The organism is Streptomyces sp. NRRL F-5135 (assembly GCF_000719775.1).
Lineage (GTDB): Bacteria > Actinomycetota > Actinomycetes > Streptomycetales > Streptomycetaceae > Streptomyces > Streptomyces hebeiensis.
In genome coordinates, this window is record NZ_JOHR01000021.1 from 1 (window position 1) to 56,904 (window position 56,904).

At 72.7% G+C, this 56,904-nt stretch carries 48 protein-coding genes and 2 pseudogenes; 27 read left to right on the forward strand and 23 right to left on the reverse strand.

The genetic code is table 11. The features are described 5' to 3' along the window. Window positions 1–250: 250 nt before the first annotated feature. Window positions 251–1,090 carry a transglutaminase-like domain-containing protein gene (locus IG02_RS0129865; RefSeq protein WP_030754783.1) on the reverse strand — a complete coding sequence of 280 codons (840 nt, stop codon included), beginning with the start codon at window positions 1,088–1,090 and terminating at the stop codon, window positions 251–253. Between the two features lie 26 nt (window positions 1,091–1,116). Continuing rightward, window positions 1,117–1,842 (reverse strand): annotated as a pseudogene (locus IG02_RS43990) (GNAT family N-acetyltransferase); the annotation flags it as partial. A gap of 620 nt (window positions 1,843–2,462) precedes the next feature. Between IG02_RS43990 and fdxA the strand changes: the two are divergent. Together fdxA and IG02_RS0129880 are read left to right on the forward strand one after the other, a co-directional pair. Next, complete coding sequence (gene fdxA, locus IG02_RS0129875; protein ID WP_003985062.1) at window positions 2,463–2,783, forward strand: ferredoxin; 321 nt, start codon at window positions 2,463–2,465, stop codon at window positions 2,781–2,783. Window positions 2,784–2,893: 110 nt separating this feature from the next. Further along, entirely contained in the window at window positions 2,894–3,994 is a 1,101-nt protein-coding gene (locus tag IG02_RS0129880) for a bifunctional succinyldiaminopimelate transaminase/glutamate-prephenate aminotransferase (protein WP_030754788.1), read from the forward strand. A gap of 152 nt (window positions 3,995–4,146) precedes the next feature. Here the strand turns inward: IG02_RS0129880 and IG02_RS0129885 are convergent, their stop codons facing one another. Further along, window positions 4,147–4,452, reverse strand: a complete 306-nt coding sequence (locus IG02_RS0129885; protein ID WP_030754790.1) for a hypothetical protein — start codon at window positions 4,450–4,452, stop codon at window positions 4,147–4,149. Window positions 4,453–4,640: 188 nt separating this feature from the next. After that, entirely contained in the window at window positions 4,641–5,762 is a 1,122-nt protein-coding gene (locus IG02_RS0129890; RefSeq protein ID WP_030754792.1) for a hypothetical protein, read from the reverse strand. Window positions 5,763–5,879: 117 nt separating this feature from the next. Between IG02_RS0129890 and dapE the strand changes: the two genes are divergently transcribed. Next, window positions 5,880–6,959 (forward strand): succinyl-diaminopimelate desuccinylase, encoded by a 1,080-nt coding sequence (gene dapE / locus IG02_RS0129895; RefSeq protein ID WP_030754794.1) that lies wholly within the window; start codon window positions 5,880–5,882, stop codon window positions 6,957–6,959. A gap of 101 nt (window positions 6,960–7,060) precedes the next feature. Then, a complete protein-coding gene (locus tag IG02_RS0129900; protein WP_030754795.1) occupies window positions 7,061–7,816 on the forward strand; it encodes a TIGR00730 family Rossman fold protein in 756 nt (251 codons plus the stop codon). 107 nt (window positions 7,817–7,923) lie between these two features. Here IG02_RS0129900 and folP read toward each other — a convergent pair whose 3' ends face one another. Continuing rightward, window positions 7,924–8,796, reverse strand: coding sequence for a dihydropteroate synthase (folP, locus tag IG02_RS0129905; protein WP_030754797.1), 873 nt, complete (start codon window positions 8,794–8,796; stop codon window positions 7,924–7,926). A gap of 157 nt (window positions 8,797–8,953) precedes the next feature. On the opposite strand from folP, the gene IG02_RS0129910 reads away from it, so the two are divergent. Together IG02_RS0129910 and IG02_RS0129915 are read left to right on the forward strand one after the other, a co-directional pair. Beyond that, window positions 8,954–9,307 carry a hypothetical protein gene (locus tag IG02_RS0129910; protein WP_030754799.1) on the forward strand — a complete coding sequence of 118 codons (354 nt, stop codon included), beginning with the start codon at window positions 8,954–8,956 and terminating at the stop codon, window positions 9,305–9,307. Beyond that, window positions 9,304–9,888, forward strand: coding sequence for a DNA-3-methyladenine glycosylase I (locus IG02_RS0129915; RefSeq protein WP_030754801.1), 585 nt, complete (start codon window positions 9,304–9,306; stop codon window positions 9,886–9,888). Before IG02_RS0129910 ends, IG02_RS0129915 begins: the two co-directional genes overlap by 4 nt. Window positions 9,889–10,000: 112 nt before the next feature. On the opposite strand, the gene IG02_RS0129920 is transcribed toward IG02_RS0129915, so the two are convergent. Then, complete coding sequence (locus IG02_RS0129920; RefSeq protein WP_030754803.1) at window positions 10,001–10,804, reverse strand: enoyl-CoA hydratase-related protein; 804 nt, start codon at window positions 10,802–10,804, stop codon at window positions 10,001–10,003. Between the two features lie 313 nt (window positions 10,805–11,117). Here IG02_RS0129920 and IG02_RS39940 point away from each other — a divergent pair, with 313 nt between their 5' ends. After that, window positions 11,118–11,285: a DUF3117 domain-containing protein gene (locus IG02_RS39940; RefSeq protein WP_003966491.1), complete on the forward strand. Its 168-nt coding sequence runs from the start codon at window positions 11,118–11,120 to the stop codon at window positions 11,283–11,285. A 247-nt stretch (window positions 11,286–11,532) separates the two neighbouring features. Here IG02_RS39940 and IG02_RS0129930 read toward each other — a convergent pair. Beyond that, a pseudogene (locus tag IG02_RS0129930) lies at window positions 11,533–12,196 on the reverse strand (O-methyltransferase). A 141-nt stretch (window positions 12,197–12,337) separates the two neighbouring features. Between IG02_RS0129930 and sigE the strand changes: the two are divergent. Further along, entirely contained in the window at window positions 12,338–13,096 is a 759-nt protein-coding gene (gene sigE / locus IG02_RS0129935; protein WP_199814109.1) for an RNA polymerase sigma factor SigE, read from the forward strand. Continuing rightward, window positions 13,093–13,971, forward strand: a complete 879-nt coding sequence (locus tag IG02_RS0129940; protein ID WP_030754809.1) for a zf-HC2 domain-containing protein — start codon at window positions 13,093–13,095, stop codon at window positions 13,969–13,971. The genes sigE and IG02_RS0129940 overlap by 4 nt, the downstream gene beginning before the upstream one ends. 341 nt (window positions 13,972–14,312) lie before the next feature. Here the strand turns inward: IG02_RS0129940 and IG02_RS43995 are convergent, their stop codons facing one another. Next, window positions 14,313–14,513, reverse strand: coding sequence for a hypothetical protein (locus tag IG02_RS43995; protein WP_234314960.1), 201 nt, complete (start codon window positions 14,511–14,513; stop codon window positions 14,313–14,315). Between the two features lie 64 nt (window positions 14,514–14,577). Between IG02_RS43995 and IG02_RS0129945 the strand changes: the two genes are divergently transcribed. The 3 genes from IG02_RS0129945 to IG02_RS0129955 all read left to right on the forward strand — a co-directional run bounded on the left by IG02_RS0129945 (window position 14,578) and on the right by IG02_RS0129955 (window position 17,666). Next, window positions 14,578–16,128 carry a trypsin-like peptidase domain-containing protein gene (locus IG02_RS0129945; protein WP_234314961.1) on the forward strand — a complete coding sequence of 517 codons (1,551 nt, stop codon included), beginning with the start codon at window positions 14,578–14,580 and terminating at the stop codon, window positions 16,126–16,128. A gap of 175 nt (window positions 16,129–16,303) precedes the next feature. Continuing rightward, window positions 16,304–16,876 (forward strand): sec-independent translocase, encoded by a 573-nt coding sequence (locus IG02_RS0129950; protein WP_030754813.1) that lies wholly within the window; start codon window positions 16,304–16,306, stop codon window positions 16,874–16,876. A 118-nt stretch (window positions 16,877–16,994) separates the two neighbouring features. After that, the gene (locus tag IG02_RS0129955) at window positions 16,995–17,666 is read left to right on the forward strand and encodes a hypothetical protein (RefSeq protein ID WP_030754815.1); all 672 of its coding nucleotides are present in this window, start codon (window positions 16,995–16,997) and stop codon (window positions 17,664–17,666) included. A 152-nt stretch (window positions 17,667–17,818) separates the two neighbouring features. Here the strand turns inward: IG02_RS0129955 and IG02_RS0129960 are convergent, their stop codons facing one another. Genes IG02_RS0129960 through IG02_RS0129970 form a run of 3 tightly spaced genes read right to left on the reverse strand, consistent with a single transcriptional unit; the run spans window position 17,819 to window position 21,146 of the window. Then, a complete protein-coding gene (locus tag IG02_RS0129960) occupies window positions 17,819–18,979 on the reverse strand; it encodes an Mrp/NBP35 family ATP-binding protein (RefSeq protein WP_051765894.1) in 1,161 nt (386 codons plus the stop codon). A gap of 51 nt (window positions 18,980–19,030) precedes the next feature. Further along, window positions 19,031–19,579: a DUF1003 domain-containing protein gene (locus IG02_RS0129965; RefSeq protein WP_420707805.1), complete on the reverse strand. Its 549-nt coding sequence runs from the start codon at window positions 19,577–19,579 to the stop codon at window positions 19,031–19,033. Window positions 19,580–19,634: 55 nt separating this feature from the next. Further along, window positions 19,635–21,146, reverse strand: a complete 1,512-nt coding sequence (locus IG02_RS0129970) for a magnesium transporter MgtE N-terminal domain-containing protein (protein ID WP_234314964.1) — start codon at window positions 21,144–21,146, stop codon at window positions 19,635–19,637. A gap of 230 nt (window positions 21,147–21,376) precedes the next feature. On the opposite strand from IG02_RS0129970, the gene IG02_RS0129975 reads away from it, so the two are divergent. Next, entirely contained in the window at window positions 21,377–22,186 is an 810-nt protein-coding gene (locus tag IG02_RS0129975) for a hypothetical protein (protein ID WP_030754823.1), read from the forward strand. Between the two features lie 85 nt (window positions 22,187–22,271). Here the strand turns inward: IG02_RS0129975 and IG02_RS0129980 are convergent, their stop codons facing one another. After that, the gene (locus IG02_RS0129980) at window positions 22,272–22,796 is read right to left on the reverse strand and encodes a hypothetical protein (RefSeq protein WP_030754825.1); all 525 of its coding nucleotides are present in this window, start codon (window positions 22,794–22,796) and stop codon (window positions 22,272–22,274) included. A 455-nt stretch (window positions 22,797–23,251) separates the two neighbouring features. Between IG02_RS0129980 and IG02_RS41800 the strand changes: the two genes are divergently transcribed. Then, entirely contained in the window at window positions 23,252–23,467 is a 216-nt protein-coding gene (locus IG02_RS41800) for a hypothetical protein (protein ID WP_158712396.1), read from the forward strand. An 81-nt stretch (window positions 23,468–23,548) separates the two neighbouring features. On the opposite strand, the gene IG02_RS0129985 is transcribed toward IG02_RS41800, so the two are convergent. Then, entirely contained in the window at window positions 23,549–23,944 is a 396-nt protein-coding gene (locus tag IG02_RS0129985) for a hypothetical protein (protein WP_030754827.1), read from the reverse strand. Between the two features lie 94 nt (window positions 23,945–24,038). Beyond that, window positions 24,039–30,542, reverse strand: coding sequence for an RHS repeat-associated core domain-containing protein (locus IG02_RS0129990; RefSeq protein WP_051765897.1), 6,504 nt, complete (start codon window positions 30,540–30,542; stop codon window positions 24,039–24,041). A gap of 360 nt (window positions 30,543–30,902) precedes the next feature. On the opposite strand from IG02_RS0129990, the gene IG02_RS0129995 reads away from it, so the two are divergent. Further along, window positions 30,903–33,995, forward strand: coding sequence for an FG-GAP-like repeat-containing protein (locus tag IG02_RS0129995; protein ID WP_051765899.1), 3,093 nt, complete (start codon window positions 30,903–30,905; stop codon window positions 33,993–33,995). Between the two features lie 73 nt (window positions 33,996–34,068). Here the strand turns inward: IG02_RS0129995 and IG02_RS0130000 are convergent, their stop codons facing one another. After that, complete coding sequence (locus IG02_RS0130000; protein ID WP_030754833.1) at window positions 34,069–35,187, reverse strand: magnesium and cobalt transport protein CorA; 1,119 nt, start codon at window positions 35,185–35,187, stop codon at window positions 34,069–34,071. Between the two features lie 502 nt (window positions 35,188–35,689). Here IG02_RS0130000 and IG02_RS0130005 point away from each other — a divergent pair. Next, window positions 35,690–36,313 carry a suppressor of fused domain protein gene (locus IG02_RS0130005; RefSeq protein WP_030754835.1) on the forward strand — a complete coding sequence of 208 codons (624 nt, stop codon included), beginning with the start codon at window positions 35,690–35,692 and terminating at the stop codon, window positions 36,311–36,313. 86 nt (window positions 36,314–36,399) lie between these two features. Here IG02_RS0130005 and IG02_RS0130010 read toward each other — a convergent pair whose 3' ends face one another. Continuing rightward, a complete protein-coding gene (locus IG02_RS0130010) occupies window positions 36,400–37,674 on the reverse strand; it encodes an MFS transporter (RefSeq protein ID WP_030754837.1) in 1,275 nt (424 codons plus the stop codon). Between the two features lie 186 nt (window positions 37,675–37,860). Here IG02_RS0130010 and IG02_RS0130015 point away from each other — a divergent pair, with 186 nt between their 5' ends. Together IG02_RS0130015 and IG02_RS0130020 are read left to right on the forward strand one after the other, a co-directional pair. After that, a complete protein-coding gene (locus IG02_RS0130015) occupies window positions 37,861–38,499 on the forward strand; it encodes a DUF6758 family protein (protein WP_030754839.1) in 639 nt (212 codons plus the stop codon). Window positions 38,500–38,690: 191 nt separating this feature from the next. Continuing rightward, window positions 38,691–39,560 (forward strand): PHP domain-containing protein, encoded by an 870-nt coding sequence (locus tag IG02_RS0130020; RefSeq protein ID WP_030754841.1) that lies wholly within the window; start codon window positions 38,691–38,693, stop codon window positions 39,558–39,560. A gap of 162 nt (window positions 39,561–39,722) precedes the next feature. On the opposite strand, the gene IG02_RS42305 is transcribed toward IG02_RS0130020, so the two are convergent. Further along, window positions 39,723–39,875, reverse strand: coding sequence for a hypothetical protein (locus IG02_RS42305; protein ID WP_199814110.1), 153 nt, complete (start codon window positions 39,873–39,875; stop codon window positions 39,723–39,725). 393 nt (window positions 39,876–40,268) lie between these two features. On the opposite strand from IG02_RS42305, the gene IG02_RS0130030 reads away from it, so the two are divergent. Continuing rightward, the gene (locus IG02_RS0130030) at window positions 40,269–41,102 is read left to right on the forward strand and encodes an NYN domain-containing protein (protein ID WP_234314965.1); all 834 of its coding nucleotides are present in this window, start codon (window positions 40,269–40,271) and stop codon (window positions 41,100–41,102) included. Window positions 41,103–41,230: 128 nt separating this feature from the next. Here IG02_RS0130030 and IG02_RS0130035 read toward each other — a convergent pair whose 3' ends face one another. Both IG02_RS0130035 and IG02_RS0130040 read right to left on the reverse strand, forming a co-directional pair. Further along, on the reverse strand, window positions 41,231–42,082 hold the full coding sequence (locus tag IG02_RS0130035; protein WP_030754845.1) for an alpha/beta fold hydrolase: 852 nt from the start codon (window positions 42,080–42,082) through the stop codon (window positions 41,231–41,233). A 254-nt stretch (window positions 42,083–42,336) separates the two neighbouring features. Continuing rightward, window positions 42,337–44,388: a DEAD/DEAH box helicase gene (locus IG02_RS0130040; RefSeq protein ID WP_030754847.1), complete on the reverse strand. Its 2,052-nt coding sequence runs from the start codon at window positions 44,386–44,388 to the stop codon at window positions 42,337–42,339. Window positions 44,389–44,904: 516 nt separating this feature from the next. Between IG02_RS0130040 and IG02_RS0130045 the strand changes: the two genes are divergently transcribed. Further along, on the forward strand, window positions 44,905–45,711 hold the full coding sequence (locus tag IG02_RS0130045; RefSeq protein WP_199814111.1) for a ferritin-like fold-containing protein: 807 nt from the start codon (window positions 44,905–44,907) through the stop codon (window positions 45,709–45,711). 169 nt (window positions 45,712–45,880) lie between these two features. Here IG02_RS0130045 and IG02_RS0130050 read toward each other — a convergent pair whose 3' ends face one another. The 4 genes from IG02_RS0130050 to IG02_RS0130065 all read right to left on the reverse strand — a co-directional run bounded on the left by IG02_RS0130050 (window position 45,881) and on the right by IG02_RS0130065 (window position 47,962). Next, on the reverse strand, window positions 45,881–46,150 hold the full coding sequence (locus IG02_RS0130050) for a hypothetical protein (protein ID WP_030754849.1): 270 nt from the start codon (window positions 46,148–46,150) through the stop codon (window positions 45,881–45,883). Between the two features lie 224 nt (window positions 46,151–46,374). Then, the gene (locus IG02_RS0130055; RefSeq protein WP_030754850.1) at window positions 46,375–46,602 is read right to left on the reverse strand and encodes a DUF3107 domain-containing protein; all 228 of its coding nucleotides are present in this window, start codon (window positions 46,600–46,602) and stop codon (window positions 46,375–46,377) included. Window positions 46,603–46,766: 164 nt separating this feature from the next. Next, entirely contained in the window at window positions 46,767–47,408 is a 642-nt protein-coding gene (locus IG02_RS0130060; protein ID WP_030754851.1) for a TetR/AcrR family transcriptional regulator, read from the reverse strand. A gap of 293 nt (window positions 47,409–47,701) precedes the next feature. Next, on the reverse strand, window positions 47,702–47,962 hold the full coding sequence (locus IG02_RS0130065; RefSeq protein WP_030754853.1) for a hypothetical protein: 261 nt from the start codon (window positions 47,960–47,962) through the stop codon (window positions 47,702–47,704). Between the two features lie 169 nt (window positions 47,963–48,131). Between IG02_RS0130065 and IG02_RS0130070 the strand changes: the two genes are divergently transcribed. The 7 genes from IG02_RS0130070 to IG02_RS0130095 all read left to right on the forward strand — a co-directional run bounded on the left by IG02_RS0130070 (window position 48,132) and on the right by IG02_RS0130095 (window position 56,794). Next, window positions 48,132–49,091, forward strand: coding sequence for an alpha/beta fold hydrolase (locus tag IG02_RS0130070; protein WP_030754855.1), 960 nt, complete (start codon window positions 48,132–48,134; stop codon window positions 49,089–49,091). 8 nt (window positions 49,092–49,099) lie between these two features. After that, entirely contained in the window at window positions 49,100–50,593 is a 1,494-nt protein-coding gene (locus IG02_RS0130075) for a DUF3152 domain-containing protein (protein ID WP_030754857.1), read from the forward strand. Between the two features lie 56 nt (window positions 50,594–50,649). Next, window positions 50,650–50,751: an Ms4533A family Cys-rich leader peptide gene (locus tag IG02_RS43725; protein WP_324604757.1), complete on the forward strand. Its 102-nt coding sequence runs from the start codon at window positions 50,650–50,652 to the stop codon at window positions 50,749–50,751. Window positions 50,752–51,130: 379 nt separating this feature from the next. After that, window positions 51,131–52,855 (forward strand): ABC transporter substrate-binding protein, encoded by a 1,725-nt coding sequence (locus tag IG02_RS0130080; RefSeq protein WP_030754859.1) that lies wholly within the window; start codon window positions 51,131–51,133, stop codon window positions 52,853–52,855. Window positions 52,856–52,902: 47 nt separating this feature from the next. Beyond that, window positions 52,903–54,054 carry an ABC transporter permease gene (locus IG02_RS37085; RefSeq protein WP_199814113.1) on the forward strand — a complete coding sequence of 384 codons (1,152 nt, stop codon included), beginning with the start codon at window positions 52,903–52,905 and terminating at the stop codon, window positions 54,052–54,054. After that, entirely contained in the window at window positions 54,051–55,040 is a 990-nt protein-coding gene (locus IG02_RS0130090) for an ABC transporter permease (RefSeq protein WP_030754862.1), read from the forward strand. Before IG02_RS37085 ends, IG02_RS0130090 begins: the two co-directional genes overlap by 4 nt. A 95-nt stretch (window positions 55,041–55,135) precedes the next feature. Next, on the forward strand, window positions 55,136–56,794 hold the full coding sequence (locus tag IG02_RS0130095) for a dipeptide ABC transporter ATP-binding protein (RefSeq protein ID WP_030754863.1): 1,659 nt from the start codon (window positions 55,136–55,138) through the stop codon (window positions 56,792–56,794). Window positions 56,795–56,904: the final 110 nt, after the last annotated feature.

Consider the following 56,904-nt stretch of genomic DNA (forward strand, 5'->3'; position numbering starts at 1 on the left):
CCCCGGGCGGGAGGGGTGGGGTCGTAGGAGGTGCGTGTCCGGACACTAAAGCGTGATTTGTGACGCGCGACGTACGCCCGAGTCCATACGTACGCCTCCTGCGCGTCGTAAATCATGCCGTCCGGACATGTACCTCCGGAGGCCCCGCCCCGGCACCACCCACCGGGCACAGAACCCCGGCGGCCACAGCCCAGCACGGTCCCGACCGCCCTGGCGAGACCAGGCGGGCACCGCCGACAGGCGGCCCCGCTCAGTTCAGTCGTGCCCGGGCCGCCCGCGCGCGGGTGCGGATCGACTCCGCCGTCGTCGGCTCCACCGCCTCCACCACCCGCGCGTACTCCTCCATCTCCGCCGCTCCGAGCAGGAACTCGCCGCGCTGCACCAGCACCTGGGCGCGCTCGTAGCGCAGTCGCGCCGGGTGGGCCGGCAGGAGCAGGGACAGTTCCACCGCCCACAGCGAGACGTCGCTGCGCTCCGGGCGCGTCGCGGCCCAGGCTCGGATGTTGTTCAGGACGCGCAGGACCGTCTCCAGCGGGTCGGCCGGGACCAGCATCGAGGGTTCGAGGGCCGCCCCCGTCACGCCGCCGACCAGCCGCGCGGCGTCGGCCTCCGTCAGCGTGCCGCCACCGGCGAAGGGGTCGGCGAGCACCCGCTCGTCCGGCGCTCCGAAGCCCACGACGAAGTGGCCCGGCAGGGCCACCCCGTACACCGGCGCGCCCGCCCGCCGGGCCACCTCGATCCACACCACCGAGAGCAGGATCGGCAGCCCGCGCCCGCGCCGCAGCACCTCGGGCAGCAGCGAGGACTCCAGCAGCCGGTAGTCGCCCGGTGTGCCGTGGAAGCCGTACCGGGTGCCCAGCAGATCCGCCAGCGCGCGGGCCCATGCGCGCGGGTCCGTGAGGCCGAAGGGGAGTTCACCGGCCAGCCGGTCCAGCTCTGCCTGGGCCGCGTCGAGTCCGGCCTCGCCGCGGGCCGGGTCCGCCTCCGCCGCCACGAGCAGGCACAGCGTCGCCAGGTCGGGCCGCGCCGCGCGGGCCTCCTCGGCGAAGCGCCGGCGCCGCTCGGCGCGGCCGGGATCCCCGGGGGACATGGGTGACATAGGGGCCCCGTACCCGCTCACGGCGCGCGGAAGTGGTGGTAGCGGTGGTGGACCGTGAATCCCATGCCCTCGTACAGTGCCCGCGCCGCCTCGTTGTCCGACTCGACCTGGAGCCAGGCGGCCGACGCGCCCTCGTCCAGCGCACGGCGGGCCAGAGCGGTCATCACGGCGGTGGCCAGGCCCTCCCGGCGGCGGGCCGGGTCGACCTCCACGGCCATGAAGCCCGCCCAGCGTCCGTCCACCACGCACCGGCCGATCGCCGCGGGCGTGGGCGGCGGTGCGGGCCGTCCGCCGGGCGTGCCGCCTTCCCCGGGTACGGGACCGACGCCGCTCCCGCCACCGCCCCCCGGCACGGTCGCGAACCACACCGAAGGGCCGCTGCCCAGCACATGCAGCACATGCGCGGGCGCCGCCGATGCCCCGGCCGTGCTGAGCCGCTGGTAGCGCCGCAGCCACGCCTCGTCACAGCTCCGGTCCAGCCGTACGCCCGAGACGTCCACGTCCCGGTCCGCGAGCGGCGCGAGCGCGGCGATCCGCACCTCCGCCGTCACCTCCGCGCGCCAGCCGCGCCGCTCCAGCTCCGCGCACAGCCACTCCTGGGTGCCCTCAGCCCCGGTCGCCGCCTGGATGTACGCGGGCAGGCCCCGCTCCTCGTACCACCGCCGCACCCGTGCCAGCGCCTCGTCCAGTTCCAGGCCGGGCTCTCCGACGGCCAGCACCGAATTCGCCCGCCGGGTGAATCCCACCCGCCGCCCGACCGCCACCCCGGCAGGACGTGCGTTGCCCGGCCCCTCTTCCCGCCGCCCGACCGCCACCCCGGCAGGACGTGCGTCGCCCGGCCCCTCTTCCCGCCGTCCGGCGGGCCCCGCCTCCGCCGCGGCGCGTAGCTCCCACGACCCCAGCCGTTCGCTCTCCACCGGCTGCCAGGCCCGCGCGCCCGCCCGGGCCAGCTCCTCGAAGGTCGCCGCGGGACCGCGCCGCCGGGCCGGTGCCGCGGGCACGACCTTGCCCGCGACCAGCGACGACTCCGGCACCCGCACGCTCTCCCCGGTCCGCCGTGTGATCAGCAGCACACCGGCGTCCCAGGATGTGAGAACGCCGACCGTGTCGGTGAACTTCTCCGCGCCCGCCACGCCGCCCGTAAGCCGCCGGACCGATACGCGTTTTCCCACGTCAGACGGTGTGATTCGGACCTCGAACCGTCCGCCGGCAGTGAATTCCACGGCTCCGCACGCCCCTCCTGTTCGGATCCCGCTCAAGAACGGAGATACTAGATGTGGGCATCGACGACGCCGCGCTCCCGCGCGCCTGTGGACGGAGCCGCAGATCGGCCCGCCGCGCCCTATGGAGGAGGAACGACAGCGTGACCTACGTCATCGCGCAGCCTTGTGTCGACGTCAAGGACAAGGCGTGCATCGAGGAGTGCCCGGTCGACTGCATCTACGAGGGCTCCCGGTCCTTGTACATCCACCCGGACGAATGCGTCGACTGTGGAGCCTGTGAGCCGGTCTGCCCGGTCGAGGCGATCTTCTACGAGGACGACACCCCGGAGGAGTGGAAGGACTACTACAAGGCGAACGTCGAGTTCTTCGACGAGCTCGGTTCGCCCGGTGGTGCTTCCAAGCTCGGCCTGATCGAGCGTGACCACCCCTTCATCGCCGCACTGCCGCCCCAGAACGGCTGACAGTGCCACCCCGCCCGGTCCCGTACGGCTCGCGCTGTACGGGACCGGGGTGTTTCGTATGTACGCACCGGTACGTACGAGCGAATCCGCACGAGAAAGAGTGAGCACCCGTGTCCGCAGCCGCAGTCTCCTCGCGCCTTCCGGTCTTTCCCTGGGACAAGCTCGAGCCTTACAAAGCGACGGCCGCGGCCCACCCCGACGGCATAGTGGACCTGTCCGTCGGTACCCCCGTGGACCCGGTGCCGGAGCTGATCCGGCGGGCGCTGGTGGCGGCGGCCGACTCGCCCGGATATCCGACGGTGTGGGGGACGGTCGCGCTGCGCGACGCGCTCACCGGCTGGGTGGAGCGGCGGCTCGGGGCGCGCGGAGTGACGCACAGGCACGTCCTGCCGGTCGTCGGTTCCAAGGAACTGGTCGCCTGGCTGCCCACCCAGCTCGGCCTCGGGCCGGGCGACCGGGTCGCGTACCCGCGGCTCGCCTACCCGACATACGAGGTGGGGGCGCGGCTCTGCGGCGCCGAGCCCGTCGTCTACGACGATCCCACGGAGCTGGACCCGGCCGGCCTGCGGCTCCTGTGGCTGAACTCGCCGTCCAACCCGACCGGGCGGGTGCTGTCCCAGGAGGAGCTGACGCGGATCGTGGCGTGGGCGCGCCGGCACGGGGTGCTGGTCTTCAGCGACGAGTGCTACCTGGAGCTGGGCTGGGAGGCCGACCCGGTGTCCGTGCTGCACCCGGAGGTCTGCGGCGGTACGTACGACGGTCTGGTGGCCGTCCACTCGCTCTCCAAGCGGTCCAACCTGGCCGGGTACCGCGCGGCCTTCCTGGCGGGCGACCCGGCCGTCCTCGGCGAGCTGCTCCAGATCCGCAAGCACGGCGGGATGATGACCCCGGCGCCCGTGCAGGCGGCGACGGTCGCGGCGCTCGGCGACGACCGCCACGTACAGGAGCAGCGGGAGCGGTACGCGGCGCGGCGCACCGCCCTGAGGGCGGCGCTGGAGGCGCACGGATTCCGCGTCGACCACAGCGAGGCGAGCCTGTACCTGTGGTCGACGCGGGACGAGCCCTGCTGGGACACCGTCGCGCACCTCGCGGAGCTGGGGATCCTCGTGGCGCCGGGCGACTTCTACGGGGTGGCCGGGGAGCGGCACGTACGAGTGGCGCTGACGGCGACCGACGAGCGGATCGACGCGGCGGTCAAGCGGCTGGGGTAGGACCTGTCCCCACACGAGGGACACGAGGGAGGGGTCCGGGGAGTGCGCACTCCCCGGCCCCCTCCCCTTCCTGTGCTGCCCTGTGCTTCTTGTGTCCTGTGTGCCGGTAACCGCGCGGACCGGACAGGACGGGTACGGCGCGGACCCGTCCGTCAGCCGATCGGCAGCTTGTCGGTGGACAGCCCGTCGGTGGACAGCCCGCCGCCGAGCGCGCCGACCTGCCCGGTGGTCTTGCCGGCCTCGGTGGTGGCCCCGCCCAGCGCCTCACCGGCGCTGCCCGCGGTCTTGCCGACGGTGTCGCCCAGGGTGCCGCCGTCGAGCGCGCTGACCGCGCCCAGGCCGGTGGACTCCGGGAGAGCCGCCGCGTTCGCGGCGCCGGCCGCGCCGAGGACGGGGGCGGCGCCCGCCGCGACGATCAGCGCGGTGCGGGCGATCCGGCGGGTGAGAGAGAGGGACATCGTGCTCCTTCGGAGGAATCAAGCGGGGATGAGCGGGACAGCGCGTCGTGTCCGGCGACCGGTCCGGTGGAGGCACCGGCCGGGACGACGCACTGGCTCAACCCGCCGAGGGGCGGCGGAGGTTGCGGCGGGCCGCGGTAAAAACGCGTCGTGCGCCGCAGGTGCACCGCCGCGGGCGATGCGCCGAACTACCGTGCGGTGCGGATCCGGACCTCTTCCGTACCGGAAGCCGCCGACGTGTTCGACGCGCTCGATGCCCCCGACGCACCGCTCGGCGTACTCGGCTTCCCCGCCGATCCCTGGCCGCCCCTGCGCTGCCAGCCCTTGTACGACTCCTCCGCGCGCCAGAACCGGTCCGCGTAGGCGACCTCGTCGATCCGCAGGGCGAAGGAGTGCGCCACGGCCCACTGCGCCAGTTCCCAGCCGCGCCGGGCCCGCGTGCCGTCCCCGGCCCCCTCCGCGCGCTTGTCACCGGCTCCGGCCCGGGCGCCGACGGAGATCCCGCTCATGGCCTCGACACCGGACGGGTCGCGGGTCCGGCCGGCGTCGGTGCCGTCCTCCGGGACACCGCCCGGGCCGCCGGACACCTCCCGTACCGGTACGGCGATCACATCCCCGGCCGAGGACGTCACCGCGGCCCCGGCACCGGCCGGCAGCACGTCGGAACCGAACGCGCGCACCAGCTCCGCCCGGACCTTCGCCGGGTCGCCGGGCCGCCCGTCCGGCGCCGAGCAGGTCAGCGAGGCGGCGGACCGGCCGGTGAGGGACGCGGCCAGCAGGGCGGCGTCCGGCTCGTGCTTGGCGTACGCGTCCGGGAAACCGCTGCGCTGCACGCGCTGTGCCGCCTCCGTGAGCGGCAGCCGGGGGTAGTCGCGGACCTCGGCGAGGTGCTCGTAGAACTCGTTGGCCGCGTAGACGGGGTCCTGGATCTGCGCGGGCGTGCCCCACCCTTTCGAGGGGCGTTGCTGGAACAGTCCGAGCGAATCCCGGTCGCCGTGGGCCAGGTTGCGCAGCGCCGACTCCTGCATCGCGGTGGCCAGCGCGATCGTGACGGCGCGCTCCGGCATGCCGCGGGTGGTGCCGACGGCGGAGATCGTCGCGGCGTTCGCGGCCTGCTCGGGGGTCATCTCGTACGAGCGGCCCGTGCCGTCCGGAGGGTCCGTGGCCCGGACCACGCACCGGGGTATGCCCTCCTGACTGGTCAGATACGTCACCGCCACATAAGCGGCCACAGCCAGGAGGACGACCAGCGCGCCCCCTGTACGGAGAAGTCTGCCGCCACGGCGGCGGGGGGAGGCGGTCTCGGACACGGGCTCACCGTACTGGAGACGGAAGACCCTCACGGCCGATCTCCGGACACCCGCGCGCACGGGTGGCGGGGCGGACGCGTGAGCGGGCGCGAGGTCCGCTCGTTTAAGGTCACGAGCATGTCTGAGACCCTTCTTGACCTCACGCAGGACGGCCCCGCGCTCACCGCGAGCCTGGTCGATTTCCCCTCGGTCAGCGGTGCGGAGAAGCCGCTCGCCGACGCGATCGAACAGGCGCTGCGGGCGCTGCCCCACCTCACCGTCGACCGGTACGGCAACAACGTGGTGGCCCGGACCGGCCTGGGCCGTGCCGAGCGGGTCGTCCTGGCCGGGCACATCGACACCGTCCCCATCGCCGGGAACGTGCCCTCACGGCTGGACGAGGACGGGGTGCTGTGGGGCTGCGGCACGAGCGACATGAAGTCGGGGGTGGCCGTGCAGCTGCGGATCGCCGCGACGGTTCCCGAGCCCAACCGCGACCTGACGTTCGTCTTCTACGACAACGAGGAGGTCGCCGCGCACCTGAACGGGCTCGGGCATGTGGCGGAGGCCCGGCCGGAATGGCTGGAAGGCGACTTCGCCGTGCTGCTGGAGCCGTCCGACGGCGAGGTCGAGGGCGGCTGCCAGGGCACGCTGCGCGTCCACCTGCGGACGACGGGGGAGCGGGCCCACTCCGCGCGCTCCTGGATGGGGACCAACGCCGTCCACGCCGCGGCGCCGATCCTGGCGCGGCTCGCCGCCTACGAGCCCCGGCGGCCGGTGATCGACGGGCTGGAGTACCACGAGGGCCTCAACGCCGTCGGCATCGAGGGCGGCGTCGCCACGAACGTGATCCCCGACGCGTGCACGGTCGTCGTGAACTACCGCTACGCCCCCGACCTCGGCGAGGAGGAGGCGCTCGCGCACGTCCGGGAGGTCTTCGCGGACTGCGGGGTCGACGAGTTCGTCGTGGACGACCACGCCGGCGCGGCGCTGCCGGGGCTCTCGCATCCCGCGGCGGCGGCGTTCATGGCGGCCGTGGGCGGTACGGCGCGGCCGAAGTTCGGCTGGACGGACGTCGCCCGGTTCGGCGCGCTCGGCGTGCCCGCGGTCAACTACGGGCCGGGGAATCCCCTGCTCGCCCACAAGCGCGACGAGCGGGTGGCCGTGGAGCGCATCCGGCACTGCGAGGCGCGGCTGCGCGACTGGCTCACCAGCTGAGGGGGCCTGTGCCCCGGGACGACCTAGGAAATTCCGCCGCCCGTCATCTCCGTGCGCCTACGCTTGCCGGGAACGACGCACAGCAGCGGAGGGAGCAGGTCATGGGCGTGCCTGACGGAGAGCGCAAGCCGGCGGAACGAAGGCTCGGACCGGTGATCCGCCGCAGGGAGCAGATCCAGCCCGGTACGACCGATCAGCGGCTGCTGGACACCGAGGGCGACTCGGAGTGGGTGCACACCGATCCCTGGCGGGTGATGCGCATCCAGTCGGAGTTCGTCGAGGGCTTCGGCGCCCTCGCCGAACTGCCCAGTGCCATCAGTGTCTTCGGCTCGGCGCGCACCCCGGTGGGCTCGTCGGAGTACGACGCCGGAACCCGTATCGGCCGGGCACTGGTCGAGGCCGGGTTCGCGGTGATCACGGGCGGTGGACCGGGCGCGATGGAGGCGGCGAACAGAGGGGCGCGGGAGGCGGACGGCATCTCCGTGGGCCTCGGCATCGAGCTGCCCTTCGAGCAGGGGCTCAACCCGCACGTCGACATCGGCGTCAACTTCCGTTACTTCTTCGTCCGCAAGACGATGTTCGTGAAGTACGCCCAGGGGTTCGTGGTCCTGCCCGGCGGGCTGGGCACCCTGGACGAGCTGTTCGAGGCGCTCACGCTGGTGCAGACCCGCAAGGTCACCCGCTTCCCGATCGTGCTCTTCGGTACGGAGTACTGGGGAGGCCTGGTGGAGTGGCTGCGGAACACGGTGGTGGCCCAGGGCAAGGCGTCGGAGAAGGACCTGCTGCTGTTCCACGTCACGGACGACGTGGACGAGGCGGTCGCGCTCGTGACGAAGGAGACGGGGCACGACGGGTAGCCGGACGGGCGGCGGGCCGGCGGACCGGCGGGGTGGTGCGCTCCCGCGAGGCCGTCGGGGTACTCGGGCGAGGACCTCGCGTGACTCGGGCGAGGACCTCGCGTGACTCAGGCGAGGCCGCGGCGCGCCACCGACGGGTCACGGTGTCCCGCGATCGTGGCGACCATGTCCAGCACCTGCCTGGTCTCGGCCACCTCGTGGACCCGGTAGACGCGGGCGCCGAGCCAGGCCGAGACCGCCGTCGTCGCCAGCGTGCCGAGCAGGCGTTCCCTGACCGGCTTGTCGAGCGTCTCGCCCACGAAGTCCTTGTTGGACAGCGAGACGAGCACCGGCCAGCCGGTTTCGGCCATCTCGTCCAGCCTGCGGGTCGCCTCCAGCGAGTGGCGGGTGTTCTTGCCGAAGTCATGACCGGGGTCGATCATGATCCCGTCCCGGCGTACCCCCAGGGCGAGGGCGCGCTCGGCGAGGGAGAGCGTGACGCGCAGGATGTCCGCCATCACGTCGTCGTAGGAGACGCGGTGCGGCCGGGTCCTCGGCTCGGCGCCGCCCGCGTGCGTGCAGACCAGGCCCGCGCCGTACCGGGCGGCGACCTCCGCGAGGCGCGGGTCCACCCCGCCCCAGGCGTCGTTGAGCAGGTCGGCACCCGCCTCGCAGACCGCCTCGCCGACGTCGTGCCGCCAGGTGTCCACGCTGATGACCACGTCCGGGTGGCGGCGGCGGACCTCGGCGACGAAACCGACCGTGCGGCGCGCCTCCTCGGAGGCCGAGACCTCCTCGCCCGGCCCCGCCTTCACGCCCCCCACGTCGATGATCGCGGCGCCCTCCGCGACCGCGCGCTCGACGCGTTCGAGGGCCGGTTCGTCGCGGAAGGTCGCGCCCTGGTCGTAGAACGAATCAGGGGTCCGGTTGACGATCGCCATGATCACCGGCTCGTGCGCCCCGAATTCCCGCCGTCCCAGCCGCAGTGTCCCGCCGCGCATGCCCTGTGTCCTCCTCGTGTTCCGTCCGCCTGCGACCCTAGTGCCCCTCCCGGCGAGCCATTCCGGAGCAGCCCCGTCCGCCCCTCGGCGCGGCCGGGGCTGTCGGTGGCGCATGGCACGATCGGCACAGGACGTTTTCCTGCCAGGGGAGAAACTCGTGTTCTTGTTCTTGCTCATCGCGATGGTCGTGGTGGTCGCCGCGGTCACGTTGGCGGTCGTGGGCGGCGGCGACCGCGCGGTCCTGCCGGAGACCGCTCCCGAGCAGCTGGTGGATCCCCTGCCCCTGAACCGCCCGCTGGGCCGCGCCGACGTGGAGGCGCTCCGGCTGCCGGTGGGCGCGCGCGGCTACCGGATGGCGGACGTGGACGACGTGCTCGGCCGGCTCGGCGCGGAGCTCGCGGAGCGGGACGCGCGGATCGCGGAGCTGGAGGCGGCACTGGCGGGGGCGCAGGCGACGGCGGTCTCGTCGGCGGACCTGTTCAAGAAGCCGGGAGAGGAGACCGACCGATGACCGGGGGCAGCGCTCTTCCGGGGCCGGACGGGCGGCCGCGCTGCCCGTGGGGCCTGTCCGCCGAGGACTACCTGGAGTACCACGACACCGAGTGGGGCCGTCCGGTCCACGGGGACGACGCCCTGTTCGAACGGCTCAGTCTGGAGGCGTTCCAGTCGGGGCTGTCCTGGATCACTATCCTGCGCCGGCGTGAGGGCTTCCGCCGGGCGTTCGACTCGTTCAAGATCGCGTCCGTGGCCGAGTTCACCGGCGCGGACCGGGAGCGGCTGCTGGCGGACCCGGGCATCATCCGCAACCGCGCCAAGGTCGACGCGACCCTGGCGAACGCGCGGGTCCTGGCCCAGTGGCCGGAGGGCGAGCTGGACGCGCTGATCTGGTCGTACGCCCCGGACCCGGCGGGCCGGCCGGCGCCCCGGACGGTGGGGGACGTGCCGGCGGTGACGGACGAGTCGACGGCGCTGGCGAAGGCGCTGAAGGGGCGGGGCGTGCGGTTCGTGGGGCCGACGACGGCCTACGCGCTGATGCAGGCGTGCGGGCTGGTGAACGACCACCTGGCGGGGTGCGTGGCGCGGGCGGCGTAGCGGGTGTGGGGGCCCCGCGTGGCCACGCCCTCGGCCGGCGGCGCGCCGAGCGGCACGCCTCCGCCGGCCGGGGGGGGTCCGCACGCGCGGTCAGGAGCCCGCGGGGACGGGCTCAGCGGCCCACGAACCGCGGCTTCTCCTTCGCCAGGAACGCCTGGACCGCGATCCGGTGGTCCTCCGACCTGCCCGCCGTCGTCTGGAGTTCGTCCTCCTTCTCCAGCGTCGCCGCGAGCGGGTGACCGGCCCCGTACGCCAGTGACTCCTTGATCGCGGCGTACGCCGACGTCGGGCCCCCGGCCAGGGCGCGGGCGGTAGCGGTGGCCTCGGCGCGCAGGGCCGCGGGCGGGACCAGACGGTTCACCATGCCCCAGCCGTGCGCCTCGGCGGCGGTCACGGAGCGCGGGAACATCAGCAGGTCCGCGGCCCGGCCGTGGCCGATCAGGCGGGGGAGGGTCCAGGAGACGCCGGAGTCCGCGGTCAGCGCCACCCCCGCGAACGAGGTGTTGAACGTCGCCGTCTCCGCCACCACCCGGAGGTCCGCGGCGAGGGCGAAGCCGAGGCCCGCCCCCGCCGCGACGCCGTTGACCCCCGCCACCACCGGCTTGGGCATCTCCGCGATCGCCCGCACGATCGGGTTGTAGTGCTCGCGCACCGTGCTCATCGTGGCGCTCGTACCGTTCTCCCGGTCCGCCGCGAGCAGCGCCGTGTGCTCCTTGAGGTCCTGGCCCACGCAGAACGCCCGCTCGCCCGCGCCGGTCAGCAGCACGCTCCGTACACCGGGGTCGGCCGACGCCGCGAGCAACGCGTCCCGGAGCGCCACCTTGGCGGCGACGTTCAGCGCGTTCATGGCGTCGGGCCGGTTGATCGTGATCGTCGCGAGTCCGTCAGCCACCTCGTACAGCACGGTGTCGGCCATGATTCCTGTCCCCTTCGCGGCTCCGGCGGTCCTGTCCGGGCCCAGCATGGCGGAGATCGCGGGCCCGGGCATGTGACCCGCGTCCAAGAAAGTGCGCCCGCTTCCGTACGCGCGGTGGCGAAGTATCGCAGGCGGATCCCCGAATTGGGTGGTTTTGCGAAAGGGCGTTGCTCAAGCGATGCCGACCGATGTTGGTCATCGGGTCCCGCCATGCGGGATAATGGGCTGGAAGCAATGTGTTCGATGCCGGTGACACAGCGCCTGTCATGGGGCCGCCGGCTGCGATGAGCTGGTTTCAGGAAGGGGAACGAGCATGGCGGCCATGAAGCCGCGAACGGGCGACGGCCCGCTCGAGGTGACCAAGGAGGGGCGGGGCATCGTCATGCGCGTTCCGCTCGAAGGCGGCGGTCGGCTTGTCGTCGAGCTGACCCCGGACGAGGCGGACGCACTCGGCGACGCGCTGAAGAAGGTCGTCGGCTGAGCGGGACGCTCCCAGCCTTCGGGGGCCCGCTCGGGCGCCCCGGATCCAGCACCACCGTTCGCTGCCCCGGTACGGGAGACTCCGTACCGGGGCAGCGTTCCGTCGTACAGGCCCCCGTCGGTGCGCCGCTCTCCGCCCGCACACCGCTCTCCACCGGCTCCCGGCCGCTTTTCCGCGCGCCGCTTCCGGCCGCTTCCTGCCCGCGCCGCCGTTGCCGGCCGGCGCGTTCTCTACCGGTGCGCGTTCTCTACCGGCGCACCGCGCACAGCAGGCCGTCGCCCACCGGCAGCAGCGTCGGCAGCAGATCCTGGCTCTCCCGTACGGCCCGCAGCAGCTCGCGCACCCGCAGCACCTCCGCCGGCTGGGCCGCCCCGTCCACCGTCCTGCCGTCCGCGAACATGCCCTCGAAACAGACCAGTCCGCCGGGTCTGAGCAGCCGCAGCGATTCGGCGAGATAGTCGAGGCACTCCAGACGGTCGCCGTCGCAGAAGACGAGGTCGTACCCGCCGTCCGCGAGCCGGGGCAGGACGTCCAGGGCGCGGCCGGGGATGAAGCGGGCACGGTTCCCGGCGAAGCCCGCCGCGCGGAACGCCTGCCGGGCGAACTGCTGGCGCTCCGGTTCCGTGTCGACCGTGGTCAGGACCCCGTCCGGGCGCATGCCCAGCAGCAGGTACGTCCCCGAGACGCCGGTCCCCGTGCCGATCTCGGCCACCGCCTTCGCGTCCAGCGTGGCAGCGAGCAGACGCAGCGCGGCGCCGGTGCCCGGTGACACCGAGCGGAGCCCCGACTCCCGGGCCCGGTCACGGGCCCAGCGCAGTGCTTCGTCCTCGGCGACAAAGGCGTCGGCGAACGCCCAGCTCGTCTGCCGGTTGGCGGTAATGACCCTCTCCTTGTCCCCGTTGTCGGCGCAACGGTGACTGTATCCGCTGGGCCCGGGAACCCGCAGATGGGACCAGGCGTTATGAGGGGGTGTGGAACGCGCGGTTCGGGGCTGGTGGCCGGGCCCAAATTCGCGTAAAGATTCTTATCCGGAGCTAACGGGCGGAGTGGCTATGGTAGGGGCTCCACTGGACACCACCAGAGCCGATAGGGGAGGTGCGGCTGCGCCTGTGGATCGGGGAGGAGCGCTGAGGCGCTTTCTCAGGTCAGCCGGCGAGCCGAAATCCGTGACCAACATCGCTGACCGTTCTCGCTCCGACGACTCCGCAGTGACCGCGACCTTCGCATCGGATGCGGAATCGCAGGCGTGGACTCCCCCCAGCTGGGAGGAGATCGTCAGCACGCACAGCGGACGTGTCTACCGCCTCGCCTACCGCCTCACGGGCAACCAGCACGACGCGGAGGATCTGACCCAGGAAGTCTTCGTCCGGGTCTTCCGTTCGCTCTCGACCTACACTCCCGGCACGTTCGAGGGCTGGCTGCACCGCATCACGACCAACCTGTTCCTCGACATGGTCCGGCGCAAGCAGCGGATCCGGTTCGACGCGCTCGGCGACGACGCGGCGGAGCGGCTGCCCAGCCGCGAGCCCTCGCCCCAACAGGTCTTCCACGACACGCACTTCGACGCGGACGTCCAGCAGGCGCTGGACACCCTGGCCCCCGAGTTCCGGGCGGCGGTGGTGCTCTGCGACATCGAGGGGCTCTCCTACGAGGAGATCGCGGCCACGCTCGGGGTCAAGCTCGGCACGGTCCGCAGCCGGATCCACCGCGGCCGCTCGCATCTGCGCAAGGCCCTCAAGCACCGTTCCCCCGAGGCCCGGGCCGAGCAGCGCGCCTTCGTGGGCGTGGCCGGGGAGGTCGGGCCGGCGTGAGTGGCACAAGCCCGACCCCCGCCGAGCATCATCTGGGGGACCGACTCGCCGCGCTCGTGGACGGGGAGCTGGACCATGACGCGCGCGAGCGCGTGCTGGCCCACCTGGCGACCTGTGCGAAGTGCAAGGCGGAGGCCGATGCCCAGCGCCGGCTCAAATCCGTGTTCGCCCAGAGCGCCCCGCCGCAACCCTCGGCCGGACTGCTCGCGAGACTCCAGGCGCTGCCCGGCGGCCTGCCGGGAGATGACGACGACGGAAAAGGTCTGTTCGACGGGGGGCGCTTCGGTGATGGCGTTTTCGGTGTCCGGACGGACGGTTTCGGTTATCTCCCGGCCGGTGCCTCCGCGGCGGTGCTGCCCCGTGGCTCCGGCTTCCGCATCCACGAGGTGGGCCGGCAGGAAGCGGAGCGCTCGCCGTGGCGCGGCCGGCGGTTCGCGTTCGCGGCGGCCAGCGCGGTCTCGTTCGCGGCGATGGCCCTCGGCGGGGCGATGCCGCTGAGCTCGGCCGATGTGCTCCCCCGGGGCGCGGGCAACAACGTGACGCCGATGCGCGCGCCCGGCACGCTTCCCGCCTCCGTGAGCGGCGACTCGGCCCGGCGCCAGGCCGGCGGCGGGGGGAACAGCGGCCGGGCGCCGCAGTCCGTGGACCGCCCGGCGGCCACGGCCCCGCCCGGCGTTTTCCGCACCGAGCCGCTCTCCGACCCCATGATCCCGGCGGGGCTGCCCCCCGGCACGGCGGCCGGGGCGCTGATCCAGCCGGCCGGCCCCGCAGTGCAGGTCGACGCGCCGTCCGTGGTCAGCGCCACGGTCACGCCCCGCCCCACGCAGATGGCCGCCCCCACCCGGCCGGGCCTGCCGATTTCCACCCGCCGCTGACCGGGCTCCGCCCCGCGGGGCCGTTCATGGCGTGCGTCCGGCGACGGCGGGGCGGTTCGAACAGGGCCCTGCGCGGACATTCGTAAACCTGGTTGAATCCTCGCAGGGGCGCCCGGTGCGGCGCGGAGCGGCAGGTGCGGGGAGAGCATGGACGACGGGCAGCCCACGGGACCCAAGGCGAAGTGGTGGAGCCGTCCCGCGACGGATCCCATGGCAACGGCCGGGCCTCAGCCGTACGGTGACGACACGTCAGGTTTTTCCGGCGTTCCGGATGACGCGGCAGCGGCGGCCGGCGCGGCGGGTGCGGCAGAAGCGGCAGAGGCGACAGAGGTGACGGCTCGTCAGACTCCTTCCTCCTCGGCTTCACCGCCCGGGCCCGCCGCCGACTCGGGAGCCGGAGCGCCGCCCGAGACACCGGCCCCGTCCGAATCCCCGGCCCCGGCCCCGGCCCTGACCTCGGCTCCGGATCCGGCCTCGACCTCGGCACCGGCTTCCGAGATCTCCGCCGCCCCGCCGCCCCCGTCGGCTTCCGGCCCGGGCACCGCGGGGCCCGGGGACCCCCCGGCCGACGGGGACGGCGTACCGGCGCGGCAGCGCCCGCGGCCGTTGCACGAGCCCGACGAGTACAGCACGCCGCCCTACGGCGGCCCCGGCCCCTGGGCGCCGGCCCCGCCCGTCCAGTTCCCCACGCCCGCGCACGGCACCCCGCTGCCGTCGTACGCCGGTCAGTACGGGCCGAACGGCGACGGACAGCCCCCGGGCCCCTACGCGCCCCCGCCGCAGGCACAGAGCGCCGTCCAGCCACCGCGGCCAGCTCACGGCCAGATCCCCGGGCCCGCGCCGGCCACGACACAGATGCCGGCGTCCGCCCCGGCCCCGCAGCAGGTCCCGGCCCCGGCGTCCGCTCCGGCCCCGGCTCAAGGGCAGCCGCAGACACCGCACCAGCCCCAGCCCTCCCCGTGGCTCCGGTACGACCCGTGGAGCAGCCCCGCCGCCGTCGGCCGGCAGCCCCTGACCCAGTACGGGCCCCAGTACGGCGAGCCGCGCCCCCAGCGGCGGCGGGCCGGGCTCGTCGTCACGGCGGTGCTCGCGATGGCCGCGTGCGTCGCCGGTGGCGCGGTCGGCGCGTACATCGAGCGCAACGGCGGTTTCAGCCGCGTCGAACTCCCGCAGGCCGGACGTGACGCGGGCGGCCGAGCACCCGACAGCGTCGCGGGCATCGCGGCCAGCGCGCTGCCCGGTGTCGTCACCCTCCACGTCAACGGCGGCGGCGAGCAGGGCACCGGCACGGGCTTCGTCCTCGACCGGCAGGGACACATCCTGACCAACAACCACGTCGTCTCCCCGGCCTCCTCCGGCGGCGAGATATCCGTCACGTTCAGCGGCGGCGAGACCGCGCGGGCCAAGCTCGTGGGCAAGGACAGCGGCTACGACCTCGCCGTCGTCAAGGTCACCGGCGTCTCCGGGCTCACGCCCCTTCCGCTGGGCAACTCCGACAACGTCCAGGTCGGTGACCCGGTCGTGGCCATAGGGGCGCCGTTCGACCTGTCCAACACGGTGACCTCCGGGATCATCAGCGCCAAGGAACGCCCCATCACCGCGGGCGGCGAGAAGGGCGACGGCAGCGACATCAGCTATGTCGACGCCCTCCAGACCGACGCCCCGATCAACCCCGGCAACTCGGGCGGCCCGCTGGTGGACGCCCGGGCCCGGGTCATCGGCATCAACAGCGCCATCCGCGCCGCGGACAACGGCACCGGCCTGGGCGGCGGCCAGTCGGGGTCGATCGGGCTGGGCTTCGCGATCCCCATCAACCAGGGCAAACGCGTCGCCGAGGAGCTGATCAACACCGGCAGGGCGACCCATCCGGTGATCGGGGTCAGCCTCGACATGGAGTACGCGGGCGACGGCGCCAAGGTCGGGGCGAAGGCCGCCGACGGCGGTCCCTCCGTCACCACCGGCGGCCCCGGCGCCCGGGCGGGGATCAGGCCCGGGGACGTCATCACCGCGGTGGACGACCAGCGGGTGCACGGCGGCGAGGAGCTGATCGTCAAGATCCGCGCCCACCGCCCCGGGGACCGGCTGAAGCTCACCCTGGTGCGCGGCGGCGAGGAGCGTACCGTCACACTGACCCTGGGTTCGGCGAACAGCGGCTGACGGCGGCCGACGACGGCCGGCGGTGGCCGACGCGGCCGGGGCGCGCGGCGGCCGGCGGCTCGCGCCCAGCACCGGATGGTCACCCGGAGGTACCGTCCGGACAGCTCGGGCGGGTACCGTGGTGCGGCCCGGACCCTCGACCCATTCGGCCCCAGGACGACCAAGGAGCAGCAAGGTGTTCAATGACATCGGCGGCCTTGAGCTGGTCACGATCGTGGTCCTTGCGATCCTCGTCTTCGGTCCGGAGAAGCTGCCCAAGGTGATCCAGGACGTCTCCCGCTTCATCCGGAAGGTGCGCGCCTTCTCGGAGAACGCGAAGGAGGACATCCGCTCCGAGCTGGGGCCCGAGTTCAAGGACTTCGACTTCGAGGACCTCAACCCCAAGAACTTCGTGCGCAAGCAGCTGATGAGCGAGGACGACGAGTTCGGACTCAAGGAGATCCGCAGCAGCTTCGACCTGCGCCAGGAGATCAACGACGTCGCGGACGCGGTGAACGGCCGGGAGAGCGAACCCGCCGTCGCGGAGGCCGCGACGGCCGCCGCCTCGGCGGCCACGGCCGGCGGAGGCTCCTCCGGTTCGGGTACGCCGGACCTGCTCAAGAAGCCCGCGAGCACGCCGGACCCGCTCAAGAAGTCCTCGGGTACGCCCGACCTGCTCAAGAAGCCCGCGAGCACACCCGATCCGCTCAAGAAGAGCGACGAGCCGGCTCAGCCTCCCCGGACGCCTTTCGACGCAGACGCCACCTGAGCACCGCCTATCCCGACTACTCGGGGGGCGGGTGGCTATCCTCCATCTGTCCGGCAGTCAGGCGCCCGTCAGGGGCGGGCCGCTGCCGGGCGTACGAGATCGAGGAGGCGCCGTCCAGATGGAGACGACGAGTCGGGCGGGGGCGCACAGCGCCACCACTTCACCCACCACCGGTGGCGCGCAGCCGGGCCGCCGGCCGGTCGCCGACTATCTGCGCGCGTCATTTCCCTGGTACGGACTGGACGAGGCGTTCACCGGCCCGCGCTGGCTGATGCAGGTCGGCGCGACCGCCGACGGCACGGTCCGGCACGGATCCACCGGCCACGGCGAGGAGCCGTCGATAAGACCGGACGCCTCGGGCGACGACAGGGAGCGGTTCACGGCGGTCGTCACGGTGGCCGAGGGCCCCGAGGACGACGACTGCGACGGCAGGGGCCGCCTGGACGCGACCACGGCCGCCTCGGCGGCCTGGCTGGCCGGGGCGGGGCTGCTGGCCGTCACCTGGCCCGCCCAGCTGGACCACGCCCTGCGCGACGACTGGCTGAAGCAGCAGACGGAGGCCGCGTTCGAGCTGGCCGACCAGCTGGACGGGCCGGCCTGGTCGTCGCTGTCGCTGCCGGTCGACGGGAAGCCGACGCACTTCCACTACCGGGAGTCGGAGTTCGGCTGGGTGCTGGCGGGGTCACCGGGGAACGGGGTGCACCTGGGGGCCTACGGGCGCGGGATGAGCGCGTACGGGCTCGCCTTCTCCGCGATCGCCGACATCAGGTCGTACGCGCGCGACGCGTAGCACGCTCCATGAGCGCTTCGTAGGCTCGGCCCCGTACGGGTCAGGGGCGGTCGCCATGGATGTGGCGACCGCCCCTGACCCGTATACGTTTCTACGCCGACGTCTCTACGTGTACGGGTTCTACGCGCTCACGCGTCCACGCCCGCACGCGCTCAGAACTTGTTGCGCGGGGTGATCCCCAGCGACATGCCCGCCAGGCCGCGCTGCCGGCCGCCCAGCTTGCCCGCGACCTCCCGCAGCGCCGTCGCCGCCGGGGAGTCCGGGTCGGAGAGCACGATCGGCTTGCCCGCGTCGCCGCCCTCCCGCAACCGCACGTCGATCGGGATCGCGCCCAGCACCGGTACCGTCGCGCCGGTCGTCCGCGTCAGGCCCTCGGCGACCAGTGCGCCGCCGCCCGTGCCGAACACGTCGATCATCTCGTCGCAGTGCGGGCAGGGCAGGCCCGACATGTTCTCGACCACACCGACGATCTTCTGATGGGTCTGCACGGCGATCGAGCCGGCCCGCTCCGCCACCTCGGCCGCGGCCTGCTGCGGGGTGGTGACCACCAGGATCTCCGCGTTCGGCACCAGCTGGGCGACCGAGATGGCGATGTCGCCCGTGCCCGGCGGCAGGTCGAGCAGCAGTACGTCCAGATCGCCCCAGTAGACGTCCGCGAGGAACTGCTGGAGCGCGCGGTGCAGCATCGGACCGCGCCAGACCACCGGCGTGTTGCCCGGCGTGAACATCCCGATGGAGATCACCTTCACGCCGTTCGAGGACGGCGGCATGATCATGTTCTCGACCTGGGTGGGCTTGCCGTCCGTCCCCAGCATGCGCGGCACGCTGTGCCCGTAGATGTCGGCGTCGACGACCCCGACCTTCAGCCCGTCGGCCGCCATCGCCGCCGCCAGGTTGACCGTCACCGAGGACTTGCCGACCCCGCCCTTGCCCGACGCGACCGCGTACACCCGGGTCAGCGAGCCGGGCTTGGCGAACGGCACCTCGCGCTCGGCGGTGCCGCCGCGCAGCGAGGCCGCCAGCTCGCGCCGCTGCTCGTCGCTCATCACGTCCAGCGCCACGTCCACGCGGCTGACGCCGGCGACCCGGGAGACCGCTTCGGACACGCTCCGCGTGATGGTCTCGCGCATCGGGCAGCCGGAGACCGTGAGGTAGACCGTGACGGCCACGGCACCGTCGGCACCGATGTCCACCGATTTCACCATGCCGAGGTCGGTGATCGGCCGGTGGATCTCGGGGTCGTTCACCGTCGCCAGCGCTTCGCGCACCGCCTCTTCGGCGGGGACGGCGGTTCCGTACGTGTCGGTAGCCATACGGAGATGGTACGGCGCCCGCGTCCTGGTCAGGCAAGCCGTCGGCGGTCGTCAGCGATCGGTGTCGGTGCGTGCCGGACCGGCCTCCCCGGGGGGCGGGTGCCCGCCCTCCAGGGGGAAGACGACACGGTGCTCGGCCATCTCCCGCACCATCGCCCCCAGCTCGTCACGGATCCAGTCCCGGGTCGCGACCTCGCCCAGCCCGATCCGCAGCGCCGCGATCTCCCGCGTCAGGTACTCGGTGTCGGCGATGGAGCGCTCGTTCTGCCGGCGCTCCTGCTCCAGGGTGACCCGGTCGCGGTCGGTCTGGCGGTACTGCGCCAACAGGATCAACGGCGCGGCGTACGACGCCTGGAGGGACAGCGCCAGCGTGAGGAAGATGAACGGGAAGGGGTCGAAGCGCAGACGGTCGGGCACGGCGACGTTCCAGGCGACCCACAGGACGACGATGACCGTCATCCAGGCGATGAACCGGCCCGTGCCCAGGAACCGGGCGACCCGCTCCGACAGCCGCCCGAACGCCTCCGGGTCGATCTCCGGCAGCAGCTTGCGCTGCGGGGCGCGCGGCTGGTCGAGCCGGTTCCGGCCGCCGCGCGCCAGCGCGGTCGCCCCGGTGGCCGGGCCGGCCCGGGAACGCTCGACGCGGTCCGTACGGTCAGCGGCCACGGGTCACCTCCTCGGGCCCGGGACCTTCGCGTCCTCCGGGGCCGGAGCCGGGGCCCTGTCCTTCGGGCCCGGGGCTTCCCGGTCCGCTGTCTCCCGGACCGCCGTCCGGGCCGTTGTCCCCTGGTCCGGTGTCTCCCGGGTCGTTGTCTCCCGGCCCTTGGTCCCCGGGCACGTGGTCGTGGCCATTCCCCTGGTCTCCCGGACCGTGGTACCCGGTCTCGCGCCAGTCGTCCGGCAGCAGGTGATCGAGCACGTCGTCCACCGTCACCGCGCCCAGCAGCGCCCCCGTGTCGTCCACGACGGGCGCCGCGACCATGTTGTACGCCGCGAGGTGGCTGGTCACGGCGGGCAGCGCGGTGTCCGGGGGCAGCGGCGGCAGATCGCTGTCCACGATCGAGCTGACCAGGGTGTACGGCGGGTCCCGCAGCAGCCGCTGGAAGTGCACCGTACCCAGGTACTTCCCGGTCGGCGTCTCGTCCGGCGGCCGGCAGACGTACACCTGGGCCGCGAGCGCGGGGGAGAGGTCCTGCTGCCGTACCCGCGCCAGCGCGTCCGCCACCGTCGCGTCGGGGCGCAGCACGATCGGGTCGGTGGTCATCAGGCCGCCCGCGGTCCGCTCCTCGTACGACATCAGCCGCCGCACGTCGGCCGCGTCCCCGGGCCGCATCAGGGTCAGCAGCCGCTCCTTGTCGTCCTCGGGCAGCTCGGAGAGCAGATCGGCCGCGTCGTCCGGGTCCATCGCCTCCAGGACGTCGGCGGCCCGTTCCTCCTTGAGCGTCCCCAGGATCTCCACCTGGTCGTCCCCGGGCAGTTCCTCCAGGACGTCCGCGAGCCGGTCGTCGTCGAGCGCGGAGGCCACCTCCACCCGCCGTTTGGAGGTGAGGTGGTGCAGGGCGTTGGCGACGTCGACGGGCCGCAGCTGTTCGAAGGTGGCGACGAGGCTCTCCGCGCCCTGCCCCTCCTCCTCCAGCGAGAAGCCGGTGACCGCCGACCACTCGACGGTCAGCGCCTCACCCGCCCGTCGCCCGCCGCCGCCCTTCCAGGGCAGCGCGGCGCGCGAGGTCATCTGGTGCAGAGCGCCGCCCTTGCGGCCACGCCGCACGAAGACCTTGTCGATCTCCCAGTCGCGCCGGGCGGGCAGCTGCTGGACGGCGATGTCGAGGACCGTGACCTCCTCCCCGGTCTCCACCAGCCGCACCCGGCGGTCGAGCAGTTCACCGAGGACGAGGCGCTCGGTCGGCCGCTGCTGGAACCGGCGTACGTTGACCACCCCCGTGGTGATCACCTCGCCCGACTCGATGCCGGTGACCCGGGTCATGGGCAGGAAGATCCGGCGCCGGCTGAGCACCTCCACCACCAGACCCAGCAGCCGGGGCGGGCGGCGGCCGACCCGCAGCATGGCGACGAGGTCGCGGACCCGCCCCACCTGGTCGCCGCTGGGGTCGAACACCGGGACGCCGGAGAGGTGGGAGACGAAGATACGGGGGGCGCTTGCCGCCATGTCGAGCGCCTCCTCGCCCTGGTGGTGCCGCCGTGCCGGGCCGCTCCCGCGCCAGATCGCCTCCGGTCGCCGCATGTCCGGTTTTTCGGCGGGATAACGGGTTCAGGCTAGCCCGTACCGCTGTGCCACGCCTTCGCTGAGCCGACCTCCGGCTCTCTGTCGAGCGCCCCGCCGGGCCCCGGTACGCTGCGGTCTGCCACCCCCACGCGCGTTTGAGAGGCAGTGCGTCTGTGACCGTTCTCCCGTCGTCCGGCCGTACCCGCAGAGCCGTTCTGACCGCCGCGCTCTGCGTCGGGCTGGCCGGTCCGGCGGCCGGATGCGCCGAAGAAGTGGACCCGGACAAGGGGACGAACGGCGTCGGCAAGCTCACGGCCGCCGAGATCCAGAAGAAGGCGCAGACGGCGGTGGCAGGGGCGGACGCGGTGCGGCTCTCCGGCTCGCTGGTGAGCAAGGGGCAGACGTACAAGCTCAACATGAAGCTCAAGGAGAACGGCGGCCTCGGTTCCGTCACCTCGAAGAGCAGCACCTTCCAACTGCTGCGCATCGGGGAGACCCTCTACCTGAAGGCCGACGCCGGCTTCTGGAGCCATGCGGACGACGACGGTGAGGAGGCCGGCGAGGGGGCCGGCGGGTCCGGCGGAGCCGGGGGCAAGGACGCGGACGCGTCGGCCGCGGGCAAGCTGTCGGACAAGTACGTGAAGGTCCCGCAGGACGACCCCTCGTACAAGCAGTTGAGCGGCTTCACGGACATGGAGGTGCTGCTCGGCGGTCTGCTGACGCTGCACGGCGAGCTGACCAAGGGCGACCGCGACACGCTCGGCGGCGTACGGACCATCAAGGTCAACGGCGCCAAGGGCAGTGGCGGGACGCTGGACGTCTCGCTGGAGGGCACGCCGTACCCGCTGCAACTCCAGCGGGCGGGCGGCGCGGGGACGGTGACGCTCGCCGACTGGAACAAGGACTTCGAGCTGGAGGAGCCGACGAAGTCGCAGACGGTGGACTACGGGAGCCGGCTGCCGAGTTCGGACGAGAGGCGCTGAGGGCTCCTGCGTCGCTGAGGACTTGCGTCGCCGAGGACTCCTGAGAGCCGGGCCGGTCAGCGCGTTCCGCTCGCCGTCTCCAGGGTCAGCGCTTCCCGGCCCTGCCGCCCTTGCCCCGCCTCAGCAGCAACCGGCCCAGGGAGGCCGGGACCGGCTGCCGCGTGGTCGCGGGCGTCGGCAGGGGGACGGCGGCGCCGGACGCCTCGGGGAGGTCGGTGATCGCGTCCTTGGGCACCAGACGCAGCACCCGGCACTCCCGCGCCCAGCGCTCCGGCATGGTCTCCGCGTCCGGCGCGTTGAGCCGCTTGCCCTTGAGCTCGGCGACGGCGCTCTCCCACTCCTCCGAGCGCGGTACGAGCTCCGAGACGGCCGCCGTCCAGGCGATGAGCCGGCCGCCCTTGTCCTTGCTCCGCACGGTCACCCGCGCGTCCGCCCCGGCCACCAGCCCCGGCAGCGGCTGCTCCCCGGGCCCGTCCCCCACCAGCAGGGCCGCGCCGTCGTGCCACACGTGCCAGAGCGCCCGGGCGGGCCCCGAGCCCTGGACCCAGATCAGGCCGGACTTCTTCGTGGCCTCCTCGACGAGCGCCGGGCCGAGCTGCGGATCTGTCATGCCCAAAGCCTATCGGCCACCCGCCGCCCGGCCCCTCTCGATCACAGGCCGGTGGCCGGTGGCTCGCGGGAGTCGCGGGAGCCCGGCGCCGGCCATCGAGCCTCGGCCCGAACACCCTTGTGCGCCCCAAATGGCGCCCAACGCACCTGAGCACACAAAAGGTGTGTCCGGCGGAAGGAACTTGGCACTGTTGGCGGGCGATCCGGGGCAACCCGCCTCCCCCGGCGAACATCGGCCCGCCCCGCGCCGATGCGCGCAGGCCGCCGCTCTCCTTCCGTGCTCATCCGCCGGTGATGACGAAGGAAACGGCGATCCAGAGGCAGAGCGCGCAGGTGTATGCCCAAGTGAGCCACCTCGGCGGGTAGGCCTCTTCCCAGTTGACCTTTTCCCCCGCGGCATCGCGACGATAAAACTCTTTGATGATATTTAATTCTGCTGCGGGGGATGCTCAGGGTATGTCGAGCATGCTCATCCTCCGATGGCGATTCGCCTTTCCCGAGGCCGGCCGCCATGCCGCCGCCCAGAGGTATGAGTATCCACAGAAGCACGGCCCGCTGACCCCAGGTCACGGTCAGCAGTATGTAGATCAAGGAGAAGAAGGCGTAGCTGAGAATGAAGGTGATGAGGAGGGCTTCACGCGGGATATCGAGCAACGTTTTCCTTCCTGGTGATCGGTGGGCGACTCGGGAGTTGGCGGGTCACGAGGCCCCGCCTGTCGCCGGGACCGAGGGTGATGAGGGCCGCCGTAGTCCTCAGCCGCCGGTGATGACGAAGGAGACGGCGGCCCAGAGGCAGATCGCGCAGGCGTAGGTCCAGACCAGCCACATGGGTGGTTCGGCCTCTTTCCAGTCGACCTTTTCTCCCGCAGCGTCGCGTCGGTAAATCTCTTTAATGATTGAAATCCTGCGACGAGGCACAACAAGCAGTACGGGGACCGTAATGAGGAAGCCGCTCAGGCTGAGGAGCAGTACGTCGATCGATTCTCCCTTGCCGAGGCCGATTCCTATGCCGCCGCCGACTGGAATGAGGCCGAACAGAAGTACCGACCGTTGGGACCAGTTCGCTGTCAGCAGTATGTAGACCAGGGAGAACACGGCGTAGCTGAGAATGAAGGAGAAAAAGATTATTTCGCGAGGTATGTCGATCATGAATCTGCCTTGGAGGAGAGGTGGCTGAGGCGGGCAGCGGTGGCCGGACGGTCGGGGAGGAAACGAGCTCCCTCCCCGACCGTCCGGTGTCGGGTCAGCGTGCCATAACGCTCCTCGCGTCATCCCGGAGGCCGATCCAGCCGCCCACGTTGGCCGCTGTCGTGTGCAGGCCGATGGATGCCGCTCCGACCCCCTTTTCGAGCTTGCCGCCCGATTGCATCAACTTGCCGCCGACGCCGGCGAGTCCGTCGCTGAGCGCGGTACGTGCCCCTCGGGCGACGGCGCCGCTGCCCCTGATGAGGCGGACCGTCGAGCCGGCCCCGCCGAGCATCACGGCCGCGGCCGTGCCGGCCAGCTGGCTGACCGCGGCGGACTTGTCCCCGTCGAGGGCGTAGGCGCCGGCGGAGGCGACTCCGGTAGCCGCTGAGATCGCGCCGAACGTGGCGGCTGCCGGCGCGAGCACCGGGACCATCGCAAAAAGCCCCGCAGCAGTGCCGGTGATCGTGCTCACATGCCCCAGCACCTTGGCCACCCTGTGCAGCGTGACCTGTTTCGCCGCGGACTTCACCCCGCTCGCCGTCGCCTTCGCGACCCGTTTGGTGGCCGACGCGACCTTGCTGCCCGCGCGTTTGACCACCGACTTGGTCGCCCGGTAGGTCTTCTTCACCGCCCGGTAGGTCTTCTTCGCGTATTTCTTGACCGTGTACGTGGCGCGTTTGATGACCTTCTTTGTCACCCGGGCGACCTTCTTGACCGCCCGTTTCACCACCTTGGTGGCCTTCTTCACCACCTTCTTCACGGTCTTGACGACCTTCTTGACCGCCTTCTTGACGACCTTCTTGGCCTTCTTGGCGACCTTCTTGACCGTCTTGGTGACCTTCTTCGCGGCCTTCTTGACGGCCTTCTTGATCTTGCCCCAGAACAGGCCGTCCGGGTCGGAGAAGGTCGCCGGGTTGTTGTTGGCGTACGCGTACGCGTTCATGCGCTGCGACTCGCCGAGGTCGGTCATCGGGTCGACGCTCAGGAACCGGCCGAGCTTCGGGTCGTAGGCGCGGGCGCCCAGTTGGGTCAGGCCCGTGCTGTCCTTCGTGCCGCCCACGAATCCCTGGTCGACCGGCCAGGTGACCGGGCTCGCCGACGGGGAGCCGCGCTCCTCGCCGAACGGGGCCGTCGAGCGGTACAGCACGTCCTGGGTGGTGGCGTCGATCGCGGTCGACGCCGTTCCGTGGTGGTCGTCGAAGAGGAACTGGACCGTGCCGCCCGTCCGCGCGGCGACCGTCTCGCCGTCGAAGTCGTAGTAGCGCGTGCCCGTCTTCTTGCCGTCCGGCTGGAGCAGCAGTTCGTTGCCGCCCGGCAGGTACAGCGTCGTCCCGGTCAGGTCCTTCCTGAGCAGCCGGCCGCCATCGGCGTCGTAGACGTACTCGACGTCCGCGCGGCCCGCCTCCTGGACCTTCACGAGCTGGTTCTCCGCGTCCCAGACCAGCGTCTGGTCCCGGCCGTCCGTCTTGCGCGTGGTCGTGTTGCCCATCGCGTCGTAGCCGAACGTGTCCGTGCTCGTCGTGACGCCGTCCCGCTCCGTGCGCACCGAGGTCACCGCGGCCGGCTTGGCGCCGTCCGGCTTCCCGTAGGCGTACGTACGGACCGCGTCCCCGGGGCCGTCGCCCGCCGCGCCGGCCGTGCCGACCGCGGCGGCCGGGCCCGCGGTGCCCGCCGAGCCGACGTCGTGGCGGACCTCCTTCGTCCGGTTGCCCAGCGCGTCATAGCTGTACGACAGCCAGTACGGCTTCGGCCCGCCGACGTTCGACGGGTCGGGGGCCGCCGCGCAGTCCTCCCTGGACGTCCACGCCTCGGTGAGCCGCTGGAGGGCGTCCATGGTGAAGCACTGCGTGTCCGTCTGCTTCGCGGCGTCCTGGCCGGTCACGGTGGTGATCCGGGTGACGTTGCCCGCCGCGTCGTAGCCGTACGTGGTGTCGTCCACCCGGCTCGGCGCCGCCGTGCGGTCGGTCGTCGTGCGCAGCAGCTCACCGGTGTGCTCGTCGTACGACGCGGTCCGGTACAGGCGCCGGGCCGCATCGTTGTACTCGGTCCGCAGGGGTCGTCCGAACGGGTCGTACGTGGACGAGTTCACCAGGATCCGGGCGCCCGCCGTCAGGCCCTGCGCCTGGTCGTCCGCGCCGTAGCGGGTGACCACGCGCTCGGCCGGCATGCCTCCGAGCGGCGGCTGGTTGACCGCCGTCGGCAGGCCGGTGTACGGGTCGTAGGCGTAGCCGATGGAGTAGGTGCCGGCGAGGGCGCCCTCCGACTCGGGGACGGTGACCTCCACCTTGGTGGGGAGGTAGTCGTCCGTGTATCCGGTGATCCTCTGGGCGTAGGCGTGGCCGTCCACGTACCGCCGCGACTCACTGATCTCGCCCTTGGCGACCGTGTCGTACGTCCACTCGGACAGGACCTTGTCGCCCTCGCGGAGCGAGGTCCTGCGGCCCAGTTCGTCGTAGCCGGCGGTCAGGGTCACGCCCCGGGCGTCCGTCGTGGACACCGGCCGGTCCAGCGAGTCGTACGACGTGCGCAGCGTGCCGCTGTCGGGGTCGTCGGCGCGGGTCTCCCGGCCACGCCCGTCGTACTCGAACTTCCGTACGTTGCCTTCCGGGTCGGTGACCGTCTTCAGCAGGCCCCGCTCGTCATAGGCGTACGTGATGGACTGCGAGGCGGTGCGCGCCTCGTTCGTGTACTCGACGACCTCCACCGGCCGGTCCTGCGGGTCCGTGACCGTGGTGCTCGCCGTCCCGCCCTTCGGGGGGATCAGCGTGGTGTGGTTGCCGTCGTACACCGTCCTCGTCCGGCGTGTCTCCGTGCCGTACTTCAGGGCGATGGCGTCGGTGGGGCGCCCGGCGGCGTCGTACACCGTACGGACCGCGGCCGGGGCCTTGGTGTCGTCGCCGGCCACCAGCTTCGGCTCCGGGTCGCCGGTGGCGTAGTAGTCGTCGTACGACTTCCACTCCAGTCCGCGCGAGTCGTACAGGGTCTCGGTCAGCACCCGGCCGGTGCCGCTGAGCGAGGGGACCTGGGTCTGGCGTTCGCGCAGCAGACCGTCGTAGATCTCGTGACTCGTCTCCGTGGACCCGTCCCCGCGCAGCTCGCGCGTGGTGACGACGGGCGGCTCCGTGGTCGAGATCCGGTAGGAGTAGCCGGCGTCGGGGTGGTCGGGGAACCTGGCCTTGGTGCGGCCGGGCTCCCAGATGCCGGTCAGCCGGCCGAGCGCGTCGTACCCCAGCTCGGTCCGCTTGCCGTTGGCGTCCACCTCGGCGGCCGGCACCCCGCGCCGCGGGTCGATCTCCGTGGTCAGGGTGTGACCGAGCGGGTTGGTGGTGACGATGGACGTCGGTGTGCCCGTGGCAGGGACGTACTCCGTGGTCATCGTCCGGTTCTGCGAGTCCGTCACCGCGAGCGGGCGCCCGTAGAGGTCGTACGTGGTGCGCGCCGCGGTGAAGAAGCCCGTGCCCTCCGCGTCGTTCTCGTCCTCGCGGGTGGCGTTGCCCTTCGTCGGGGCCGCGCCCAGGGTGGTGGAGCCGTCGTAGTAGCTGCGGTTCTCGGAGATCGGCTCGCCCGGCGCGGCGCAGGTGCCGGCCGTGCTCTTCTCCGTGGCCTCCAGCTCCAGGATGTTGGCCGCCGTGTTCCGGGCGTAGGTGGTGGTGTCGCAGGTCTCGTCGCCGGTCTTCGACGTGTCGCCGTGGTCGGTCTCGGTGACGACCATGCCGTACGCGTCGAAGGTCCGCTCCGTCTTCGTGCGCTGCCAGCCGCCGCCCTTGGCCGGGCTACGTGTGGTCTCCTGCTGTACGCCGGTCATGTCCGACTCCAGCGCGGGCAGCCCGGGGCGGGCCCGGGTGGCCGTGACCGCCGAGCGCCACGGGGTGGAGGTCTCCTCGGAGACCACCTCCGCGCCGTTGTAGGTGATCTCGGCGCGCTCCATGGCCTGGAAGGACGCGTGGTCGGCGACCTCGTTGCCCTCGAAGTCGGCGACCTTGGCGCCCGCGATGCCGCGGAAGTAGCGGGTGCGGCTGTCCAGCTTCGGGCCGTCGACGCCGTTCCCGTCCTGGGTACGGACCTCGCCGTAGCCCCGGTAGTCGCTGTACGTGCGGTGCTCGGCCTTGGTGAACTCGTCCTCGCTCTTCGCCCAGGCCGCGCCGCCCACGTACGTGTAGTCGGTCTGCTCGGTGGGCGAACCGCCGACCAGGTCGTTCTCCAGGACCCGGGTGACGACGTACTTGTGGAACCAGTCCTTCACCGGCTTGTAGTCGGCTGCGGGGGAGTCCGCGGAGGACCAGTAGACCGGGTAGCAGCGCCGGGTGTTGGAGGTCTCGGCGGGCAGGGAGCCGGGGGCGCAGTCGGGGGCGGAGTAGGTGATCCCGAGGGAGCCGCCGGTCTCGGTGTCGATCTGGCCCACGCGGTAGCGGACCAGCGGCGGGATGCCGTCACCGGTGCTGTCCACGCGGTTGGCCAGCTGCGTGCCCTTGAAGGTGATCTCGGGCAGGGCCTGTGGGCTGCCGCCCGTGTGGCCGGTCCGGGTGATGCCCGCCAGCCACAGGGAGGCGGGGGAACCGTCGCCCGGGTCGGGCAGCTCGTGGCGGAACTCCCAGGAGTCGACCGGCTGGTAGGAGGCGCCGGCGCCGGATCCGGAGAGCACCGTGGTGGTGATCCTCGTCAGCCGCTTGGTGGTCCAGAAGGTGGGCGCGATCCGGTTCTTGCAGTCCTCGCCCGCCTTGCACTCCTGGTCGACCGGGACGTCGGGCCAGCGCTTGGCGTTGGCCGTGGTCATCTTCGCCGGGGCGCAGTCGAAGGAGGCGTCGGGCAGGCACCGCTCGGCGACCGTGAACCCGACCTTCGCCGCGGCGGCGTCGGCCGCGTACAGGTTGTCGGAGCGCAGACCGTACTCGATGCGGTCGGGGTGGCCGCCCCGGGTGTACTCGGTCGGGGTGCCGAGGCCGGTGGTCGCGGAGACATTGCGGCCGTAACGATTCTTCTCGGCGTTGTAGTAGTACGCCGTGGCGTTGGCGTTGGTGTCGACGACGTAGTCGAGGTTCCAGCGCCACGCCTGCTGGCACCAGGAGTCGGCGAAGGCGCTCTTGTAGCAGGGCTCGCCGCTCTGGTTGCCGTACACCGGCACGGTCCAGGTGGAGTTGGTCTCCGCCTTGCCCGACGACCAGCCGGGCAGCCGGTTGTAGCCGAAGTGGTACTGCGTGCCGTCGGTCGTGGTGACGCGCCAGTGCTCGCCATCGTTGTCACCGTTGCCGCGGGCGGTGTCGGCGAGCAGTTCGATCCGGGTGCCGTCGTCGTCCTTGAGCTTCCAGGTGCCGGTCTTGTCGTCCCGCACCAGCTCGTGGGACTGGCCGTCGAGCGACATGGTGGCGTTCTCCGGGCCGTAGCACAGATCGCCGTTCTTGGCCTTGTTGTTGCCGTTCGTCATGTCGTCGTTGCACGGGAGGTAGCGGCGCTCGATGTAGTTCTCCGTCAGCGCCCAGCCGTCACCGATGGCGTTGGCCTGGTTGTTGGTGGCCGCCGTGCGGCCGTCCAGCGACTGGGAGGAGTAGCCGAGGTTCAGCTCCGGCTCCAGACCGCCCGGGACCTCCGGGGTCTGGATCTCGTACGCCCAGCCGAAGGTGCCGGAGGAGTCACCGGCCACCCAGTTGCCGGAAGGGCTGAGCGGGGTGGCCTTGTAGTCGCCGGAGGAGCCGGACGGGCCGGCCGTCGCCGCCAGCAGGGTGACGCCGGAGCCCGCGGCGAGTCCGGTGAGCGAGCGCGCGCCGCGCGCCGCGGGCCGTACCGGCGCGTCGGACGCGCCGGCCTCGGCCTCGGACCCGCCGGCCGTGGCGTCGACGGGTACGTCCGCCGTCAGCGTCCTGGCCTTCGCGTCGTTATCGGTGGTGAGCGGCGTGCCGGCGCCGCAGTCCTCGGTCCCGGCGGATTCCAGCGCGCAGGACGGCAGTCGGACCAGGGAGAGCCGGGAGGCCCAGCCGGCGCCGAAGGCGTGCTCGAACTTCGAGTAGTCGAGGGAGACCCGCACGGAGGCGTCCTCGCCGCCGTCCTTCGCGCGTACGGCGAGCAGGACGCCGTCGATGCCGAGACGGTCGGCGGCCTTCCGGTCCAGGACCTGGACCTGGGCGGCCGCGGGCGCGGCGGCCCGTCCGGACGCGCCGGAACGGCCGGCGTCCTTGGCGCGGCCGGTGCCGTCGGACCGGCCTCCGCCGTCGGGTTCGCCGGTGCCGTCGGAACGGCCCGCTGCCGTACGGGCCTTGTCGGTGGGACCGGTCTCGGTCCGGCCGATCCGTACCGGCAGCTTCCCCGCCCGCTGTGGCGTGTTCCCGCTGCCGTCGAGCCGGACCTCCGCCGTGCCGGCGGCGGGCCAGGTGACGCCGGGCGCGGCCTTGCGCGAGTCCCGCGCGGCGTCGTCCCGGCCGCCGGGGCGTTCCGTGCCGACCGGAGTGACCGGGACGGGATCGGTGCGGTCGATGTCCCGCAGAGAGAGCTTTCCGCCGACCGCGAAGGCGGTCTCGGCGCTCAGGAATCCACCGAGAAGTATGGACGAGGTGATAACAGAAGTCACCTTTGTCCATCTTCTTCGGCGTCGGTATCGCGCGCCGTGCGCGCGTCTCACGGCGTGGCCGGAAGGGTCCTTCACGCTTCCCCCTAAGTAGTGAAGTTGCAACCAGCTGTGAAGAGTACGTGCTCATGGGGTGTTGATGGAACGTGTAAAGTCGGCTGGACAGGGGGAAGTTGGATCGCTGCCGGGGTATCTGCACAAACGGAATGCCTGAATTGACAGGGCATGCCGGGTAGATGCGCCGGTCGGTTTGCGTTGTGTTCCCCCGTCTGAATCCAGCCACCGTTCATTCACAAGGTTTTCGGGCTTCGGGGGACGCCGCTCAGTGGGGGCGACCCGGCGAAGCGTCGGGGAGGAAACGTCTTGAGAACCCAACGACTCCCGCGCCGGGGGAGACCCGGTCCGCGCCGCTGGGCGGCCCGTGCCGTCGCCGTCGCGCTGGCGGCCGCCGCCCTCCCGCTGACCGGTGGGCCCACCGCGGTGGCGGACACCCGTGAGACCGCGCCGGAGCCGACGGCGGCCGAACGCGCCCTGGCGCGCGCGGCGGAGAGCGGTGAACGGGTCGAGGTGGTGGCCGAGCGGAGCGAGTACTCCACCACCTTCGCCAACCCGTCGGGCACCTTCACCAAGGAGACCCACGTCGTCCCGATCCGGGTCCGCCAGCGGGGCCGGCTGGTGAGCGCCGACCCCACGCTGGTACGCGGCGCCGACGGCACCGTACGGCCCCGGGCGGCCTCGGTCGGCCTGGCGTTCTCCGGCGGCGGCGACGATCCGATGGCGAGGATCGAGCGCGACGGGCGCGGCATGACCCTGGACTGGCGGGGCACGCTGCCGGAGCCGCGGCTCGAAGGCGACACCGCCGTCTACCCCGAGGTCTTCCCGGGGGTCGACCTCAAGCTCCGGGCGAGCGTGAACGGCTTTCAGCAGCTCCTGGTCGTCAAGAACCGTGAGGCCGCCGCCGATCCCCGGCTGGAGCGGCTGGCCTTCCCGATGAAGACCGACGGGGTCACGGCCCGCACCGACGGCGCCGGCAATCTCACCGCCGTCGACCCGGCCGGGCGGAACGTGTTCGCCGCGCCGACCCCGGTCATGTGGGACAGCTCCGGAGTCGCCGCGACGGCCGCGCCGAAGGGCGCCGCCTCGGTCGGTGCCGCGCTCGCCGCGCCCCGGAGCGCCCGGCCCGCCGCCATCGAGGAGGAGGGGTTCGTCGCGGCCGTCGGCGCCAAGGAGGCCGCGGTCCCGGCGGTCGTCGAGGGCGGCGCGCTGAGACTGACACCGGACCAGGGGCTGCTCACCGCGCCCGACACGGTCTTCCCGGTGCACATCGACCCGTACGTCTCCGGCGGGCGCAACAACTGGACCTCGGTCGCGAAGAGTTACCCGACCACCAGCTACTGGAACAAGTCGGACAACATCGCGCGGGTCGGCCACGAGTCGGACACCGGCGGGACCTGGTTCTCCTACTTCACCATGGACACCCGGAACCTCTCGGGCAAGACCGTCGTGAACTCCACGTTCCGGATCAAGAACACCCACTCCTGGTCCTGCACCAAGAAGCCGGTGTACCTGTACGCCTCCAACCCGATCAGCTCGTCGACCACCTGGAACAAGCAGCCGGCCCTCGGGGGACTGCTCGCCACCGTGACCGACGCCAAGGGCTGGGGGTCCGGCTGCCCCGCGGGCAACCTGGAGTTCGGCGTCAAGGGCAACGCGGCGAAGGCGGCGGCCGCCAACTGGCCCACCATGACGCTCAGTCTCCGGGCGAGTGAGACGGACACGTACGGCTGGAAGAAGTTCGACGCCTCGACGGCCGTGCTCTCCACCGAGTACAACACCCCGCCGAAGGTGCCGTCCGACCTGGACACCGTGCCCAGCACCAAGAACGGCGCGGGCTGCGGCGACACCGCCCCGTACGGCTTCATCGGCGACACGGACGTCCAGCTGACGGCCAGGGCCCAGGACCCCGACGGCGGCACGGTCAAGGTCACCTTCCACCTGTGGGCGACCGGCCACCACCCCGGCGCCGACCCCGGCGGGGTCCTGATCGTCAATCAGACAGTCTCCGTCACCTCGGGCGCGGTCGCCCGGGTCACCGTCCCCAAGTCGGTGCTCAAGCCGCACGTCGCCACGGCCGACGGGAACTTCTCCTGGAAGGCCCAGGCGAGCGACGGTTCCCTGACCAGCGACTGGAACCCGACGGCCGGCGCCCCGGGCTGCCGGTTCGTCTACCTCCCCGACCGGCCCAGCACACCCCCGTCCGTGACCTCCGCGCAGTTCCCGGACGGTACGGCCGGCTGGCCCGTGGGGACGGGCTCCGTCCGCACGAAGGGCACCTTCGCGGTCGGGCCCGGCGACGCCACCGACATCGCCTCGTACGAGTTCTGGTCCACGATCGACCCGACCGTCACCCACCGCGCCCCCGAGGCGCTCGGCGGCGGCGTGACCATCGAGCTGACGCCCACCAAGGCGGGCGCGCACCAGCTCTACGTACGCGGCCTGGACCGGGCGGGCAACCGTTCCGACACGCGCGCCTACCTCTTCTACGCCAACGGCAGCCGGACCGCGGACAAGGCGGGCGACCTCAACGGCGACGGCCACGCCGACCTGTGGGCGGTCGACGCCGCGGGCACCCTCCAGCGGTACTTCGGCGACGGCACGGGCAAGGCCGTGAAGGCCGACCGCGCGGCCTCGGCGGCCGGCCGCTACCTGGACGCGCGGACGACCCGGCGCGGCGACTGGACCGAAGACGGCTACGAGGACCTGATCACCCTGTCCCCGGACGCGGCCCGCGGGCTCGACCGCCTCTGGGTCCACCCCAACGACGGCGCGGGCGCCGCGGACGAGGCCGGCAGTCGTGAACTGCGCGTCTGGGACCCGGAGAACGACCACTGGCAGGGCGCCACCCAGATCCTCGCCATCGGTGACGCCGACGGCCCGCTGGATCTCGACGGCGACGGCGTGATCGGCCCCGATGACCGCCCCGGCTACCCGGACCTGCTGGTCAAGCAGGGGGACCAGCTCTGGCTCTACTTCGGCTCACCGTCCGGCTATCTCGACGACAGCGTCTACTACCTGGACGACTACATCGACCAGCCGCCGGTCCTGATCGGTGACGGCGGCTGGGCGGACGTCGACCTCGCGGCGCCGGGCGACACCACCGGCAACGGTCACGTGGACCTGATCTCCCGCCAGAGGACCACCGGCGAAATGTACCTGCACGCCGGTACGGGCCCGCACGGCGAGGGCCTCGGTGCCGTGGCGGACCGCACCCGGATCGGCACGGGATGGACCGCCGCCAACCGTCCGCTGCTCACCGCCGTCCCGGACGCGCTGGGCGACGGCAAGCCCGCCCTCTGGGCGACCAACTCCGCCGGGGACCTGCTGTTCTACCCCGACATCAGGGGCAGCGGCACGCCGGTGGGGGCCGGCCTGCCGGGCTTCCGGGCCCTGAACTGACAGGTACGGCGGGACCGGCCGGGGGCGTGGAGGCGGCTCGCGCCGCCACGCCCCGGGCCGCACCCGCCCGCGTTCAGAGCCAGCCGTTGCGCTTCAACGTGCGGTGGATCGTCAGACAGAGCAGCCCGATCGCGCCGAGCACCATCGGGTAGCCGTAGCGCCAGTGCAGCTCCGGCATGTGGTCGAAGTTCATGCCGTAGATCCCGCACACGGCCGTCGGCACGGCCACGATCGCGGCCCAGGAGGTGATCTTGCGCATGTCCTCGTTCTGCGCGACGGTCGCCTGGGCCAGGTTCGCCTGGAGGATCGAGTTCAGCAGTTCGTCGAAGCCGATGACCTGCTCGTGCACCCGCGCCAGGTGGTCCGCCACGTCCCGGAAGTACTTCTGGATGTCCGGGTCGATCAGCCGCATCGGCCGTTCGCTCAGCAGCTGCATGGGCCGCAGCAGTGGGGAGACGGCCCGCTTGAACTCCAGCACCTCCCGCTTGAGCTGGTAGATCCGGCCCGCGTCCGAGCCCCGGGGGCTGCCCTTCGTGGGCGCGGAGAACACATCGATCTCGACCTCGTCGATGTCGTCCTGCACGGCCGAGGCCACCGCGATGTACCCGTCGACGACATGGTCGGAGATCGAGTGCAGCACGGCCGAGGGCCCCTTGGCGAGCAGATCGACGTCCTCCTCCAGCCGGTGCCGCAGGGCGCGCAGCGACCCCTTGCCGCCGTGCCGGACGGTGATCACGAAATCCCGGCCGGTGAAGCACATGACCTCACCGGTCTCGACGACCTCGCTGGTCGCGGTCAGCTCCGCGTGCTCCACGTAGTGGATGGTCTTGAAGACGGTGAACAGCGTGTCGTCGTACCGCTCGAGCTTGGGCCGCTGGTGCGCGTGCACCGCGTCCTCCACGGCCAGCGGGTGCAGCCCGAACTCGGCCGCGATGCCCGCGAACTCCTCCTCGGTCGGCTCGTGCAGACCGATCCAGGCGAAGCCGCCGCCCTCCCGGACCCGGAGCATCGCCTCGCGCGGGGTGAGACAGGACTGCTCGGTGAGGCGGCGGCCCCCGCGGTAGACCGCGCAGTCGACCACGGCGCTCGACGCCGACGGGTCGCGGGTCGCGTCGTACTTCTCGTACGCGCCGGAGGTGTTCTTGCGCAGGGAGGGGCGGACAGCTGCGCGCAGGTCACGGATCATCGACATGGCGGGCTCCTTCACAAAGAGGCCGTCAGCGAGGCGTGGCACAGCCCGGAATGGGGACGTGGTCCGTACGTCACGTCCGCAAAGCGGGCGGCACCGCCGGTACGCGGTGACGGCGTTCGCTGCAGAAAGGCGGGAAAACGCGAACAAAGCGAGTGGCGCGAATGATGCGAACGGGATACGCGCTCTTCCGCCGTGCGAGCTGCCGTGGGCCGGGGACCGGACCGCCGACCGGGTCGAGGTCGGCCGTCAGACCGCGAGAACCACGAAACCCGAGAGAACCGCGAAATGGCGACGGCGTGCGGAAGAGCTGTTGGTACTGGCCGGGTGACTTCGATCCACCGCAGCCCCACCTCCTCCGGCCGGTCCCCCGTAGGGGATGACGTGTTCGTCGGGACTGGAAGGGACGCTTCTGCGTGCCGTCCCGACCGGGCGCCCAACACTATCAGCTGCCCAAGGTCAATCTGTCCTCTTGCCCAATTCTCAGGAGATCTATGCTCGCCGCATGTCAGAAATTCTTGCTCTGGTCGAGAACCGGTTGCGTACCGCCCTGGGCGAGCCGGACGCGCGCGCGGCGGTGACCTTCCTGGGCACGGACCGCATCGAGGTGCTGCGGTTCCTGGAGACCTCTGATGTCTCCGAGGCCGCGGGGACCGCGCCCGCGGCGCCCGTGGTGCGTTACGCCACACTCGGGATGTCCGCGCGGCCGATGACGGATCCCTCGGCCGTCCTCGCCGACCCGGTGAGGGGACCGCGCGCCGAACTGGTGCTCTCGTTGCGCGCGGGGGCCGTCGACACGGACCGGGTGCTGCGCCCGCTGGCGGTTCTGGCCGCCTCGCCGCAGGTCGAGGGCGTGATCGTGGCGCCGGGCGGCTCGCTCGACCTCGGGGAGCCGCTGTGGCCCGGGGCGCCCTTCGGCTCCGTACTCGTCGGGGAGCCCGGCGGGCTGGTGCCGGACCTGGAGCTCGACGCCCCGCTGGAGCCCGTACGGTTCCTGCCGCTGCTGCCGATGACCGGCAACGAGGCGGCGTGGAAGCGGGTCAGGGGCGCGCGGGAGCTCCAGGAGCGGTGGCTCGCGCACGGCACGGACCTGCGCGACCCGCGACGGCGCTCGGTACCGCTGGACTGACGCGCGTCCGTCGGAGGGCGTGCCGGGCGTCGGACCGGGCGTCGGGTCAGGTATCGCGTGGGGCGTGGGGCGTCGGGCTCGGCCGGTCAGGCGCGTTCGGCGAACACCGAGACGCTGTCCTGGGTGGCGTGCACCGTGCGCAGTTCCTCGGCCTCATGGGTCAGGGACCCGCGCCTGGCCCGGACGATCGCCGCGCCCACGACCGCCGCCACCGCCGCGACCACGAACGGGACGTGGACGTCGGTCCACTCCTCGATCTTCGGGGCCAGGAAGGGCGCGGCCGCCGCCGCGAACCAGCGCACGAAGTTGTAGCCCGCGCTCGCCACCGGCCGGGGCGCGTCCGAGACGCCCAGCGCCAGTTCGGTGAAGACCGTGTTGTTCAGGCCGATGAAGGCACCCGAGACGATCGTGCCGGCGACGGCGGCGGCGTGGTTCCCGTACCCGATCACGAGCAGGTCGGCCGCGAGCAGGAGCAGCGAGCCGCCGAGCACCTTCAGCGACCCGAAGCGCTTCTGGAGGCGCGGGGCGATCAGCACGGAGAACAGCGCGAGCAGCACGCCCCAGGCGAAGAAGACCGCGCCCGACCGGTACGGGGTCATGTTCAGCACGAACGGGGTGAAGGCCAGGACCGTGAAGAACGCGTAGTTGTAGAAGAACGCCGAGGCCGCGGCCGACGCCAGCCCGCCGTGCCCGAGCGCCCTGACCGGGTCGAGCAGCCCGGTCCGGCGCGCGGGCCTCGGCTGCTCCTTGAGGAACACGGTGACGCAGAGGAAGCCGATCGCCATCAGCGCCGCCGTGCCGAAGAACGGGTAGCGCCAGCTCGCGTCGCCGAGCAGGGCGCCGAGCAGCGGGCCGCAGGCCATGCCCAGGCCGAGCGCCGACTCGTACAGCAGGATCGCCGCCGCGCTGCCCCCGGCCGCCGCCCCGACGATCACGGCCAGCGCGGTCGAGACGAAGAGGGCGTTGCCGAGGCCCCAGCCCGCCCGGAAGCCGACCAGTTCCGCCACCGACGAGGACGTGCCGGACAGTCCGGCGAAGACGACGACCAGCGCCAGGCCCGCGAGCAGCGTCCCGCGCCCGCCGATCCGGCTGGAGATCCAGCCGGTGAGCAGCATGGCGACGGCGGTGATCAGGAAGTACGAGGTGAACAGGAGCGAGACCTGGCTGGGCGTGGCCGCCAGGCCCTCGGCGATGGACGGCAGGATCGGGTCCACCAGCCCGATGCCCATGAAGGCCACGACGGAGGCCCCGGCGGTGGCCCACACGGCCTTCGGCTGGCGCAGCAGACCGCCGCCCGCCGCAGCGGGGGGTGCGCCGGGTGTGCCGCCGGCTCGGTCGTCGAACGGATCTTCTCCGCGCATGAGACGAGGCCCTTCTACTCCCAGGCGATAGATGTAATACGCAGACAATAAGTTAGACGCACTAATAAATGCAAACTACATCTATATGGAGGGTGGGGGCGGCTCGCGCCGGCCGTCGGTCGCCTGCCGGGCCGGACGGGTGATCGTCCTTGACGCGACGACGACCGGGGAGGACCGTGGGGCGCTATGAGGGGCGAACCCAGTTGCCCGAAGTGCGGTGGCCGGGTCAGGGCGCCCGGTCTCTTCGCCGACACCTGGCAGTGCGGCGTCCACGGGGCGGTGTACCCGCTCCAGCCCGTGATACCGCCCAGCGTCGAGGCCCTGAGCGTGGTGGTGCACCGCGCCCGGGTCCCCGTCTGGATGCCCTGGCCGCTGCCCGTCGGCTGGCTTTTCACCGGCGTCGCGTACGCGGGCGACGACCGCAGCGGCGGCCGGGCGACCGTCGTCGCCTGCTCCGGCCCCGGACCGCTCGGCGGCATGGGGGAGCTGCTGCTGGTCGCGGAGGAACTCGGCGTCGGCCTCGGCGCGCGCTACGCGGGAATCGAGGGGCCCGACCCGGGGGCGCGCATCCGGGTGGACGAGCCGCCGCAGACCAAGCTGCTCGCGGCGGGCAGGCCGACCCCGCTCTGGCTCGTCCCGGAAGCGCCGCAGGACCGCGCGGTGTTCGTGGGGGAGGCGCTGGGGCTGTGGCTGTGGGCGATCGTCTGGCCCGAGCGGGCGGGCGTGGTGCTGTACGACGAGCTGGTGCTGACCGACCTGCGGGACGCGGGCGCCGAGGCGGAGCTGCTGCCGTGCGGGGCGCTGTCGCCGCGGCTGCTGTCCTGACGCGCCGCCGCGCGGTCCGGGGGTGGCCGGGCGGTCCAGGGCCGGCCGGGCGGTCCGGGTGGCCGGTGCGCCGCCCCGTACGCGTGTCCCGGGCGCCGGACCGGAGGGGGTGACGGCCCCGACGCTGTCGGGCCGGCCCCGTTATCCTTGAGCGGTCACCCGTCCGGCTCACGCCCTTGGAGTCCCGCGTCGTGCGCATCGACCTGCACACCCACTCCACGGCCTCGGACGGTACGGACACCCCGGCCGAGCTGGTCCTGAACGCGGCCGCGGCCGGGCTCGACGTCGTCGCGCTGACCGACCACGACTCCACCCGCGGCCACACGGAGGCGACGGCCGCGCTCGCGGACCTCGACCGCGACCTCACCCTCGTCACCGGAGCCGAGCTCTCGTGCCGGCTCGACGGCGTCGGCCTGCACATGCTGGCGTACCTCTTCGATCCGCTCGAACCGGAGTTCCTGCGGGAGCGGGAGCTGGTGCGCGACGACCGGGTGCCCCGCGCCCGCGCGATGGTCGGCAAGCTCCAGGCGCTGGGCGTGCCGATCACCTGGGAGCAGGTGACGCGCATCGCGGGCGACGCCTCCCTGGGCCGCCCGCACATCGCCACCGCGCTCGTCGAACTCGGCGTGGTCGAGACCGTCTCGGACGCCTTCGTGCCCGAGTGGCTGGCGACCGGCGGCCGGGCCTACGCGGAGAAGCACGAACTCGACCCCTTCGAGGCGATCCGTCTGGTCAAGGCCGCCGGCGGGGTCACCGTCTTCGCCCACCCGCAGGCGGTCACGCGCGGCGAGGTCGTGCCGGAGTCGGCCGTCGGGCGGCTCGCCGCCGCGGGCCTCGACGGTATCGAGGTCGACCACATGGACCACGACGCGCCGACCCGCGCCCGGCTGCGGGCGCTGGCGGATGAGCTGGGGCTGCTGGCCACCGGCTCCAGCGACTACCACGGCAGCCGCAAGTTCGTGGAACTCGGCGCGTGCACGACGGACCCGGAGGTGTACGAGGAGATCGCCCGGCGTGCCACCGGCGCCCGGCCGGTGCGCGGCGCGGGCGCGCACCGGTAAGTCGGCGCGGGCGTGCGCCGGTAAGTCGGCGCGGGCGTGCGCCGGTAAGTGCGGCTCCCGCGTGCGCCGGTGAGCAGGTCCGTCGTGCGCCCCTCACGCCAGTGCGCCCCCGTACGGTCCGATCCGTACGGGGGCGCTTCGTCGGCGTTGGTGCTCTCGTTGTTATGAGGCCGAGGTTTCGGCCGGCCGGATGTAGATGCGCTGGCCGATGGAGGCGGCCTGCTGCACGATCCGGTTGACGGAGGCGGCGTCCACGACGGTGCTGTCCACGGCCGAGCCGTCGACGTCGTCGAGTCGCATGATTTCGAAGCGCATGGCTTCTCCCTTCGTCTGATCCTCCTGGTGGAGAACTGCTGGAGAACTGGCGGCCGACGGGCGGACCCGTCACCAGTCACAGACTGGACAACGGGTTGTCCTCTGCAAACATTCCCTACGCTAAGGAAATTTTTCAGATCACTAATTACTGGCGGGTAGGCCGTGGTGGTGAGCGAGAATGAGACCCGTATGAACGAGTGGAACGAGCCGGAGACCGACCTCGGCCCGGGCGCCGGCGCCGAGAGCGGCGCGTGGGCGCCTGCGGACACGCCGGCCGAGGAGCCCGCGGCGACGAGCCAGGACGTCGCCGGCGCGCGGGCACGCCTGGACGCCCGCCGCCTCGAGGACCGCTTGGACGCCCGTCTGGAGCGCACCAACGAGCTGTTGCAGCGCATGCTGGCCGAGGTCGCCAAGACCCCTTCCACGCATGCCGTCTTCGTCGACGCCGGGTATGTCTACGCCGCGGCCGGGTTGCTGGTCGCGGGCACCGAGGACCGGCGCTCGTTCGACCTGGACGCCGAAGGGCTCATCGAGGCGTTCATCGACAAGGCGCGGGTCATCTTCGCCGACAGCCGGCTGCTCCGGCTCTACTGGTACGACGGCGCCAGGCGCCGGATCCACACCCCCGAACAGCAGGCGATCGCCGAACTCCCGGACGTCAAGGTCAGACTCGGCAACCTGAACGCCAACAACCAGCAGAAAGGCGTCGACTCGCTGATCCGCTCCGACCTGGAATCCCTCGCCAGGCACCGCGCCATCAGCGACGCGGCCCTGATCGGCGGGGACGAGGACCTCGTGTCGGCCGTCGAGGCCGCACAGGGGTACGGGGCCCGGGTCCACCTCTGGGGCATCGAGGCCGGCGAGGGACGCAACCAGGCCGAGCCCCTGCTGTGGGAGGTCGACAGCCAGCGCACCTTCGACCTCGACTTCTGCAAGCCGTACGTCACGCGCCGCCCGGTCACGACGTACGAGCACGAGGGCGAGCCGCCGCCCTCCCGCGAGCAGGTCCGCTTCGTGGGCGCGCGGATCGCCGCGACCTGGCTGGCGGAGCGCGGCAGCGAGGCGATGGCGGAACTGCTGCCGGGCCATCCGTACCTGCCGGGGCCGGTGGACCAGGACCTGCTGATCGAGGCGGAGAAACTGCTCCAGCGGTCCCTGCGAGGACACGCGATGCTGCGCCGCGCGCTCAGGGACGGCTTCTGGCAGCACCTCCAGGCACAGTTCTGATCAACCGTGATTAACCCTGATCGACGCTGCTCAACCTCGACTGGTTCTGACTGACTGGTTCTGACGACCGGTACCGGCTCACCGGTTTCGTCGGCGGGACCGGGGCGGTCGGTGCGTGCGGGCCATGGTCAGTGGCCTCCGTAACGCCCGTCCCAGAAGTCCGTCAGCGCCGCCGCGGTCTCCCGTGGCCGGTCGGTGTTCGGCGAGTGCTGGGCGCCCGTGACGACCGTCCTGCGGGCCCCGAGCCGCTGGGCCATCGAGTCCAGCTGGGGCAGCGGCCAGGTGTCGTCCTGCTCGCCCGAGACCACGTGCTTGGGCAGTGAGACCACGGCGGCCAGTTCGTCCACCCGGTCCGGCTCCACGGTCAGCTGGCGGCCGGTGGCGATCAGCTGGGCCGGGTTGGTGAGCAGCCATCGCCTGCGCAGGTCGGCGCCGTCGACCGTGGTCTCCTCGGGCGGGTCGAGCGCGCGCATGGCCGACCACACCTGCTCCATCGAGAGGGTGGCGAGCGCGTCGCTGAGCACCCTGACCCGCTGCCGCTGCGTCTCGGAGATCGCGCCGGGCCCCGAGGACAGCAGCGTCAGCGTGAGGAACGGGGCACGGTCGACCAGGACGGCGGCCCGGGCGATCTGCCCGCCGAGCGAGTGCCCGAGGAGGTGGACCCGGGTGTCGAGGGCCTCCGCCTGCGCCAGCACGTCGGCGGCCAGCTCGCCCTGGGCGTACGCCTCCTCGGTGTCCGGCCCCTCGGTCTCGTACTGGCCGCGGCCGTCCACGGCGACGGCCCGGTAACCCGCCTCGGTGATCGGCTCCAGCAGCGCGACGAAGTCCTCCTTGCTGCCGGTGAACCCGGGCAGCAGCAGGACGGTCCCCTGGGGCTCCCCGGCCGGTCGCGCGTCGAGCACGGCGAACCGCCCGCGACGGGTCGACAGGCCGTGGACGCGAGCGCAAGGGGGCGGGGCGAAGGTGGGTGGCCGGCTCATGTGACGAGGTTAGAGCGTGCCGGACGGCCCGGGACGCCGGGGACCGGCATCGCCCGGCCGGCCGCTCGCCCCCGCCGCACGGCCCGACAGGGCGGTGTCGCGCGAGCGTGCCCGTGATGCCGTCGGGCCGGGGCGGGACCGTACGTCCGCCGGTGGGACCTCGTCCCCACCGCCTTCGTACGCCGATGGCCCGGCCGCCCCTCGCGGGGCGCCGGGCCATCGTGCGGTGTGCCGCGCCGGGCGCGGCGGGCGGCTCAGCCCTCGGCCGCGGGCGCGGCCTTACGGGCGGTGCTCCGGGTCGTACGGCGACGCGGTGCGGGCGCGGCCTCCGGCGCCTCGGCCTCGGCCGTGGTTCCGGCCTCCGATCCGGGCGCGGTCGCCTCGGCCGCCACTGCCTTCGGCTTCGTGGCGCGGGTACGACGGCGGGGCTTGGCGGGCTCCCCGGCGGTCGCCTCGGCCGCCACCGTCGCCTCGGCGGCCTTGTCCGTCCCGGCCGGGGCCTCCACCGACTCGGCCTTCGGCTTCCTGGCCCGGGTCGTACGGCGGCGGCGCGGCGCGGTCGCCTCGGCCGGCGCCTCGTCGGCCGGCGGCGTCACGACCGCGGCCTCCGCGACGACGGTCCCGGCTGTCTCGGTCGTCTGCGCCGCCTCTGCCGCCTCTGCCGCCTCTGCCGTCCGGGCGCTCGGCTTCGCGGCGCGGGTACGGCGGCGGCGCGGCGCGGGCGCTGCCTCCGGCGCCTCGGCCTCGGCCTCGGCCACCGGGGCCGCCGGTGCGGTCGCCGCCTCGGCGGCGACGCTCTCCACGCCGGTCGTCTCGAGTTCCGTGGCCGGCACGGCCGCGTCGGCAGGGGCGACGGCACCCGCGCGGGTACGGCGCCGGCGGCGCGGGGTGCGCGGCCGGTCGGCCTGCTCCACGCCGCTCTCCTGGCTCTCCGACGCCGCCACGGCGGTGGCGCTGGGCCCCTCCGCTGGGGAGACCGTCGTGTCCTGCTGTACCGCGCCGTCGGATTCCACCGGCGCACCGCCGCGCGTACGGCGGCGTCGGCGCGGCGTACGCGTCGGGGCGGGGCGTTCCTCCCGTACGGCGGTGGCCGCGGACCTGCGGCCCCGGCCGCCCGTCTCACCGAGGTCCTCGACCCGCTCGGCCGACAGACCGGCCCGGGTGCGCTCGGCGCGCGGCAGGACGCCCTTGGTCCCGGCCGGGATGCGCAGCTCCTCGAACAGGTGCGGGGAGGTCGAGTACGTCTCCGGCGGGTCCGGGAAACCGAGGCCCAGCGCCTTGTCGATCAGCTGCCAGCGCGGGATGTCGTCCCAGTCCACGAGCGTGACGGCCGTACCGGACGCCCCCGCCCGGCCCGTGCGCCCGATGCGGTGGAGGTAGGTCTTCTCCTCCTCGGGCGACTGGTAGTTGATGACGTGCGTCACGCCCTCGACGTCGATGCCCCGGGCGGCGACGTCGGTGCAGACCAGGACGTCCACCTTGCCGTTGCGGAACGCCCGCAGGGCCTGCTCGCGCGCGCCCTGGCCCAGGTCGCCGTGGACCGCGCCGGCGGCGAAGCCGCGCTGCGCGAGCTGGTCGGCGATGTCCGCGGCCGTGCGCTTGGTGCGGCAGAAGATCATCGCGAGCCCGCGGCCCTCGGCCTGGAGGATGCGCGCGACCATCTCCGGCTTGTCCATCGAGTGGGCCCGGTAGACGTGCTGCGTCGTGTTGGCGACGGTCGCGCCCTCGTCGTCCGGCGAGGTGGCGCTGATGTGCGTGGGCTGCGACATGTAACGGCGGGCGAGGCCGATGACCGCGCCCGGCATGGTCGCGGAGAACAGCATCGTCTGGCGCTTGGCCGGCAGCAGCTGGATGATCTTCTCGACGTCCGGCAGGAAGCCCAGGTCGAGCATCTCGTCGGCCTCGTCCAGGACGAGGGCGCGCACGTGCGAGAGGTCGAGCTTCTTCTGGCCCGCGAGGTCGAGCAGCCGGCCCGGTGTGCCGACAATCACATCGACGCCCTTCTTCAGGGCCTCGACCTGCGGCTCGTAGGCACGGCCGCCGTAGATCGCCAGGACGCGGACGTTGCGCACCTTGCCGGCCGTCAGCAGGTCATTGGTGACCTGCGTGCACAGCTCGCGGGTGGGGACGACGACGAGCGCCTGCGGCGCGTTCGTCAGGTCGTCGGGCCCGGCCCGGCCGGACTCCACGTCCGCCGGGACGGTGACGCGCTCCAGGAGCGGCAGGCCGAAGCCGAGCGTCTTGCCGGTGCCGGTCTTCGCCTGGCCGATGACGTCGGTCCCCGAAAGGGCGACGGGGAGTGTCATCTCCTGGATGGGGAACGGGGAAACGATGCCGACGGCTTCGAGGGCCTCGGCGGTCTCGGGGAGGATTCCGAGTTCTCGGAAAGTAGTAGTCAGGGTGCTGCCTTGTCTGTGAGACGCGGCGCGAGGCGAACGCTGGGGGTCGTACCGCGCTTGGTACTCGGCCGGCCGTGGATTGGCCGGATGGCGCGGGACCACTGCCGTCGCTTCGAGCGCTCGTGCCGCTGAGGGGCCCCTCTGCGCCGGTCGTACGCTGCTGTGCGCACGGTCCGCGCGGAGGGCTGTCGGGTCGGAGCCGATCGGGCCACCGACCGGGCATCCTCATGGGCTCGTCCAGCGGCCTCCCGTAAACGGAAACCCACCGGACCAACACTGCGATGGCCCGCCGGTAAACGGCAGGCGCATTATCACTGTACCCCGGAATCGTGCATGTGTGTTGGGCGAATTCCTCGAAACGGTGTCGTATCGGTGTCTGACCAGCCCCTTACGGGTCACGGTGGGCGGGCTATTCTGCGCTTCATGGAGACGCCCGACCACGAGACGCCCGATCACGCCGCCCCCTCCGCCGCCGACGCGGACCCCGCGGAATCCGCCGCCGCGTCCGCTTCCCGGCCCGATGACGTGCGACACACCGGGATCGCCGCCCAGGACTGGGCGACGGCCTCCGCGGAGCCCCAGTACCGCGCCGCGGTGGTGGACCTGCTCGGGGCGCTCGCCTACGGCGAGCTGGCGGCGTTCGAGCGCCTCGCCGAGGACGCCAAGCTCGCGCCGACCCTGGCCGACAAGGCCGCGCTGGCGAAGATGGCCACCGCGGAGTTCCACCACTTCGAGCAGTTGAGCGACCAGCTCCGGGCGATCGACGCGGAGCCGAACGGCGCGATGGAGCCGTTCGCCAAGGCGTTCGCCGACTTCCACCGCCAGACCGCGCCCTCGGACTGGCTGGAGGGCCTGGTCAAGGCGTACGTCGGCGATTCGATCGCCAGCGACTTCTACCGGGAGGTGGCCGCCCGGCTCGACAGTGACACCCGCGCGCTGGTGCTGGCCGTGCTCGACGACACCGGGCACGGCAACTTCGCCGTGGAGAAGGTACGGGCCGCGATCGAGGCGGAGCCCCGGGTGGGCGGCCGGCTCGCGCTCTGGGCGCGACGGCTGATGGGCGAGGCGCTCTCGCAGGCGCAGCGCGTGGCCGCGGAGCGCGACGCGCTGTCCACGATGCTGGTGGGCGGGGTGGCGGACGGCTTCGATCTCGCGGAGGTCGGCCGGATGTTCTCCCGGATCACCGAGGCCCACACCAAGCGGATGGCGGCGCTGGGCCTGGCGGCCTGACCCGGGCGGACTGCGGACCGGGGCGGACCGGCGTCCCGCCCGCGCCCGTGCGGGGCTCCGCGCACCCTTCGCTCCCGCGCCGCCTTCGGGCCGGGACCGGCTTCGCGGCGCCGGGCTCCGAAGCGCCGGGCTCCGAGGCACCGCGCGGCCTTCGGGCAGGCCGTCGCCGTCAGGAAGGCATGACCTGCCGCAGCCGACGGCTCGTGGGCCGGATCAGCAGCGACAGCAGCACCGCACCCACCAGCAGGGCGCCGGCGAGCGTGGCGAGCACATGCCCGGCGCCGAGCGCCATATGGGTCAGATACGCCCCGAAGAGGGAGCCGAGCGGGCCCGCGGTGAACACCGTGCGGTGAGAGGGGAGCCGGTGGGGCAGGAGGCGGGCCGCGGCCCAGGAGAGACCGAGTCCGAACAGGACCGCTCCGAGGACTTCCCAGATCACCGTTGATCACCTCATGACGCCGGGTGGGCTTGCCGGTACGGGCTTTTGTGAAGCCCAGCACGTCACTACCCGTGGCGCGGCGCGGGCAACCCTCGTACGGCCGTCCGCCGCACGCCGTCCGCCGCACGCGAAGGGACGGCCCGGCGGGGGTCTCCCGCCGGGCCGTCCCGGAAATGCCGTGCCCGGACGCGGGCACCGGTGCCGGCGACAGCCGGCGGCGTGGCCTACAGCGCGCCGAAGCCGACCCGCCGTGTCGTCTGCTCACCGATCTCCACATAGGCGAGCCGCTCGGCCGGTACGAGGACCTTGCGGCCCTTCTCGTCCGTCAGGCTGAGCAGCTGCGCCTTGCCGGCCAGCGCGTCGCCCACGGCACGCTCGACCTCCTCGGCGGACTGCCCGCTCTCCAGAACGATCTCCCGGGGCGCGTGCTGCACGCCGATCTTGACCTCCACGGCTATGTCCCTCCGAACGGTCAGTGCGGTGCGCGGTCAGCCGCGCGGTACCCAGCACACATTAGCCGGGCGCGGCCCCGGGCAAGACGCCCAGGTGAACGCCCGCAGCGAACACGCGGGACGCCCCGTGCCGTGACACGCGTGGGCGGACGGGGCGAGCCCGTTCAGTGCGGCTCGCCGCCGTGCAGCGGGAAGCCCGCGATACCGCGCCATGCCAGCGAGGTCAGCAGGCCGACGGCCCGCTCGCGGGGGATGCCCGACCCGCTGGAGAGCCAGTACCGGGCCACCACCTGGGAGACCCCGCCGAGGCCGACGGCCAGCAGCATGGACTCCTCCGTGGACAGGCCCGTGTCCTCGGCGATCACGTCGGAGATGGCCTCGGCGCACTGGAGGGAGACCCGGTCCACCCGTTCCCGTACGGCGGGCTCGTTCGTCAGGTCCGACTCGAACACGAGCCGGAACGCGCCGCCCTCGTCCTCCACGTACGCGAAGTACGCGTCCATCGTCGCCTCGACGCGCTGCTTGTTGTCCGTCGTGGACGCGAGGGCGGTACGGACCGCCTGGAACAGTGCCTCGCAGTGCTGGTCGAGCAGGGCGAGGTACAGCTCGAGCTTGCCGGGGAAGTGCTGGTAGAGCACGGGCTTGCTGACGCCGGCCCGCTCGGCGATGTCGTCCATCGCGGCGGCGTGGTACCCCTGCGCGACGAACACTTCCTGAGCCGCGCCCAGCAGCTGGTTACGTCGGGCGCGACGCGGCAGTCGCGTGCCCCGCGGGCGCGCTGCCTCGGTCTGCTCTATGGCTGTCACGCCGCCTCCCAAATGTCGATCCGTGCGCGCTGTGCGCAGCCAGGCCATCGTACTTTTGGGTAACGGGGGCGCGCGTGGTGAGGGCGCACAATTTCACACAGTGGCCGACGCACCGGCGGCAGGGCCCGGGCGGGCGGCGACGGGGCCCGAGCCGGTCGAGGGGCCCGGCCCCGCCCGGGGGCCGGAGCCGTGGGGCCGGAGCCGTGGGGCCGGAGCCGGTCCGGGGTGTCCGGTGCGGTGTCCGCTCGCCCGTGCCGGGCCCTGCCGCGCCCGACGGCGCGCACCGGCCGGCCTCAGCGGTACGCGTCCTCGTCCTCGTCCGCCCCGACGGCCCGCGCCTGCTCCACCGCGTCCGCCTCGTTCGCCGTCGACGGGTCGATGCGGGTCAGGGATTCCTCTTCGGTGTCCCGTACCGCCGTGCGCTGCTCCATCGCGTCCGCCTCCGGCACCTCGGCCGACAGTTCGGCCTGCTCGGCGGGGCGGTCGTTCGCGTCGGGGTTCTCGGTGTACTCGAAGTCCTCGGGGGGCCGGGAATCCGTGGGGTCGACCGACATGCAGTGCCCTCTCTCTCGCTCTCGTGTCTCTCGTCTCTTCTCTCGCGCCTCTCCTCCGGCGTCTGCCCGTCTTTCGAGCCTAGAAGTCCTGGTTCGCGTACGCCAGGCGGCTCGGACCTGTGACGGCGACCACATGGGAAGGGGTGTGATCGTCTCGTAACATTGCCGCATGTCCTCGACCGAGCTGCCCGAATCCGTCGCCGCCGCCGTGGACCCCCGGGTCAGTCCCGTACGGGTGGCGCAGGGGGAGACGCTGCGGTCCGTGGTGCTGCCCGGGCTCACGCTGGCAGTCCGGTCGCGGTCCGCGACCGCGGAGGGCGCGCCGCCCGCGCTGTACGTGCACGGGCTGGGCGGGTCGTCGCAGAACTGGTCCGCGCTGATGCCGCTCCTCGCGGACCGGGTGGACGGGGAGGCCGTCGACCTGCCCGGGTTCGGGGACTCACCGCCGCCCGACGACGGCGACTACTCCGTGACCGGGCACGCCCGTGCCGTGATCCGGCTGCTCGACGCCGGCGGGCGCGGGCCCGTGCACCTCTTCGGCAATTCCCTCGGCGGTTCGGTCGCCACCTGCGTCGCGGCGGCGCGGCCCGACCTCGTGCGCACACTCACCCTGGTCTCGCCCGCGCTGCCGGAGATCCGCGTGCAGCGCACGGCCTGGCCCACGGCGCTGATGGCGGTGCCCGGGATGACCGGCCTGCTCGGGCGCCTCAGCCGCGACTGGACGGCGGAGCAGCGCACGCGCGGGATACTGGCGCTCTGTTACGGCGACCCCTCCCTCGTCTCCGAGGAGGAACTCGGGCACGCGGTACGAGAGATGGAGCGCCGGCTTCAACTGCCCTACTTCTGGGACGCGATGACACGCTCGACGCGCGGTATCGTCAACGCGTACACGCTGGGCGGTCAGCACGGGCTGTGGCGGCGTGCCGAGCGGGTGCTGGCACCCACGCTGCTGGTGTACGGCGGGCGGGACCAGCTCGTCGCGTACCGTATGGCCCGCAAGGCGTCGGCCGCGTTCCGCGATTCCCGGCTGCTGACTCTCCCGGACGCGGGGCACGTCGCCATGATGGAGTACCCACGGGAGGTCGCGCGGGCCTGCCGGGAACTCATCGACGACTACGACAGGAGCTGATCCGGCGCGTGGGACGACACAGCCGTAAGAGCTCCGCACCCGAGGGCGCGGCCGGCCCCCCGGCCGACGGACGCCCGCCCGATCCGGCGGCGCCCGGCAGCGGACGGCGCCGGCGCTTCAGAGGCGGGCCGGCGGCGGCGCCACGGGCAGCGGGGCCGGGTGACACCGCCGTACGCGACATCCCGGCCGGTGGCCCGCCCGTACGCGACACCCCCGCTCACGGCACTCCCGCCCACGGCGTCCCGCAGGTGCGCGGGGGCCACCCCGAGCAGCGGGAGCGGGGCGGCGGCTGGGGCTCCGCGCAGACCCGGGAGCAGCCCGGGGAGCCCCGGATCCGGGAGCAGGCCCGGGAGCGCCACGACGGCCCGCAGGGGGCCGCCCGGCGTCCGTCCGGTCCCGGCGGCACGGCCGCACCGGCCCGTGAAACGCGTCCCCCCGGACCGCGTCCTGCCGGACCGGGGCCCTCGGAAGCCTCTCCCTCCGACACCGGCGCCCCCCTGATACCGGGGCCGCGCCGGGAGTTCGTCGACGCGTTCGACTCCGACGCCTTCGGCGCACCGTCCCCGCGCGCCCTCTCCCGGGAGACCGCTCCTGCGGACTTCTCCCCGCCCGGCGGCGCCGCGGGCCGGGAGAACGCCGAACAGGACGACGACGCCACGAGCGGCAAGGGCGGCAAGGGCGGCAAGGGCCTCACGTACACAGGGGTGGTGGCCGCCGCCGTCACCACCGTCCTCGCGGTGGTCGTGGCCGGACAGGTCGCGGACGGCGGCGGGGACCCGCGCGGTGCGCGGGCGGCCGGGGACGCCGGCCGCGGCGGTGCGGGCGAGGACGCTTCCCGCTCGGACGGCCGTGGCGCGCCCGACGGGCAGACCGGCCGGCGGACCGCCGTACAGGCCCCGCCCGGCTACGCCGAGTTGATGGCGCGCCAGTTCCCGGCGGCGGCCGTGGCGAACGGCACCGGGGAGTTCGCCGCCGTACCCGGGTTCGCCGAGGCCCCCGGCAAGGGGCGGAAGGTCCGCTACCGCGTGGACGTCGAGAAGGGGCTCGACCTGGACGCCGAGCTGTTCGCGGACGCCGTGCAGAAGACGCTGAACGACGACCGGAGCTGGGCGCACAACGGCGCCATGACCTTCGAACGGATCTCCAGCGGTGAGCCCGACTTCGTGATCACGCTCGCCGGCCCGAAGACGACGGGCGTCTGGTGCGCCAAGTCCGGCCTGGACACGACCGTCGACAACGTCTCCTGCGACTCCGCCGCCACCGAACGCGTGATGATCAACGCCTTCCGCTGGGCACGGGGCGCGGAGACCTTCGGCGCCAAGGCGATGTTCCCCTACCGGCAGATGCTCATCAACCACGAGGTGGGCCACCGGCTCGGGCACAACCATGTGAACTGCCGCACGCCCGGTGAACTCGCCCCGGTGATGCAGCAGCAGACCAAGTCGCTGGACATCGACGGGATCGAGTGCAAGCCCAATCCATGGGTCTATCCCGAGGGGTGAGACGTGCGTCTCACGATGCGTTGACATCGGCGACCCGGTCGTCCATATTTCTCGTCATGTCCACGCGCCGCGCCGTACTTCCCGGCCACACCTTCCTGATCGAGCTGACGCTCATCGGTGTGACCGCGCTGTGCGTGGCCGATATTCACTGTCGCTGATCCCGCCGCCGGCCTCGCGTCCGGCAACCGGCCCCCGTCCCTGTTCCGGGGCGTGACGGCCTCCCCCTCCCGTGATGTCACCGGCCTGTCGGCCCCGGGTGCCCGAGTGCCGGGCGCTCCGGTATGCCGCGACGCGGCCGGTGCGCTCGGGGCGCGGTGACCGTACGCGCGGTTGACGGCACGTGTGACCGGCCGAACGCGGGGCGACCACAGTGGCGGTCGTAGGCGTGGCAGGCGTACGTACGCGCCGCACCCCTCCGCGCGGCTGTCGCCGTCATCGCGGTCTTCCCACGCTCCACCGGAACCCGTAAGCCTTGTCCCGCGTTTTCCGGCGTTTCCCTGAATCCAGCTCCCCCAGCCATCGAGAGGCCACCTTCCCATGCGTCAATCGTCCCGTACCTCCCGCCGCCTGGCCGCGGCAGCCGTCAGCCTGGTCGTGGCAGCGGGCGCCGCCGCCTGCGCGGGCCCCCAGGACAACGATGCCAAGGACGGCGGCGCCGACCAGGGCAAGCCGAAAAAGGGCGGCACGCTCTCGGTGCTGAACACCGAACCGCAGAGCGACTTCGACCCGGCCCGCCTCTACACCTCGGGCGGCGGCAACGTCCCCTCGCTCGTCTTCCGCACGCTGACCACCCGCAACCGGGCCGACGGCGCGGCCGGCACCAAGGTCGTCCCCGACCTCGCCACCGACACCGGGCGCCCCAACGCGGACGCCACGGAGTGGACGTACACCCTCAAGAAGGGGCTGAAGTTCGAGGACGGCACCCCCATCACCAGCGCCGACATCAAGTACGGCATCGAGCGCTCCTTCGCCGCCGAACTCTCCGGCGGCGCGCCCTACCTGCGCGACTGGCTGATCGGCGGGGCCGACTACGAAGGGCCGTACAAGGACCCCAAGGGCCTCGACTCGATCGTCACGCCCGACGAGAGAACGATCGTCTTCAAGCTGAACAAGCCCGAGGGCGACTTCCCCTTCGTGGCCACGCAGACCCAGTTCGCGCCCGTGCCGAAGAAGAAGGACACGGGCGCCAAGTACGAGGAGCACCCCGTCTCCTCCGGCCCGTACCGCGTGGTGAAGAACGAGGGTGACGGCGTCCACCTGACCCTGGAGCGCAACCCGCACTGGTCCGAGGAGACCGACGACCAGCGCCACGCCTATCCCGACCGCATCGACGTCAAGGCAGGGCTGGACGCGGCCGTCATCAACCAGCGGCTGTCCACCAGCTCCGGTGCCGACGCCGCCGCCATCACCACCGACACCAACCTCGGGCCCGCCGAACTCGCCCAGATCGGCGGCGACAAGGAACTCGCCGCGCGCGTGGGAACCGGTCACTTCGGCTACACCAACTACCTCGCCTTCAACCCGAAGGTGAAGCCGTTCGACAACGCGAAGGTGCGCCAGGCGATCGCGTACGCCATCAACCGCACCAGCGTCATCAACGCGGCCGGCGGCTCCGCCCTGGCCGAGCCCGCGACCACGTTCCTGCCCGAACAGGAGGCGTTCGGCCACACGCCGTACGACCACTTCCCGGCCGGGAAGACCGGCAACCCGGCCAAGGCCAGGGAACTGCTGAAGGAGGCGGGCTTCGACAAGGGCCTGACCATCTCGCTGACCCACTCCACGGTCCAGAACCGGGAGACCAGCCCCGAGGTGGCCACGGCCGTCCAGGAGGCGCTGAAGAAGGCCGGCATCACGGTCAAGCTGGTGGGCCTCGAGCAGAACGCGTTCAACGAGGCGCGCTGGAGCGGCAAGGACTCGCCCGGCTTCTACCTCTCCCGGTGGGGCGCGGACTGGCCGTCCGGCGGTCCGTTCCTGGCGCCGATCTTCGACGGCCGGCAGATCGTCGAGGACGGCTCCAACTTCAACCACGCGCTGCTGGACGACCCGGAGGTCAACAAGGAGATCGACGAGATCAACAAGCTGACCGACCTGGACGCGGCGGCGAAGCGCTGGGGCGCGCTCGACGCGAAGATCGGTGAGAAGGCCCTGGACGTGCCGCTGTTCCACCCGGTCTACAAGCGGCTGTACGGCAAGGACGTCAAGAACGTCGTGATCAGCGACTGGACCGGCGTCCTCGACATCTCGCAGGTCGCGGTCAAGTGACGACGACTCCTGAACCACGGCTCGCCGCCGCGTCCCCGCCGGGCTCCGTGCCCGCCGGGGACGCGGCGGCCCCGGCGGCGGCCGCCTCGGGCGCCCGTCAGGTGTGGCGGCGGCTGCGGAGCAGGCCCTCGGCGGTCTGGTCCGCGGCCGTCCTCGGGCTGCTGGTGGTACTGGCGCTGGCCGCGCCGCTGCTGGCCGCCCTCGAGGGGCAGGACCCGGACACGTACCACGACGCGCTGGTGGACTCGGCGCGCGGCGGTGTGCCCATCGGCCCGCTCGGCGGGGTGAGCGGTGACCACTGGCTGGGGGTCGAGCCGGGCACCGGCCGCGACCTGTTCGTCCGGCTGCTCTACGGGGCCCGGGTGTCGCTGCTGGTCGCGGTCGGGGCCACGGTGGTGCAGGTGGTCATCGGCGTCCTGGTCGGCCTCGCCGCCGGGCTCGGCAACCGGCTGGTGGACTCCGTCCTCAGCCGGTTCACCGATGTGATGATCGCGCTGCCGATGCTCGTCCTGGCCATCGCGCTGACGGCCGTCGTGCCCGCCGGCTTCCCGCGCCCGGTGCTGCTCGTCCTGGTCATCGGCCTGCTCAACTGGGGCGGCACGTCCCGGATCGTCCGGGCGCAGACGCTGACCCTGAAACAGCTCGACTTCGTGGCCGCGGCGCGGCTCGGCGGCTCGGGGCGGTGGCGGGTGGCGCGGCGCGAACTGCTGCCGTCGCTCGCCGCGCCCGTCATCACCTACGCGGCGATCCTGCTGCCGTCGAACATCGTGATCGAGGCGTCCCTGTCCTTCCTGGGCGTCGGGGTGAAACCGCCGACGCCGTCCTGGGGACAGATGCTGTCGACCGCGCAGGTCTGGTTCCGGGCCGACCCGATGTACGTGCTGCTGCCGGCCGGGCTGCTGTTCGTGACCGTCTTCGCCTTCACGGTGCTGGGGGACGCGGTGCGCACGGCGCTGGATCCGCGCGCGGCCGGACGGCTGGGGGTCGGACGGCGCGGGAAGCGCGGCCCGCGCGGCCCGCGCAAGGCCGTGGCGGCGACCGGCGCGGCGCCGGAGACGACGTCCGCGACGGCTCCGGCTCCGGATTCGACGCCGGGCTCGGTCCCGGCCCCGGTCTCCGGTTCCGCCGCGCCCCCGCCCGGACCCGGGCCGGCTTCCGCTCCCCCTCACCACGACGCTCCCGAGGACCCCGCTTCATGACGCGCTACCTGCTCAAACGGCTCGGCGGCGCGGCGGGCGTCCTGCTCGTGCTCTCCGTCGCCGTCTACGCCCTCTTCTACCTGGTGCCGGGCGACCCGGCCCGCCTCGCCTGCGGCGATCGCTGCTCCACACAGCAGGTCGAGCAGGTACGGGAGCGGCTCGGCCTGGAGGACTCGGTGGTCGCGCAGTACGGCGAGTTCCTGCGCGGCGTCGTCGCCGGGCGCGACTACTCCACCGGCACGGCCGTACTGCACTGCGACGCGCCCTGCCTCGGCTTCTCGTACAAGACCGATCAGCAGGTCACCCAGCTGATCCTGGAACGGGCCCCGGCCACGCTGTCGCTCGCGCTCGGCGCGATGGTGCTGTGGCTGGTCATCGGGGTGGGCACCGGCCTGCTGTCGGCGCTCCGGCGCGGCGGGATCACCGAGCGCGCGCTGACCGTGCTGACCCTCGCCGGCACCGGCACACCGGTGTTCATCCTCGGGCTGTTGCTGCTGATGCTGGTGTGCGCGTATCTGCGCTGGCTGCCCTTCCCGTCGTACGTACCGTTCACCGACGATCCCGAGCAGTGGGCGTGGAACCTGCTGCTGCCCTGGCTCACCCTCGGGCTCTACGAGAGCGCCAAATACGCGCGGCTGACGCGCGGTTCCACGCTGGAGACGCTGGCCGAGGACCACATCCGCACCTTCCGGGCCTACGGGGTCGGCGAGCGGGCGGTCGTCGCCCGGCACGCGCTCAGGGGCGCCGTACCGCCGGTCATCGCGCTCAGCGCGCTCGACTTCGGCACGATGATGGGCGGCGCGGTGCTGACCGAGTCGCTCTTCGGCATCCCCGGCGTCGGCAAGACGCTGATCGACTCGGTACGCCAGGTCGACCTGCCGGTGGTGGTCGGAGTGGTGCTGGTGGTCGGCGTGGCCGTGGTCCTGGCGAACGTGGTGGCCGACCTGCTCTACGCGGCGGCCGACCGGAGGGTGGCACTGCTGTGACGGAGCTCAACGACGCGCCGGAGCCGAACGATCCGACGGAGCCGGGCGGACCGACGCGGCCGCCCACGAACCCCGGTACGGCGGCGGAGCCCCTGGTGCGGGTGACGGACCTGACGGTCGAGTTCACCACCGACGAGGGCACGGCGCCGGTACGGGCCGTCGACCGGCTGTCCTTCACGCTGGCCGCCGGCCGGGCGCTCGCCCTGGTCGGGGAGTCCGGCAGCGGCAAGAGCACGGTCGCGAGCGCGCTGCTCGGGCTGCACCGGGGGACCGGCGCGCGCGTCGGCGGGACGGTGCGCGTGGGCGGCACGGACGTGGGCGCCGCCACCGACCGCGAACTGCGCGCCCTGCGGGGCGCGGTGGCCGCGATGGTCTTCCAGGACCCGCTGTCGTCCCTGGACCCGTACTACGCGGTCGGGGACCAGATCGCCGAGGTGTACCGGGTGCACACGGCCGCCACCCGGCGCGCGGCCCGCGCGCGGGCGGTCGAGGTGCTGGACCGGGTGGGCATCCCGGACGCCGCGCGCCGGGCGCACGCCCGGCCGCACGAGTTCAGCGGCGGCATGCGCCAGCGCGCGCTGATCGCGATGGCCCTGGCCTGCGGACCCCGCCTGCTGATCGCCGACGAACCGACCACCGCCCTGGACGTCACGGTCCAGGCCCAGATCCTCGACCTGCTCCACGAACTGCGCCAGGAGACGGGCATGGGGCTGCTGCTGGTGACCCATGACGTCGGGGTCGCGGCGGAGAGCGTGGACGACGTTCTGGTGATGCGGGAGGGACGGGAGGTGGAGCGCGGCCCGGTGGCGGACCTGCTGGGCGCGCCGCGCGAGACGTACACGCGGACGCTGCTGGCGGCGGTGCCCCGGGTGGACGCGCCGCTCACGCGCGGCCCGGAGCCGGCACCGGAGCCGGAGTCGGCGGGCGAGGTGCTGCTCGAAGCCGTCGACCTGCGGCGGGAGTTCCGGCGCGGCCGGCGCACCGTCACCGCCGTGGACGGCGTGTCGCTGACCGTACGGCCGGGGGAGACCCTCGGCGTCGTCGGCGAGAGCGGCAGCGGCAAGACCACCCTGGGGCGCATGCTCGTACGGCTGCTGGACCCGACCTCCGGTCGCCTGCGCTACCGGGGTACGGAGATCGGGGCGGCCTCGGAGAAGGAACTGCGCCCCTTCCGGCGTGAGTTGCAGATGGTCTTCCAGGACCCCGCCTCCTCGCTCAACCCGAGGCGCTCCGTCGGCGAGTCCGTCGCCGACCCGCTGCGGGCCGCCGGGGCGCTGGACGAGACGCGGATCGTCCGGCGCGTACGGGAGTTGCTGGAACGGGTCGGTCTCGACCCCGACCGGTACGACCGGTATCCGCACGAGTTCAGCGGTGGCCAGCGGCAGCGGATCGGGATCGCGCGGGCGCTCGCGGCCGAGCCCCGGCTGATCGTCTGCGACGAGCCCGTGTCCGCGCTGGACGTGACGACACAGGCCCAGGTCACCGCCCTCCTGGCGGAGCTCCAGCGGGAACTGGGGCTCGCCCTCGTCTTCATCGCCCACGACCTCGCCGTCGTACGGCAGGTCAGCGACCGGGTCGCGGTGATGCGGGGCGGACGGATCGTGGAGCAGGGGACGGTGGCGCAGGTGTACGGGGCGCCCGCCGACCCGTACACGCGCCGGCTGCTCGCGGCGGTGCCGGTGCTCGATCCGGCGCACGCGGCGGCGCGGCGCTCGGCCCGCGGCGAACTGCCCCGGGAGATGGCCGCGGTCTGACGCCTGATGACCTGACCGTTCCGTAGCGCGACAAACGCGCCCGGTCCGGGAAAGTTACGTGCTTTCACCCCTTCCGGTGGCGCGACGGACAACCGTCCGTCGCGCCACCG

Bases quoted from the DNA above. Each gene is read 5' to 3' on its own strand.
- IG02_RS0129865 (WP_030754783.1), bottom strand. From the start codon at position 1,090: ATGTCCCCCGGGGATCCCGGCCGCGCCGAGCGGCGCCGGCGCTTCGCC.
- IG02_RS0129885 (WP_030754790.1), bottom strand. From the start codon at position 4,452: ATGTCCCTCTCTCTCACCCGCCGGATCGCCCGCACCGCGCTGATCGTC.
- dapE (WP_030754794.1), top strand. From the start codon at position 5,880: ATGTCTGAGACCCTTCTTGACCTCACGCAGGACGGCCCCGCGCTCACC.
- IG02_RS0129900 (WP_030754795.1), top strand. From the start codon at position 7,061: ATGGGCGTGCCTGACGGAGAGCGCAAGCCGGCGGAACGAAGGCTCGGA.
- folP (WP_030754797.1), bottom strand. From the start codon at position 8,796: ATGCGCGGCGGGACACTGCGGCTGGGACGGCGGGAATTCGGGGCGCAC.
- IG02_RS0129915 (WP_030754801.1), top strand. From the start codon at position 9,304: ATGACCGGGGGCAGCGCTCTTCCGGGGCCGGACGGGCGGCCGCGCTGC.
- IG02_RS0129920 (WP_030754803.1), bottom strand. From the start codon at position 10,804: ATGGCCGACACCGTGCTGTACGAGGTGGCTGACGGACTCGCGACGATC.
- IG02_RS39940 (WP_003966491.1), top strand. From the start codon at position 11,118: ATGGCGGCCATGAAGCCGCGAACGGGCGACGGCCCGCTCGAGGTGACC.
- sigE (WP_199814109.1), top strand. From the start codon at position 12,338: ATGGTAGGGGCTCCACTGGACACCACCAGAGCCGATAGGGGAGGTGCG.
- IG02_RS0129955 (WP_030754815.1), top strand. From the start codon at position 16,995: ATGGAGACGACGAGTCGGGCGGGGGCGCACAGCGCCACCACTTCACCC.
- IG02_RS0129960 (WP_051765894.1), bottom strand. From the start codon at position 18,979: ATGGCTACCGACACGTACGGAACCGCCGTCCCCGCCGAAGAGGCGGTG.
- IG02_RS0129970 (WP_234314964.1), bottom strand. From the start codon at position 21,146: ATGGCGGCAAGCGCCCCCCGTATCTTCGTCTCCCACCTCTCCGGCGTC.
- IG02_RS0129980 (WP_030754825.1), bottom strand. From the start codon at position 22,796: ATGACAGATCCGCAGCTCGGCCCGGCGCTCGTCGAGGAGGCCACGAAG.
- IG02_RS41800 (WP_158712396.1), top strand. From the start codon at position 23,252: ATGTCGAGCATGCTCATCCTCCGATGGCGATTCGCCTTTCCCGAGGCC.
- IG02_RS0129985 (WP_030754827.1), bottom strand. From the start codon at position 23,944: ATGATCGACATACCTCGCGAAATAATCTTTTTCTCCTTCATTCTCAGC.
- IG02_RS0130000 (WP_030754833.1), bottom strand. From the start codon at position 35,187: ATGTCGATGATCCGTGACCTGCGCGCAGCTGTCCGCCCCTCCCTGCGC.
- IG02_RS0130005 (WP_030754835.1), top strand. From the start codon at position 35,690: ATGTCAGAAATTCTTGCTCTGGTCGAGAACCGGTTGCGTACCGCCCTG.
- IG02_RS0130010 (WP_030754837.1), bottom strand. From the start codon at position 37,674: ATGCGCGGAGAAGATCCGTTCGACGACCGAGCCGGCGGCACACCCGGC.
- IG02_RS0130015 (WP_030754839.1), top strand. From the start codon at position 37,861: ATGAGGGGCGAACCCAGTTGCCCGAAGTGCGGTGGCCGGGTCAGGGCG.
- IG02_RS42305 (WP_199814110.1), bottom strand. From the start codon at position 39,875: ATGCGCTTCGAAATCATGCGACTCGACGACGTCGACGGCTCGGCCGTG.
- IG02_RS0130030 (WP_234314965.1), top strand. From the start codon at position 40,269: ATGCTGGCCGAGGTCGCCAAGACCCCTTCCACGCATGCCGTCTTCGTC.
- IG02_RS0130035 (WP_030754845.1), bottom strand. From the start codon at position 42,082: ATGAGCCGGCCACCCACCTTCGCCCCGCCCCCTTGCGCTCGCGTCCAC.
- IG02_RS0130040 (WP_030754847.1), bottom strand. From the start codon at position 44,388: ATGACACTCCCCGTCGCCCTTTCGGGGACCGACGTCATCGGCCAGGCG.
- IG02_RS0130045 (WP_199814111.1), top strand. From the start codon at position 44,905: ATGGAGACGCCCGACCACGAGACGCCCGATCACGCCGCCCCCTCCGCC.
- IG02_RS0130065 (WP_030754853.1), bottom strand. From the start codon at position 47,962: ATGTCGGTCGACCCCACGGATTCCCGGCCCCCCGAGGACTTCGAGTAC.
- IG02_RS0130070 (WP_030754855.1), top strand. From the start codon at position 48,132: ATGTCCTCGACCGAGCTGCCCGAATCCGTCGCCGCCGCCGTGGACCCC.
- IG02_RS43725 (WP_324604757.1), top strand. From the start codon at position 50,650: ATGTCCACGCGCCGCGCCGTACTTCCCGGCCACACCTTCCTGATCGAG.
- IG02_RS0130080 (WP_030754859.1), top strand. From the start codon at position 51,131: ATGCGTCAATCGTCCCGTACCTCCCGCCGCCTGGCCGCGGCAGCCGTC.
- IG02_RS0130090 (WP_030754862.1), top strand. From the start codon at position 54,051: ATGACGCGCTACCTGCTCAAACGGCTCGGCGGCGCGGCGGGCGTCCTG.